This window comes from Taibaiella soli (assembly GCF_003236175.1).
Classification (GTDB): Bacteria; Bacteroidota; Bacteroidia; order Chitinophagales; family Chitinophagaceae; genus QKTW01.
The window spans coordinates 1-57,671 of record NZ_QKTW01000014.1; the positions used below are offsets into that span (position 1 = coordinate 1).

At 43.6% G+C, this 57,671-nt stretch carries 45 protein-coding genes and 1 tRNA gene (1 of these 46 running past the window's edge); 36 read left to right on the forward strand and 10 right to left on the reverse strand.

Going from position 1 to position 57,671, the window contains the following annotated elements; translation table 11 throughout:
- Nucleotides 1-119: 119 nt before the first annotated feature.
- Entirely contained in the window at nt 120-1,196 is a 1,077-nt protein-coding gene (locus tag DN068_RS08635) for an Ldh family oxidoreductase (RefSeq protein WP_110998511.1), read from the reverse strand.
- A gap of 826 nt (nt 1,197-2,022) precedes the next feature.
- The gene (locus DN068_RS08640; RefSeq protein WP_110998512.1) at nt 2,023-2,433 is read right to left on the reverse strand and encodes a VOC family protein; all 411 of its coding nucleotides are present in this window, start codon (nt 2,431-2,433) and stop codon (nt 2,023-2,025) included.
- Between the two features lie 177 nt (nt 2,434-2,610).
- On the opposite strand from DN068_RS08640, the gene panD reads away from it, so the two are divergent.
- The 5 genes from panD (at nt 2,611) to DN068_RS08665 (ending at nt 7,513) form a co-directional block, all read left to right on the forward strand.
- Nucleotides 2,611-2,955: an aspartate 1-decarboxylase gene (gene panD / locus DN068_RS08645; RefSeq protein ID WP_110998513.1), complete on the forward strand. Its 345-nt coding sequence runs from the start codon at nt 2,611-2,613 to the stop codon at nt 2,953-2,955.
- 18 nt (nt 2,956-2,973) lie between these two features.
- On the forward strand, nt 2,974-3,981 hold the full coding sequence (locus tag DN068_RS08650; RefSeq protein ID WP_110998514.1) for a lysylphosphatidylglycerol synthase transmembrane domain-containing protein: 1,008 nt from the start codon (nt 2,974-2,976) through the stop codon (nt 3,979-3,981).
- On the forward strand, nt 3,953-4,444 hold the full coding sequence (gene rfaE2, locus DN068_RS08655) for a D-glycero-beta-D-manno-heptose 1-phosphate adenylyltransferase (RefSeq protein WP_110998613.1): 492 nt from the start codon (nt 3,953-3,955) through the stop codon (nt 4,442-4,444). The genes DN068_RS08650 and rfaE2 overlap by 29 nt, the downstream gene beginning before the upstream one ends.
- A gap of 88 nt (nt 4,445-4,532) precedes the next feature.
- Complete coding sequence (gene ppk1 / locus DN068_RS08660) at nt 4,533-6,611, forward strand: polyphosphate kinase 1 (protein WP_243630175.1); 2,079 nt, start codon at nt 4,533-4,535, stop codon at nt 6,609-6,611.
- Entirely contained in the window at nt 6,608-7,513 is a 906-nt protein-coding gene (locus DN068_RS08665) for a Ppx/GppA phosphatase family protein (protein ID WP_110998516.1), read from the forward strand. The genes ppk1 and DN068_RS08665 overlap by 4 nt, the downstream gene beginning before the upstream one ends.
- 186 nt (nt 7,514-7,699) lie before the next feature.
- On the opposite strand, the gene gcvP is transcribed toward DN068_RS08665, so the two are convergent.
- From gcvP to DN068_RS08680, 3 genes are all read right to left on the reverse strand, one after another.
- Complete coding sequence (gene gcvP, locus DN068_RS08670; RefSeq protein ID WP_110998517.1) at nt 7,700-10,588, reverse strand: aminomethyl-transferring glycine dehydrogenase; 2,889 nt, start codon at nt 10,586-10,588, stop codon at nt 7,700-7,702.
- Nucleotides 10,589-10,684: 96 nt separating this feature from the next.
- Nucleotides 10,685-11,029 carry a hypothetical protein gene (locus DN068_RS08675; RefSeq protein ID WP_110998518.1) on the reverse strand — a complete coding sequence of 115 codons (345 nt, stop codon included), beginning with the start codon at nt 11,027-11,029 and terminating at the stop codon, nt 10,685-10,687.
- Nucleotides 11,030-11,861: 832 nt separating this feature from the next.
- Nucleotides 11,862-13,058, reverse strand: a complete 1,197-nt coding sequence (locus DN068_RS08680) for a DUF2130 domain-containing protein (protein WP_243630178.1) — start codon at nt 13,056-13,058, stop codon at nt 11,862-11,864.
- A gap of 150 nt (nt 13,059-13,208) precedes the next feature.
- Here DN068_RS08680 and DN068_RS08685 point away from each other — a divergent pair, with 150 nt between their 5' ends.
- The 5 genes from DN068_RS08685 to DN068_RS08710 all read left to right on the forward strand — a co-directional run bounded on the left by DN068_RS08685 (nt 13,209) and on the right by DN068_RS08710 (nt 21,259).
- Nucleotides 13,209-15,104: an OmpA family protein gene (locus DN068_RS08685; protein ID WP_110998520.1), complete on the forward strand. Its 1,896-nt coding sequence runs from the start codon at nt 13,209-13,211 to the stop codon at nt 15,102-15,104.
- A gap of 148 nt (nt 15,105-15,252) precedes the next feature.
- A complete protein-coding gene (locus DN068_RS08690) occupies nt 15,253-16,092 on the forward strand; it encodes an enoyl-ACP reductase FabI (RefSeq protein ID WP_110998614.1) in 840 nt (279 codons plus the stop codon).
- A 33-nt stretch (nt 16,093-16,125) separates the two neighbouring features.
- A complete protein-coding gene (gene porQ, locus DN068_RS08695; protein WP_165836328.1) occupies nt 16,126-17,253 on the forward strand; it encodes a type IX secretion system protein PorQ in 1,128 nt (375 codons plus the stop codon).
- A 179-nt stretch (nt 17,254-17,432) separates the two neighbouring features.
- Nucleotides 17,433-19,685, forward strand: coding sequence for a Tex family protein (locus tag DN068_RS08700; RefSeq protein WP_110998522.1), 2,253 nt, complete (start codon nt 17,433-17,435; stop codon nt 19,683-19,685).
- Between the two features lie 524 nt (nt 19,686-20,209).
- Nucleotides 20,210-21,259, forward strand: a complete 1,050-nt coding sequence (locus DN068_RS08710) for a helix-turn-helix domain-containing protein (RefSeq protein WP_110998524.1) — start codon at nt 20,210-20,212, stop codon at nt 21,257-21,259.
- A gap of 14 nt (nt 21,260-21,273) precedes the next feature.
- Here DN068_RS08710 and aat read toward each other — a convergent pair whose 3' ends face one another.
- Together aat and DN068_RS08720 are read right to left on the reverse strand one after the other, a co-directional pair.
- Nucleotides 21,274-21,936: a leucyl/phenylalanyl-tRNA--protein transferase gene (aat, locus tag DN068_RS08715; RefSeq protein WP_110998525.1), complete on the reverse strand. Its 663-nt coding sequence runs from the start codon at nt 21,934-21,936 to the stop codon at nt 21,274-21,276.
- A gap of 11 nt (nt 21,937-21,947) precedes the next feature.
- The gene (locus DN068_RS08720; protein WP_110998526.1) at nt 21,948-23,438 is read right to left on the reverse strand and encodes a tetratricopeptide repeat protein; all 1,491 of its coding nucleotides are present in this window, start codon (nt 23,436-23,438) and stop codon (nt 21,948-21,950) included.
- 184 nt (nt 23,439-23,622) lie between these two features.
- On the opposite strand from DN068_RS08720, the gene DN068_RS08725 reads away from it, so the two are divergent.
- Nucleotides 23,623-24,069 (forward strand): hypothetical protein, encoded by a 447-nt coding sequence (locus DN068_RS08725; protein ID WP_110998527.1) that lies wholly within the window; start codon nt 23,623-23,625, stop codon nt 24,067-24,069.
- A gap of 71 nt (nt 24,070-24,140) precedes the next feature.
- Here the strand turns inward: DN068_RS08725 and DN068_RS08730 are convergent, their stop codons facing one another.
- Nucleotides 24,141-24,596 carry a hypothetical protein gene (locus DN068_RS08730; RefSeq protein ID WP_110998528.1) on the reverse strand — a complete coding sequence of 152 codons (456 nt, stop codon included), beginning with the start codon at nt 24,594-24,596 and terminating at the stop codon, nt 24,141-24,143.
- Between the two features lie 285 nt (nt 24,597-24,881).
- On the opposite strand from DN068_RS08730, the gene DN068_RS08735 reads away from it, so the two are divergent.
- The 9 genes from DN068_RS08735 (at nt 24,882) to DN068_RS08775 (ending at nt 34,027) form a co-directional block, all read left to right on the forward strand.
- A tRNA-Asp gene (locus tag DN068_RS08735) sits at nt 24,882-24,955 on the forward strand.
- A 190-nt stretch (nt 24,956-25,145) separates the two neighbouring features.
- Nucleotides 25,146-26,213 (forward strand): 3-oxoacyl-ACP synthase III family protein, encoded by a 1,068-nt coding sequence (locus DN068_RS08740; protein ID WP_110998529.1) that lies wholly within the window; start codon nt 25,146-25,148, stop codon nt 26,211-26,213.
- Between the two features lie 149 nt (nt 26,214-26,362).
- Nucleotides 26,363-27,715, forward strand: a complete 1,353-nt coding sequence (gene rfbH / locus DN068_RS08745; protein WP_207798882.1) for a lipopolysaccharide biosynthesis protein RfbH — start codon at nt 26,363-26,365, stop codon at nt 27,713-27,715.
- A gap of 272 nt (nt 27,716-27,987) precedes the next feature.
- Nucleotides 27,988-30,402 carry a DUF3300 domain-containing protein gene (locus DN068_RS22055; protein WP_165836329.1) on the forward strand — a complete coding sequence of 805 codons (2,415 nt, stop codon included), beginning with the start codon at nt 27,988-27,990 and terminating at the stop codon, nt 30,400-30,402.
- 19 nt (nt 30,403-30,421) lie between these two features.
- Nucleotides 30,422-31,198 carry a DUF3575 domain-containing protein gene (locus DN068_RS08755; RefSeq protein WP_123985287.1) on the forward strand — a complete coding sequence of 259 codons (777 nt, stop codon included), beginning with the start codon at nt 30,422-30,424 and terminating at the stop codon, nt 31,196-31,198.
- Nucleotides 31,199-31,270: 72 nt separating this feature from the next.
- Complete coding sequence (locus tag DN068_RS08760) at nt 31,271-32,038, forward strand: DUF2490 domain-containing protein (RefSeq protein WP_165836330.1); 768 nt, start codon at nt 31,271-31,273, stop codon at nt 32,036-32,038.
- A 31-nt stretch (nt 32,039-32,069) separates the two neighbouring features.
- Nucleotides 32,070-32,717, forward strand: coding sequence for a porin family protein (locus DN068_RS08765; protein WP_110998532.1), 648 nt, complete (start codon nt 32,070-32,072; stop codon nt 32,715-32,717).
- A gap of 34 nt (nt 32,718-32,751) precedes the next feature.
- Nucleotides 32,752-33,231 carry a hypothetical protein gene (locus DN068_RS08770; protein WP_110998533.1) on the forward strand — a complete coding sequence of 160 codons (480 nt, stop codon included), beginning with the start codon at nt 32,752-32,754 and terminating at the stop codon, nt 33,229-33,231.
- A gap of 64 nt (nt 33,232-33,295) precedes the next feature.
- Nucleotides 33,296-34,027 carry an outer membrane beta-barrel protein gene (locus tag DN068_RS08775; protein WP_110998534.1) on the forward strand — a complete coding sequence of 244 codons (732 nt, stop codon included), beginning with the start codon at nt 33,296-33,298 and terminating at the stop codon, nt 34,025-34,027.
- Nucleotides 34,028-34,040: 13 nt separating this feature from the next.
- Here the strand turns inward: DN068_RS08775 and DN068_RS08780 are convergent, their stop codons facing one another.
- Complete coding sequence (locus DN068_RS08780) at nt 34,041-35,216, reverse strand: BamA/TamA family outer membrane protein (RefSeq protein WP_110998535.1); 1,176 nt, start codon at nt 35,214-35,216, stop codon at nt 34,041-34,043.
- Nucleotides 35,217-35,350: 134 nt separating this feature from the next.
- Between DN068_RS08780 and DN068_RS08785 the strand changes: the two genes are divergently transcribed.
- The 5 genes from DN068_RS08785 to pdeM all read left to right on the forward strand — a co-directional run bounded on the left by DN068_RS08785 (nt 35,351) and on the right by pdeM (nt 42,735).
- A complete protein-coding gene (locus tag DN068_RS08785; protein WP_165836331.1) occupies nt 35,351-36,616 on the forward strand; it encodes a formylglycine-generating enzyme family protein in 1,266 nt (421 codons plus the stop codon).
- Nucleotides 36,617-36,842: 226 nt separating this feature from the next.
- The gene (locus DN068_RS08790) at nt 36,843-37,859 is read left to right on the forward strand and encodes a ligase-associated DNA damage response exonuclease (RefSeq protein WP_110998536.1); all 1,017 of its coding nucleotides are present in this window, start codon (nt 36,843-36,845) and stop codon (nt 37,857-37,859) included.
- Nucleotides 37,856-39,451, forward strand: a complete 1,596-nt coding sequence (locus DN068_RS08795) for an ATP-dependent DNA ligase (RefSeq protein WP_110998537.1) — start codon at nt 37,856-37,858, stop codon at nt 39,449-39,451. Before DN068_RS08790 ends, DN068_RS08795 begins: the two co-directional genes overlap by 4 nt.
- On the forward strand, nt 39,448-41,877 hold the full coding sequence (locus tag DN068_RS08800; RefSeq protein WP_110998538.1) for a ligase-associated DNA damage response DEXH box helicase: 2,430 nt from the start codon (nt 39,448-39,450) through the stop codon (nt 41,875-41,877). Before DN068_RS08795 ends, DN068_RS08800 begins: the two co-directional genes overlap by 4 nt.
- Nucleotides 41,878-42,099: 222 nt before the next feature.
- A complete protein-coding gene (pdeM, locus tag DN068_RS08805) occupies nt 42,100-42,735 on the forward strand; it encodes a ligase-associated DNA damage response endonuclease PdeM (RefSeq protein ID WP_110998539.1) in 636 nt (211 codons plus the stop codon).
- 239 nt (nt 42,736-42,974) lie between these two features.
- Here the strand turns inward: pdeM and DN068_RS08810 are convergent, their stop codons facing one another.
- Nucleotides 42,975-44,690, reverse strand: coding sequence for a hypothetical protein (locus tag DN068_RS08810; RefSeq protein WP_110998540.1), 1,716 nt, complete (start codon nt 44,688-44,690; stop codon nt 42,975-42,977).
- Between the two features lie 465 nt (nt 44,691-45,155).
- Between DN068_RS08810 and DN068_RS08815 the strand changes: the two genes are divergently transcribed.
- From DN068_RS08815 to DN068_RS08865, 11 genes are all read left to right on the forward strand, one after another.
- The gene (locus DN068_RS08815) at nt 45,156-45,542 is read left to right on the forward strand and encodes a hypothetical protein (RefSeq protein ID WP_110998541.1); all 387 of its coding nucleotides are present in this window, start codon (nt 45,156-45,158) and stop codon (nt 45,540-45,542) included.
- Nucleotides 45,543-45,557: 15 nt separating this feature from the next.
- Complete coding sequence (locus tag DN068_RS08820) at nt 45,558-46,205, forward strand: hypothetical protein (RefSeq protein WP_110998542.1); 648 nt, start codon at nt 45,558-45,560, stop codon at nt 46,203-46,205.
- Nucleotides 46,184-46,975 carry a sensor histidine kinase gene (locus tag DN068_RS08825; RefSeq protein ID WP_110998543.1) on the forward strand — a complete coding sequence of 264 codons (792 nt, stop codon included), beginning with the start codon at nt 46,184-46,186 and terminating at the stop codon, nt 46,973-46,975. Before DN068_RS08820 ends, DN068_RS08825 begins: the two co-directional genes overlap by 22 nt.
- Before the next feature lie 12 nt (nt 46,976-46,987).
- Entirely contained in the window at nt 46,988-47,656 is a 669-nt protein-coding gene (locus tag DN068_RS08830) for a response regulator transcription factor (RefSeq protein WP_110998544.1), read from the forward strand.
- Between the two features lie 764 nt (nt 47,657-48,420).
- Entirely contained in the window at nt 48,421-49,752 is a 1,332-nt protein-coding gene (locus DN068_RS08835; protein WP_110998545.1) for a dihydroorotase, read from the forward strand.
- Nucleotides 49,752-51,071, forward strand: coding sequence for a MutS-related protein (locus tag DN068_RS08840; RefSeq protein WP_110998546.1), 1,320 nt, complete (start codon nt 49,752-49,754; stop codon nt 51,069-51,071). The genes DN068_RS08835 and DN068_RS08840 overlap by 1 nt, the downstream gene beginning before the upstream one ends.
- A gap of 570 nt (nt 51,072-51,641) precedes the next feature.
- Nucleotides 51,642-52,532, forward strand: coding sequence for a rhomboid family intramembrane serine protease (locus tag DN068_RS08845; protein ID WP_110998547.1), 891 nt, complete (start codon nt 51,642-51,644; stop codon nt 52,530-52,532).
- A gap of 16 nt (nt 52,533-52,548) precedes the next feature.
- Entirely contained in the window at nt 52,549-53,448 is a 900-nt protein-coding gene (locus DN068_RS08850; protein ID WP_110998548.1) for a rhomboid family intramembrane serine protease, read from the forward strand.
- Between the two features lie 22 nt (nt 53,449-53,470).
- Nucleotides 53,471-54,598 (forward strand): endonuclease/exonuclease/phosphatase family protein, encoded by a 1,128-nt coding sequence (locus tag DN068_RS08855; RefSeq protein WP_110998549.1) that lies wholly within the window; start codon nt 53,471-53,473, stop codon nt 54,596-54,598.
- Between the two features lie 28 nt (nt 54,599-54,626).
- Complete coding sequence (gene cysS / locus DN068_RS08860) at nt 54,627-56,126, forward strand: cysteine--tRNA ligase (RefSeq protein WP_110998550.1); 1,500 nt, start codon at nt 54,627-54,629, stop codon at nt 56,124-56,126.
- Nucleotides 56,127-57,671, forward strand: partial view of an ABC transporter ATP-binding protein gene (locus DN068_RS08865; protein WP_110998551.1) — the 5' portion only. It continues 270 nt past the right edge of the window; 1,545 of the gene's 1,815 nt are visible here — the first part of the coding sequence; the start codon lies at nt 56,127-56,129; its stop codon lies off the right edge, out of view.

Consider the following 57,671-nt stretch of genomic DNA (forward strand, 5'->3'; position numbering starts at 1 on the left):
GAATTTGAGCGACGTGTTGATTGTTCTGAGGCTATGATAAAAATTGTCTTTATCAAAATCATGCTTAAAAGATTAACTACTTCTTTTTAAACACCCTCTCAGGATGACAAAATCAGCCATCAGAGCTCTAAATTCCATTTCTTGCCCAGCTCTGTCAAGTCATTTACCACAGGATCCACCACCGGGATGCCTTCTGTCATGCGCACCGCTTCCATTTCACGTTCCGGGTCGCCAGGTATCAAAACTTTTTCATGACCTTCCGCCGGTTTAGCATTCCTGAATCGTTTAATCCAGTTATCCATGTGTGCTTTAAATTCATCCGCAGGGCGGAAAGCATCTACGCGCATAGCACCGAAGAAATGTCCCAAGCCTTGGCCTGGCATATTTTCTGGCATTGGTACATAAGCAGGGAACGGCGGCGCCCACGGACCATAACTTGCGCCACTCAATACCGCAGAGAAAATATCCACAATACTACCAAGCGCATAGCCCTTATGACTGCCGTGTTCTCGGTCGCTGCCAAGTGGCAGAAGTGCACCTTGTTTCTTCAGAATATTTGCGTCTGTGCTGTCGTTGCCGTCTACATCCTGCACCCATCCCAACGGTGCCTCTGCATCTTTACGTTGTAAAATTTCCAGCTTGCCATTTGCAGCGGTGGTAGTTGCCATATCCGCGACAAAAGCAGGTTCTTCATTTGCAGGAATAGCTACTGCAATTGGATTCGTGCCCAGCATCCGTTCTACTGAAAAAGTAGGTGCTACCAAAGCGCTTGCGTTAGTCATCGCCATGCCGATCATGTCTTGCTGCAAAGCCATCATTGCATGATAACCGGCGATGCCAAAGTGGTTACTGTTTTTTACGCTTACCCAACCGGTGCCTACATTTTTTGCTTTGTCAATGGCAACCTGCATCGCAAACGGCGCTACTACCAGTCCAAGTCCTGCATCGCCATCTATTACCGCAGTGGAAGGTGTTTCGTGTACGATTTTAATGTTTGGTGTTGCATTGATGCGGCCAGCTTCCCACAAACGTACATAACCGCTCAGACGGGCTACGCCGTGGCTGTCGATGCCACGCACATCGGCCGATAGCAATACTTTGGTCGCCAATGTTGCATCTGTATCGCTGCAACCCATTTTCTGAAAGATGGAATAAGTAAACTGGTATAAATGATCGTATGAAAAAGTAGTAGCCATTGGACAAAAAAATTGCTGAACAAAGTGAATGTTCAGCAAAGAAAAACAATTTTCAATCAAGCCTCAGCTAACTCATCCGAAGGAGGAGGGCTCCCAACGTGAGAGTCGCCCATGTTTGCTTGCGCGTGTTTGTCATGGTGAGCGAAGTCGAACCATTGTGCGCTTGGCCTTGCTCAACTGTGATATGGCCATGTAATTTAAGTTGAGCGAAGTCTCTGACTTCGCCCGGGCGGAAAGCGGTCTCCGGACCGCAGTGTATTGTTTCGGCCGGTCAGGAGACCGGGTGCCACTAGAACGAAGTCTGAGACTTCGCTCAACATGGGCAATGGGCAATGGACAGTGGACAATGGTGTTGTTGCATAAATAAATCCTTTACTGGCAAGAGCTACACCAGGCAAAGATTCCAAAAAACGGCGCAAAATGAACTTTCCATCAGCTACAAGCCCCGTCAATACTGCAAACAATTATACAACAACGCCATGAACAATTAACAGTTGGTACTCGTTTTGTATAACCTCTATAATGATTCTAACATGCGTTTACCACTATCTTGCTAAACTCTTTTTGTGCAACGTATGCTAACTGCGCCGTCCCTTTTTGAAGTTCAAAACAAGCCAGATTGAAAGAATTTAATATAAAAATGCGGTCAAATAAGCTTTTTATTTTGGTGGTCAATGAATCTTCAAAAACCTTGAAATCTGATGAAAGGCTGCTTTAGTTCCTCAGGAAGACTGTCGAGCATTTCTGTAAAATTTTTCTCCATAATCGAGTGTTAAAACCTGGCAACCTTTCAACGTATCAACTTTTTAACCTATTAACGCCAAAGCTACGCTTTAGGCTTATCGTAATTGAACATCCACTTCACACCAAACTTATCCGTACACATGGCAAAGCGTGCGCCCCAGAACATATCCTGAGGAGCCATTTCAGTAGAGCCGCCGGCAGCCAGTGCAGCGAAAGTACTGTCCAGGCTTTCTGCATCTTTAAAATCGAGCGATAACGAATAGTTGTTACCGAACGTGATTTCATGTTTGGAATCAGAATCAGAGAACATCATCATGAAGTTTTCCATTTTCAACGTGGCGTGCATTACTTTGTTCTTATCGGCATCTTCACATGGCATAGGAGAATCGACGAAACGTTGCATAAACAAAACTTCGCCTTTCAGCGTGTCTTTATAAAAATTAATTGCTTCTTCGCAATTGCCGTTAAAGAACAGATAAACGACCAAATTCATAGACTTAATTTTTGGGGATTGACAATGGAATAAATATACCGGAAATCCATCCTTTCAGTATAAAATATTATTGGATAGATAATTGTCTTTGCATTAAGCCTTGAATATTAAGCCTAAATTCTAATATACTTGTTATTGATATGGTACTTTACGAAGGTTTTGTAACTTTGCGGCGCAATGAATATCCAAGTACTCAAATCAAAGATTCATCGTGTAAAGGTTACTGAAGCGAACCTACATTATATTGGCAGCATCACAATTGATGAAGCGCTGATGGAAGCGGCTAATATAATAGAGCACGAAAAAGTGCAGGTGGTAGATATTGAGAACGGCGAACGCCTGGAAACTTATGTGATTAAAGGCACACGCGGTTCCGGTATGATTTGCCTCAATGGTCCTGCCGCACGCCGCGTACAGATAGGGGATACACTCATCATTATCTCTTACTGCACAATGGAATTTGAAGAAGCTAAAAAACATAAACCAACCATCATTTTCCCGAACGAGGACAATAGCCTGTAATCCTTATCTTTACAGTCTATGAAGAAAACCCTGCTTACCATACTGCAGCTTGTTGTATTCGTGGGGTTAGGCGTGGCTATTATCTATTGGAAAGCCGGTGAGCTTTCTGAAAGTGATAAGGCGGAAATGTTCCGTTCCATGCGGTCTGCCAACCTCTGGATGCTTATCCCGCTGGTTATAACCGGTTTTTTATCTCACTGGTTTCGGGCGCTTCGTTGGCGCTTGCTGCTAGAGCCATTGCATGTAAGACCTTCCGTTACCAATACTACTATTTCAGTACTTATAGGTTATTTGGCCAATCTCTTTATTCCACGTATGGGTGAAGTAGCCAAGTGTACCGTTTTAGCACGTTATGAAAGGGTTCCGCCTGATAAAATGGTCGGTACTATCGTTGCTGAACGCGCTTTTGATGTAGTTTGTCTGATACTGGTAACAGTAACGGCGTTTATCCTGGAGGCAGACGTGATTGGTGGTTATGCGCAGGAGGTTCTGGGTAAATACTTTCAAAAGACAACTTCGTTACTCGTTGCCATTGGCGGATTGGTAGCAGTTATAGCTTTGCTGATTTTCATTTACCGTCGCAATAAGGATTCTAAAGTTGGTAAGTTCATTAAGGGAATGGGCGATGGTGTGCGTTCTATTTTCCATTTGCAAAAACGCGCTTTATTTCTGTTCTATACGGTGATGATCTGGGCAAGTTATTTGTTCATGCTGCAATTAGGCTTCTGGAGCATGCCTTTTACGCAGCATTTTGGCGGAATGACGGCGCTTGTTGTCCTGATTTTCGGAAGTGTAGGAATGATTGTAACACAAGGCGGTATCGGCGCTTATCCGGTACTCGTCGGAAAAGTGTTGACGCTCTATGGTCTCGACGAGCCTTCCGGTCTGGCCTTTGGCTGGGTGTCGTGGATGGTGCAGACTTTTATTATCTTACTGCTTGGCTTTATTGCGCTGCTTTTAATGTTCACTTACAACAGAAAAGTACATCATTATGACTATGTCGAAACTGGAATGGATACAAAATAAAATTTACCAGCGCGAGAAGTTGGTAGCACATGTCAACGCGGCAAGAGCAACCGCAAAACGGATTGTTTTTACCAATGGTTGTTTTGATATCCTCCATCACGGTCACCTTGATTATCTGGCGAAAGCCGCTGATCTGGGCCATATGCTGATCGTGGGTGTTAACACAGACGCGTCCGTAAGAAAACTGAAAGGTCCGGAAAGACCTGTAAATATTGAAAATGACCGTGCACTGCAACTGGCCTCTCTGCTGTTTGTGGACGCCGTTTGTCTGTTTGACGAAGACACGCCAAAAGAATTGATCGAGGCGATCAAGCCCGATGTACTCGTAAAAGGTGGTGATTATACGATTGATAAAGTTGTGGGTGCAGATTTTGTGATGGCGAATGGTGGAATGGTAGAACTGATCCCGTTTGTGAAGGGTTATTCGACCACCGGTCTGCTGCAGCGTATTAAGGAATTGTAAATTCTGCGTTTCAACGCTCTGTAAACCCTCAGTCTTGTGATTGAGGGTTTATTTTTGTAGCTTGATGAAGAATCGTAGCACTCCGCTTGTGAAATCCAATAAACAGACCATTGTAAGAGACCTTAGCTGGCTGGCTTTTAATGAAAGGGTATTGCAGGAAGCAAAAGACCCCTCGGTACATCTCCATGACCGGCTCCGTTTTTTGGGCATATTCTCCAATAATCTTGATGAATTTTTCCGTGTGCGCGTAGCCACGCTGAATAAAATGATCCGTTTGGGAAAAGCCGCCAAAGTGCATATGGAGGCCAATCCTGAGAAAATCCTTCGTCAGATCCAGGAAACGGTGATTAGTCAGCAGACTTCGTTTGATGAAACTTACGAAGATATTATCCGGGAAATGGAGAAAGGCGGCATTTTCATGAAGAATGAGAAGCAGCTGAGTCGTAAGCAAAAGGAATTTATCAAGATATATTTCGATGAAAAAGTGCGCACACAGATTGTGCCGCTGATGATTGAAAGTATCCCGCAAATGCCTTTGCTGCGTGATAAATCCATTTATCTGGCTTGTGTATTGGGAAATACTTCCAATCCGATGCTGCAGCGCTATGCGTTGATTGAGATTCCAACCAAAGTATTGCCGCGCTTCGTGATCCTGCCACCGGATGGGGATAACGAAAAGGATATTATTCTTCTGGAAGATATCATCCGGTTCAATCTTCCTTATCTGTTTGCGCCATTCGGATTCAACCGTTTTTTGAGTTATATCATTAAAGTAACGAGAGATGCGGAACTGGAAATCGAAAATGAGGTTTCTACCAATGTAATTACCGAACTGGAAAAAGGCTTAAAAAATCGTAAAAAAGGCCGTGCAACCCGTTTTATCTATGATCGGTCCATCGATCCGGGCTTGCTCGACTATCTTATAAAAAGACTGACGCTTACCAAGAAGGACAACCTCATTGCCGGCGGACGCATTCATAATTTCAAAGACTTTATGAGTTTTCCGTCTTCCGTTTTTCAGGATTTTCATCCGCGTCCACGCGCGTTCGTACATCCGCTTTTGCAGCAACCTTGTCGTATTATGGAAGTATTGGAACAAAGGGATGTAATGCTGCACATGCCGTACCATTCTTTCGATTCTGTTATTGATCTTTTACGTGAAGCAGCCATCGATCCGTTTGTGCAGAGTATCAAAATTACTTGCTACCGCCTGGCCAAAGATTCAAAGATTGTCAACGCCTTGATTAATGCGGTACGCAATGGCAAACAGGTGACCGTGATGTTGGAACTGCGTGCCCGTTTTGATGAAGAGGCCAACCTGATGTGGAAGGAAAGACTGGAAGAAGAAGGTGTAAAAGTAGTGCTCGGTGTGCCAGACATGAAAGTGCACGCCAAACTTTGTGTGATCAAAAAAAGGGAGTTTAATAAAACCAAACAATATGGTTTCGTTTCTACCGGTAACCTGAATGAAAACACAGCACAGTATTACGGTGATCATTGTCTGCTGACAACCAACCGAAATATTCTGGCCGATATCAACCGTATTTTTAATTTCCTTGAAAATCCAACGCCGAAATTTGATGCGATGCGTCAGTGCAGAACTTTGCCTGTAGCACCTTTAAACATGCGTCGTCATTTCATGATGCAGATCGATAAGGAGATTAAAAATGCGCGGAAAAAGAAGAAAGCGTTTATCATACTAAAGATGAACAGCTTGGTAGATCCGGAACTGATTAATAAAATATATGAGGCTGCAAGAGCTGGTGTAAAGATCAAATTGATAGTGCGTGGTATCTGCGGCGCTATCACACAACAGAAATCTTTTAAAAATAATATTGAAGCGATCAGTATCATTGATGAATATCTGGAACACGCCCGTGTTTTTGTGTTTCACAATGATGGCAAACCGCTTGTATATATTTCTTCGGCCGACTGGATGGTGCGTAACCTTGATCATCGTGTAGAGGCGGCGACGCCTATTTACGACAAGGAAATACAACAGGAACTGATGGATATCCTGAACATTCAGCTTGCCGAGAACGTGAAAGGACGTATATTAGATAATGAACAAAAGAACGCTTACGTGCAGCGACATGAGCACGAAGCGGAAGTACGTTCTCAGATTGCCATTTACGACTATTTGCTCAGTAAACAGTACAAACATTGATTCTCGCTGCAATAGACATAGGTTCCAACGCTGCCCGCCTCTTGATTTCGGATGTAAACGTATATCACGACGGTTCGGTAGATTATACAAAGCTGACTTTATTACGCATTCCTCTTCGTCTTGGTTTTGATGTTTTTGAAAAAGGGATTATCTGCGAAGAGAAAAAAGGACAACTGATAGAGACGCTAAAGGCTTACCGTCATCTCATGAATTTCTACAAGGTAGAAGCCTGGCGCGCCTGCGCTACTTCTGCAATGCGTGATGCCAAAAACGGTAGGGAAATCATCGCGGAGGTAAAGGAAAAAACCGGACTGGAAATTGAAGTAATCTCCGGTCAGGAAGAAGCCAATGTGATCTATGAAACGCATATTGCGGAAAATCTGGCGCTCAACAAATCATATCTCTACATTGATGTGGGTGGTGGTAGTACCGAGGTCACATTGTTCTCGAAAAATAAAACCATCTTCAAAGAATCATTCAATATTGGTACCATTCGATTGTTGCATAATAAAGTAACCAACGAACAGTGGGATCATATGAAATGGTATATCAAAACGCATGTCCGCAATTACCAGCCGATAGAAGCGATTGGTAGCGGTGGCAACATCAATAAAATATTTTCGATCTCCAAGCGGAAAGAAGGCCGTCCATTGCCGCTCGAACTACTGAAAGATTATCATAAAGAATTAAGCGCCGCTTCCATCGAAGAGCGCAAACACGTTTATCAATTTCGCAGTGATCGTGCCGATGTAATTGTGCCGGCATTGCAAATCTATATCGCCATTATGCGCTGGGCCGGAGCTGATGAGATTTATGTTCCGAAAATCGGTTTGGCAGATGGTTTGATAAAGATGCTGTACCGCGAACAAAAGGAGAAAGCCGTTAATTCGACGATCAGCTAATTCGGCAATTGCACATATTTAAAATCAAAGAGTCCGCTGCTTGCAACGGGCTCTTTGATTTTTGTCATAGGTGAGCGCTAAGCTAACGCTCTGGTCAGGAAAAAGAATAATAAAAGAAGCCGCTCTATGAGCGGCTTCAAATTTATTTTCCAAATCAGCTAATCAGCGATCAGCCAATCAGATATTTTATGCTTCAGCTTCCATGTAAGCTTCTGTAGGCTCGCAAGTACAGATCAGGTTACGATCGCCAACTGTGTTGTTTACACGTTTAACGCTCGGCCAGAATTTGTTTGCATGTACATAAGGCAGTGGGAAAGCAGCTTGCTCACGGCTGTAAGCATGGTTCCAATCACCGATGATTACTTCCGTTTGCGTATGCGGTGCATTTTTCAATGCGTTATCTTTCTTATCAGCGTTACCTTCTTCTACAGCGCGGATTTCAGCACGGATGCTCAGCATCGCGTCACAGAAACGATCCAGCTCAGCCATGTCTTCAGATTCTGTAGGTTCGATCATGATCGTACCTGGAACCGGGAAGCTCATAGTCGGTGCGTGGAAACCGTAATCCATCAGACGTTTTGCAACATCTTCTGCTTCGATTTCCGCAGTTTTCTTGAATGGACGGAGATCAACGATGAATTCGTGTGCACAAGTACCGTTTGTACCAGAATAAAGAATATCGAAATCTTTTTCCAGACGAGCTTTCATGTAGTTGGCGTTCATGATCGCATATTCAGTAGCTGCTTTTACACCAGCAACACCCAGCATGCGGATATATGCGTAGCTGATCAGCAGAATGCTTGCAGAACCGTATGGAGCAGCACTTACAGCGTGTGTAGGATGCTCAACGCCATTGTTTGTATCTACGTGTGAAGGCAGGAATGGAGCGAGGTGTGATTTAACACAGATCGGACCCATACCAGGACCACCACCACCGTGTGGAATAGCAAATGTTTTATGCAGATTCAGGTGACAAACGTCAGCACCGATCAGACCGGGAGCTGTAAGACCAACCTGAGCGTTCATATTTGCGCCATCCATATAAACCTGTCCGCCGTTCTGGTGGATGATTTCAGTGATTTCTCTTACGCTTTCTTCGAAGATACCGTAAGTAGAAGGGTAAGTGATCATGATACCTGCGAGGTTAGCAGCATGTTGTTCTGCTTTTGCTTTCAGGTCAGCTACGTCAATGTTACCATTTTCGAGTGCTTTAATCACGATTACTTTGTAACCAGCCATTACTGCAGAAGCCGGGTTAGTACCGTGTGCAGAGATCGGAATCAGAATCACGTTACGATGACCTTCTCCGCGGCTTTCGTGGAAGCTGCGGATCGTCAGCAAGCCAGCGTATTCACCGTTTGCACCAGAGTTTGGTTGCAGACTGCACGCATCGAATGCTGTGATTTCGCAGAGGTATTCAGAAAGTTCTTTGATGATTTGTGCATAACCACCAGCTTGTTTCGCAGGAACGAATGGATGCATTTTGCTCCAGTGTGCCCATGTCAGCGGAATCATTTCAGATGCAGCGTTGAGCTTCATCGTGCAAGAACCCAAAGAAATCATGCTGGTATTCAGCGACAGATCTTTGTTTTCCAGCATTTTGATATAACGCATCATCTGCGATTCGCTGTGGTGCTTATTAAATACTTCTTGTGTCAGGAATTCAGAAGTACGAACGAGTGGCATTGGGAAGCCTGTCAGTACTTTATCATCTTCAATACCGAAAGCAACCGGTTCTTCTGAAATCGTAAATACAGAAAGAACATCTGCGAGATCAGACAATGTAGTTGTTTCGTCCAGCGCGATAGTTACGAGGGTAGCATCGTCGTTGAAATAACGGAAGTTGATTTTCTGAGCTTCTGCTTTGCTGCGGATTGCCGCAGCATCTTTTACACGTACAGTCACAGTATCGAAGAAAGAACCAGACAACAGTTCGTAGCCATATTCTTCCAGCGCTTCAGAAAGTGTGTGTGTCAGAACAGAAACGCGTTTAGCGATATCTTTCAGACCGTTCGGGCCGTGGTATACAGCATACATTGCAGCCATATTAGCCAGCAATGCCTGAGCGGTACAGATATTTGAAGTCGCTTTTTCACGTTTGATATGCTGCTCGCGGGTTTGCAGTGCCATACGCAATGCACGGTGACCGGAAGCATCTACACTGATACCGATGATACGGCCAGGGATGTTACGTTTGAAGTCATCTTTTACCGCGAAGAATGCTGCGTGCGGTCCACCATAACCCAATGGAACGCCGAAACGCTGTGCAGAACCAAATGCAGCGTCTGCACCCAGTTCACCCGGAGCTTTCAGCAAAGTCAGCGCCAGCAGGTCGGTAGCCATCGCTACATAACCGCCGATATTGTGTACGCTGTCGATGAAAGAACGGTAATCTTCGATAGAACCTTTGTCATTTGGATATTGAACAACGGCACCGAAGTAAGTATTATCTATTTCAGCCTCTGCATAATCGCCGAATACCAGCTCAATGCCGAGTGGAGTAGCGCGTGTTACCAGCAGGTCGATTGTTTGCGGGAAAATTTCTTTGTCTACGAAAAATCTAGGACGCTCAATTTTGTCGCCTTTATTAACCGTATGGAAGAACATAGCCATTGCTTCTGCACCAGCAGTAGCTTCATCTAAAAGGGAAGCGTTGGCGATTGGCAAAGCTGTGAGGTCACATACCATCGTTTGGAAGTTCAGCAGACTTTCCAGACGGCCCTGAGAGATCTCAGCCTGGTATGGTGTGTATTGAGTGTACCATCCTGGGTTTTCGAAAATATTGCGCAGAATCACACTTGGCGTGTGTGTATCGTAGTAACCCTGACCGATATAGTTGCGGTGCAGGTCGTTTTTCAGCGATACTTCCTTAAGAAAACGCAAATAAGCAGCCTCGCTCATAGATTCCGGCAGCGCCAGTGGCTTTGCCATACGGATAGAACCCGGGATTGTTTTAGCAATCAGTTCATCAAGGCTGTCGACACCTATGGTTTGCAGCATTTTTGCTTTGTCGTTCTCGTTTGGACCGAGGTGACGGCCAGCAAACTCACGATTTTGAAGCGCAAATAAATTCATAGAAAATTAGCAGAAATGTAAAAGAATGGGCAAAGTTACAGGTATGTAAGCTAATTGCAAAGTGATCTGTTATTTGCCGGACTTATAGACATATTGTTAATCTTCGTGTGCACTGCATTCCTTCATCATCCTTTCATTAAAAAGAACCATATCATGCCTGTTTTTTACAAAGAAGGAATCCTTTCTCCTGAAAATGAACATGATTTGAATTTTTAAATTATAATCGGCTGCTAATTTTTCGCAATGCGCATAATAGTCCGTTCCGTTTTGATAAGGCATTACATCTAAAACAATTACATCGTGGTGGGTTTGTTCATAAACCAAATCATCCAGCGTCGCCTTTTTACACAATACTATAAACACGATCGTCGCCATAATTCCAATCTTTAGTCCGGGTAGAAGAAGGAGAACCGTGCCAGCATAACTTAATGCTGAAAGCAAAAAGCTTAAAACTGTGTTATGAATTGAAAATTACCCCTGTTTGTTACACCCGCGGTAGGAGCTGTCCCCCGTTATTTGGGGTTGTGACGTTTGACGAGTACTCACAACTCATTGCTGACCACTACCCTTTCCCAAAAAATTCACTATTTATCATAGACCATTCACCATAGACTTTTTACTTTTGGTTCACTATGCACCCCCAAATAGCTGATAACCAGCTCCGCGTTCATTTTTTCCTTTCCTCCCCGGCGCATCTTGTTTTCAAGGGAGATTCGCTTATCTACAGTGGGATAGACATGGCAACACCTATTATGGACAGCATTTTGAAGAAAGCTGAACGCCCAAAGCCTGACGCTTAAAACTGGCGATTTTAGCGCGGCAGGCCAAGACGCTCCCTAAAACCGGGTACTACTTATAGTTGAACCGCATCTGAGGTAGTGGGTAACCGGGTAGGATCCGATAAAATAACAAGTTCTACGTGGTCATCGACGGCCTTCCACCCTGTCTATAACCAGGTAGAACCCGGTCAAGAAACAACTCCAACCCAGTATTCAACGGCCTTCAACCTGGTTCCTTAATACGTAAGACCCGGTTAAGTTGAAGTATCAACCTGGTAAAGGATGCTGTTCAACCCGATATCCAACGGCATCCAACCACGTTCCTTAATACCTAAAAGGCGGTCAAATCAAAGTATCTACCCCGTAAGCAACTGCATTTATTGTGGTCCGACAATAGCTGTAACCCGGTTTTCAACAATACCGCGCTGGTACAAAAAAGCAGAAAGCTGTGCCGGGTGACACAGCTTTCTGCTTTAGGCATTTGACTTTAAGCGCTAATCCAGCAGATAATTTGGTTCGTCTGTGATCAGATTCAGGTCGATATTATTTTCCATACCGGCGATACCTTCGATAGAACCGCGAACATGCGCCGCATTTAGCAATACTTTTTCCAGTTGTTTTTCGCGTGCTTTCCAGAGCTTTTCCATAGCATCACGTTCTTTCTGAATAGAGATACGCATCGACATAAAACCTTCACGGATTGCTTTCCATTGTTCCGAAAATTCGCTGCTGGTAAGGTAATTGTAGAGCAACGTCATTTTATCACCTTTGTTTTCCTGGCTTTTCGCCGCCGCATGCACTTTCATCACCAGGTCGCGCAGTACCGAGCTTAGGGCACGCACATCATTGAAGCTACAAATCCACACGCCATCCTTTTCACCAAACGTATCCATGTCTTTAGGCATCGCCTGCGTTACGATTACCGCGATATCAGCGCCCAGACTGCGCATATCGGCTTTTAGTTTTTCAATCCAATCCTGAGAAAAATCCTTGGTCCGTTTACTTTCATAGATGATCCGGCCGCATTCCTGTCCGAAGCTGTTACGCACCGTTTGAATACAATCCGCGCCACGCACACCTTTGCCAACTTCTGATACTACATCAAAAGGGAAAGTATTGCGCAGTAGAGCTTCTAGTGCCAATTCTTGCACCTCGCCCTGAAGTTGCATAGAACCTTGCTCTGCTTTACGTTTCATTTCTTCCGCCAGTTTTTTCTGGTCTTCCAGTTGCTTGCGGAGTTCCTGCATCTGCATCTGGTGCTCGTTTTCTTTTAGCGACATTTTGTCCGCGGCTTCCTTGGCCACCACTTCTTTCAGTTTATCGCGCTCTTCCATGAGCTGGCGCTGCAGGTTCAGTTCCAGTTCTGCCTCTTTATTTTTCAATTCCTGCACTTTCTGCAGAAAATCGAGTTCCTTTTTGCGGGCTTCTTTTAGTTTTTCCTCGTTCTCAGTAGCTGATTGTTCCAGCATCCGCATTTTATTTTCATAATCGCTGCCAATGCTTTTGCGCAATTGTTCTTCTACCTGCGTGGTGATTTTTTGCCGTTCTACTTCTACTGCACGGGTTAGTTCTTTATCTTTTTCCTGCAGTTGCTGTTGAAACTGTATCTCCTTATTCTTGAATTCGTCTTCCTTCTTCTTCTGCCATTCCTGCACTTTTCCGCGCAATTGTTTCTCAATTTCATTGCGCATGGCGTCTGATGGTTCAAACTGATGCTGGCAATTAGGACATATAATTGTTGTGGACATATAACTAGCTCCTCTAAACTTCTATAAAATACAAATTTCAGGTTTTTCACAACGAATGAAAGGGAATATTATTTTTGGTGGGATTTTTCACGCATGCGCGTTTTCATAACGTTTTTCATAGCCGCCATTTTTATTACGCTGAACGCCTACGCTCAGGCGCCTGCGCGTGCACAGCAGTATTTTAACGAAGCAATGCGTTATAAAGCTGCAAAGCGCGATGAAAAAGCTTTCGATGCAATGGAGCGTGCCATTAAGGCTGCGCCTGATTTTGCCGGAGCCTATAGCACTTTGGGTGAATGGTATTTTAATGCACATCAATTTGCAAAAGCGTCGGATGTGTTTAGGAAAGCAACGATAAATATTAAAAACGGTAATCGCGATTTTGCATATCCACTGGCAAAGAGTCTGTTGTACGCGGAAAAAATAGCAGAGGCACAAAGCGTGCTGGCTGGTAGTGCTCCGGTCAAAAGGGAAAAAGACTGGACAGCACTCAGACAACAGGCTGCTTTTATGCTGCAGGCAATGCGTAATCCAATAAAGGATACCATTTTTAATATGGGTTATCGCATTAATACGTCTTATGCAGAAATGTATCCGAATATATCGGCCGACGGGCTGAGCCTTTTCTATACACGTCGTACCAATGGTATTGATGAAGATTTTTATCGGTCGGATGTAGATAGCTGTGGAGGCTGGTTTTCGGGCAAGCCCCTCCCTTATCCGATCAACACATTGAGTCAGGAGGCATCGCAGTGCGTTTCTGCCGATCGGCACTATCTGTTTTTTATGCGCTGCGATAATCGCAGCCCGAACGGTTGGGATAAAGGTGGTTGTGATCTCTATATGGCTTATACGGCGGATAGCATCTGGTCTACACCTGAAAGTTTTGGTGCCACGATCAATACGCCTGGTTTTGAAGGAATGCCTTGTCTGTCTTCTGATAACCGGGAATTGTATTTCGTCAGTGACCGTCCGGGTGGATTTGGTGGAAAAGACATCTGGATGAGCCGCTTTGAACACGGCTTATGGCAGGAGCCCCGGAATTTAGGCCCCGAAATAAATACGCCCGGCAACGAAATTTCGCCTTATTTGTTTGCGGATAACCAGACCTTATATTTCGCATCTGATGGACATGTCGGGATGGGTGGAAGTGATCTGTACCGTAGTAAAAGAGTAGACGATTCTACCTGGAGCCACCCTGAAAATCTCGGTTATCCGATCAATACACCTTATGATGAAATCAGCCTGAACTTAACGCAGGATGGTAAAAAAGCTTATCTCAGTTCTGATCGCGATAGCGCTGCCGGTAATTTTGATATCTATGAAATGAACTGGCCCGAAAATCTGCAACCGCAGCCCGTTACATTTATCAAGGGATATGTTTACGATAGTCTGAGCAAGGAACGGCTCAATAACGCCAATATTTTTATCAGCGACGCCAGTACTGGCGCTGAACTTTATGAATACAAATCTAATCGGGGAGATGGTAGTTTTACATTTACACTGCCATTAGGGAAAAAATACAGCCTGATTATTGATCGTTATTTATATAAAAGTCTTGCAGATACACTTACTTGCGATTCTCAATATCTGGTGAGGCCGATGGAGTTTAATATTTCCATGCTGCCTTCTGACTATGTAAAACCTGTTTCAGACAGTCTGGTTTTGGTTGTTTATTTCAAGAAAAACAGTGTAGAACTTTCGGATTCTGCTAAAGCCGCAATCGATGCTGCAATGCAATCCTGGTTGCCACAGAACGATATACACATATTCCTTAACGGGTATACAGACAATAGCGGTACCCCAATCGGAAATGAGCAATTGTCCTATCAGCGTGCCAACCTGGTAGCCGCCAATCTTGCAGCCCTGAAATTCTCGGTTGATATACTTGAAGTTCACGGTTGGGGAGAAGTAAGTCCGGTTGCGGGCAATGATACAGAGGAAGATAGAGACAAAAACAGAAGGGTAGAGATTGTGATACGCAAATAGCCGAAAGGGCAAAGTTTAAGGCTGGAAGCGGCCCTTATTTTTTGTTTTAGGCTTTAAGCTTTAGGCCTTAAGCATGAAATCACCATTCGCCAGTGACCATTCACCACTTTATTTTTCTACTTTTATCCCCAAATATTCAGAACCGTTTATGGCTCATCAAATATTACAAGGTAAGAAAGGTATCATTTTTGGCGCTCTGGACGAACGCTCCATTGCTTGGAAAACAGCAATTGCTGCAGTTGAGGCCGGCGCTCAGATCGTATTGACGAATGCTCCGATTGCACTGCGCATGGGTAAAATCAATGAGCTGTCTAAACTCTGTAACGACGCACCGGTTATTCCTGCTGATGCAACTTCTATGGAAGATCTCGAAAAACTCTTCACGCAGTCTATGGAAGCATTGGGCGGTAAAGTGGATTTCGTACTGCATTCTATCGGTATGTCGCCAAACGTTCGTAAAAACATTGACTATACCAATACCAACTACGATAATTTCCACAAAACTTTAGATATCTCTGCAATGTCACTGCACCGTGTGTTGCAGACTGCAATGAAACTGGATGCACTCAATGAATGGGCTTCTGTAATAGCACTTAGCTATATCGCTGCTCAGCGTGCATTTCCGGGTTACAACGATATGGCAGATGCTAAAGCGCTGTTGGAAAGCATTACTCGTAGCTTCGGTTATCAATATGGCTTCGCGAAAAAAGTACGTGTAAACACCGTTTCTCAATCGCCAACTATCACTACTGCCGGTTCTGGCGTTTCTGGTTTTGATTCATTCTTCCACTACGCAGACAAAATGTCTCCGTTGGGCAATGCAACTTCAGAAGATTGTGCAAGCTATTGTATCAGCCTGTTCAGCGACTATACACGCATGGTGACAATGCAGAATCTGTTCCATGACGGCGGTTTCTCTTTTACCGGTGTAAGCCACCTCGTTATCGAAGAAATCAACAAATTAGCTGCGGAAAGCGCAAACAGTTAATACATAAATTGAAGCATGGCAATATTTCAGCGTATGCAACGTTCTAGACGTATGCAATTAAAAAAATGGACATCTGCCCTATTGCTCGGCATTTCCTGCTTTGCTGCGAAAGCGCAGGTGGCGGGTGGCCAGGCTGCGTTTGAATATTTGCGAATGCCCAATTCACCTCACGTTTCCGCACTTGGGGGCATTAACGTTTCCGATCCCGATCAGGACATTTCTTTTGCATTGCAAAACCCATCGCTGATGCGTGAAGGCTTGCACAATCAGATTGGCCTTAACTATAACAGCTATTATGCAGGGATCAGCATTATGAATCTTGCTTATGGCTATCATGTAGAAAGTATTAAGACATCTTTTGCATTGGGTGTTCAGTATATCAACTACGGAAGTTTTACGCAAACGGACGACGTTGGGAACATCTACGGTGATTTTAAAGCAAACGACTACGCAATCACATTGGCTGCATCACGTAGCTACGGTGAACATTGGCGATACGGCGCTTCCTTGAAACTGGCGAATTCATCTTTATACGATAAAAAGGCAACCGCATTACTGACGGATGTGGGTGTTACTTATCACGATACAGGTTCGCTCTGGACGATCGGCGTGGTGGCCAAAAACATGGGTGTAACACTGAAGAAATTCAATCCGGACAACACTGCGGAACCGCTTCCTTTTGATCTGCAGATCGGTGTTTCAAAACGTTTCAAACACCTTCCGCTACGATTGATGGCAACTATCCACCATTTATACGAATGGGATATCGCTTACAACAATCCGGCTGATGTAACTTCTACGAATCTTTTCGGTGGCGATACTGCTACCAGCAAAGAGGCTAGTTTCAGTAGCAAACTGTTCCGTCACTTTATCTTTGGTGGTGAATTGTTGCTTGGCAAACGTATCGCAATTTCGGTTGCTTACAATGACCAGCGTCGTCAGGAACTTGCTATTCCGGATCGTAAAGCCGTGTCTGGATTTTCATTTGGTGCAGGTGTTTATCTCAACAAATTCCAGGTGCACTACGCCCGGTCTTATTATAGCGTAGCTGGCGCATACAATGAATTCGGCCTGAATATGTGCCTCAACAAAATCATGGGTATCGGCAAGACCGGAGACAAGATCAACTGGAACAAAGAATACGATGATAATTGGGAATAACCATGGTCAATGGTGAATGGTCAATTTCTCATAAAATAATATACAGCCTCTGCAGTAATGCGGAGGCTGTTTTCGTTTGGGTTTTGGTCTTTCAGTCTGACGTTTCACTTATTGACCATTCACCATTGACCATTCACATTTTTAATTACATTCGCATTCCTTACTATTAAAATTGTTGTATGCAGGAATATGCTGCGGGCGTTGCCGCCAGACTTAATATCGCTGAGAAACAAGTAGCCACCGTTCTCGAACTTTTAGCTGAAGGTGCTACCATTCCATTTATCGCCCGCTACCGTAAAGACCGTACTGGTGCACTCGATGAAGTTCAGATTCAAAATATTCAGGACGAAGGAAAATTTCTCAAGGAGTTTTCTGAGCGGAAAATTTTCATCGAGAAAACAATTACCGAACAGGGGAAAATGACTGAAGCATTGCAGAAAAAGCTGGATGCTGCAATAACAATAAACGAACTGGAAGATATCTATCTGCCTTACAAACCAAAACGCAAAACTAAAGCACAGACGGCCCGTGAAAATGGATTGGAACCTTTGGCATTATTGCTTTTGGAACAAGGCAATATTGCACCGCTTACAGAGGCCGGAACGTTCATAACGGAAAATGTAAAATCACCGGAAGAAGCCTTACAAGGTGCGCGTGATATCATAGCCGAAATGGTTAATGAAGATGCACAAGTGCGTGCTAAAATGCGTAAGCTGTTTGAAAGTACAGCAACCATGCAAAGTAAAGTGCTGGCCGATAAAGAAGCAGAAGGTGTCAAATACAAAGATTACTACGAATTTTCTGAGCCTGTCGGTAAAATTCCTTCACATCGTATTCTCGCCGTAATGCGCGGTTTTATGGAAGGCGTATTGCGTATGGTCATTGCTCCTGAGGAAGAAGAAGCATTATTGATGACGGAAAAAATGTTTGTGAAAGCAAACAATGAAGCCGCCGACCATGTGAAAAAAGCCGTTAAAGATGCTTATCGTCGCTTGTTGCAACCGAGCCTGGAAAGCGAATTTCGCATGGCATTAAAAACAAAGGCCGACGAAGAAGCTATCAATGTATTTGCAGAAAATCTGCGTCAGTTGCTTCTTTCTTCTCCACTCGGCGGAAAACGCACGCTGGCGCTTGATCCGGGTTATAGAACAGGCTGTAAAGTAGTTTGCCTCGATGAAAAAGGCGAACTCAAAAAAACAGATCTGATTTACGTTCATGAAAACAATTTCAGACTGACGGAAGCGGAACAAAAAATCCGCGCGTTAGTTAAAGAATATAAGATTGAAGCATTTGCCGTAGGCGATGGTACCGCGGGTCGCGAAACCGAGCAGTTCGTGAAAAAGCTTGATCTCGGGCTACCGGTATTTTTAGTGAACGAAGACGGAGCTTCTGTATATTCTGCATCTGAAACAGCACGTGAAGAATTCCCCGATCAGGACGTGACCGTTCGTGGTGCGGTAAGTATTGGCCGTCGCTTGATGGATCCGTTGGCGGAGTTAGTGAAAATCGATCCGAAAAGTATTGGTGTGGGGCAATATCAGCATGATGTAAATCAGGTGCGTCTTAAGGAGCGTTTGGATCAAACAGTGATCAGTTGCGTGAACGCTGTAGGTGTAAACTTAAATACGGCAAGTAAACATTTGCTCGGCTATGTTAGTGGTATCGGACCATCCCTGGCAGATAACATTGTAAAATACCGCAGCGAGATCGGAAGCTTTACCACTCGTAAGCAACTCATGCAAGTTCCGCGTTTGGGCAGTAAAGCATTTGAACAGTGTGCAGGCTTCTTGCGCGTGAAAAACGGCGACAATCCGCTGGATGCAAGTGCCGTGCATCCGGAAGCTTATAACGTGGTATTGGCTATGGCTAAGGATCTTGGTGTGGACGTGGCGAAAATGATTGGCAACGATCAATTGGTGAATAGTATTCCCGCCAATAAATATGTTACAGAAACCATCGGCGCACATACTATTCAGGACATCCTCAAAGAATTGAAAAAGCCTGGACTTGATCCGCGTAGTGAAGCACAGGCATTTGAGTTTGCCGGCATTTACAAGATTGAAGATGTTCATGTCGGGATGATTGTGCCTGGCATTGTTACCAATCTGACCCGTTTTGGCGCGTTTGTTGATATTGGTGTTAAACAGGATGGACTGGTACACGTTTCTGAAATTTCACACAACTATATCACCGATCCTAATGAAGCGCTCAAACTGAATGATAAGGTAACAGTAAAAGTGCTGGAGGTAGATGTGGCGCGTAAACGCATTTCACTTTCCATAAAACAAACGCTCGAGGTGCCCGCGCGCAGAGACAGGCCTAAAGGAATGGGCAGCGGGGGTAATAAAAATGAGCACAAAGAAGAAAAGGACATGTTGGGAATGAATATGAATGACGCACTTAGCCTGTTGAAAAAGAAGTTTGGTAAATAAAACCTCCGAATTTTTAAAACGCCCGGTAATCACTCCGGGCGTTTTTGTTTTTATGCTTTTCAGAAAAGTTTATCCGGATATTAAATCTGTACACTTGGAACAGTTTTTTCAAATACAATTTCGTATTCAGGTAATTAACTTGAAAAAAGCTGGTCTGTACATTCGTGTAAGTGGTTAATTATCATCTTTTTATATTCTATTTAAGTTGGAGGTTGTAATTAGACTTTATGTTTAAAAATATGTCACTCAGAAAATACTTTGGTACACCCGGAATTTTTTATTGGCCGATCTTTGTGTTAGACAAAACACTAAGTCTATTTTTTGCATAGTTATTTCATTGTCAAATTTTTAGAAAGTTAAATTATATAAATATAGCATAGTATTACATACTTCACACCCCAGCTCAACATGGGGTTCCCCTTTCCTCCTCTCTTGCTCTTAAGTCTGTTGCTCCCCAACAGACTTTTTTTGGCCCAAAAATTGATCTAAATATTGCTACGCCTACTATATATGGTATAAAACACATGCAAGAAATAGATTATTACTTATCCACGAATGCCGATTGTATAAGGGATGCAGCTGAAACAATGGCAAAAGTTACCGGAAAGAGTATCTACTATAAAAACGGTGATATTATTTTTCCCGCTGACTTCGCGACTGGGAAGTTTAAATACCATGAGTTAGCTGAAGGGCTTTCGGTTTTGTTGATCAATTGTACCTTTTATTATCCGATAAAATTTGTTCGTACAGCTGTGAAGAGTAATGATTATCATCTCTTACATTTTAATCTGACTGCTGCGCCGGTTATCGTAAACAAAGCTAGTGGCCGGGTAGTAGACATAGGTTCTGATTGGAAAGATGCAGTGTTTTATTCATCTACGGGCAAAGGCGTGGAGTTGACTCCGCCCATTGGGGCTCCACTTCGGCTGGTTTTAATCATCGCTAATCAGACTTGGTTTGCACGAAATTTCCGGCCTGACCCTGCACCTTTCCCCGGTAGTAAGCTCGAGGCTTTCGGAAAGGGGGGCGCATTTCAATTTACCACAAATCTGAATATAAAATGCCTGCCAGTTGCGGAAGAAATGCTTACGACTTCATTGGCAGAATCCATTATGCCTGTTTACCTAAAAGGTGATGTATTGCGATTGATTGCCCAGTTTAATATGGCGTTAATGGCGGATAAACCGGAATTTGAACGCACTGCTTTTGAAACAGCAATACGCGTAATGCAGTTAAAAGAAAGAGTTGATCAGGATTGGATAAACTGGAAAAAGACCAAGGATCCGGAGCTTCCGATTATTACTACCGCCCAGGCGGCGAAGAGTTGTCACACGAGTAAGACAACTTTTTGCCGGTTATTTTGGGAAATATATGGGATGCAGTTTAAATCCTATTTCGACGAATTACGTTTGCATGTTGCGGCGGAAATGCTGGCCAGTGGTGTAAAGCCGCTGGGTGTGGCATTGCAGATCGGGTACAAAACGATGGGAGGCTTCGCGAAGGAATTCAAAAGGATATTCAATCTGACACCCGTGCAATACCAGGGGCGCCATAAGCCGAAGCAGGGCAAATAGGATCCGGAGAAAGATTAGCCGGTTTTCTGTGGCGGAAGCAAGGTGCCGAGCATATCCAGGAAATCCACTCTTGGAATCATTTCTGCACCGAGGCTTTCCAGATGTTCTGTGTGCACCTGACAGTCAATTAGCGCTATGCCTTCCGCTTTTAAAAGTTCAACGTAAGAAATGAATGCATATTTACTAGCATTGCTCATTTTGCTGAACATACTTTCGCCGAAGAAGACCTTTCCTATTTTCAGCCCGTATAGTCCGCCTACCAACACTCCATTATGCCAGGCCTCGGCAGAATGAACAATACCCATGCGGTGCAGCTCTGTGTATGCCGTAACTACTTCATCACCGATCCAGGTGCCGTCCTGGTCTTTACGGGTAATATGCCGACAATTTCTGATTACCTCTTCAAATGCAGTGTCGGTTTTAAATTCAAAGTGGCTGCGCTTCAGCAGTTGCCGCATGCTTTTGCTGATTTTTAATTTTTCGGGAAATAAAACGAACCTTGGGTCCGGACACCACCAGATTGGCGGTTCATCCTCATTAAACCAGGGAAAGATACCATTGTGGTAAGCCAGTAAGATTCTTTCGGTACTTAAATCACCGCCAATCGCCAGCAATCCGTCATCCATCGCCTCCGAAGCGGGAGGAAACCATAGTTCATCATTGAGCACATTTATCATTCGTCTGTATTTTACTTTCCGGAAAGGCGATTGATCCCAGCTTTGGACTGTTGATCAAGTGAAGATTGAAAATCGTGATTCCGCATCTGCAGACATATACGATAATATTGTAACGCCGAGTCGTTTTTGCCCTGTTTTTCGTAGATCATCCCGATTTGCAAAGCAGAACGAGCAGCATACTGTTCTTTCATATCCTTGCCTGTATTCAAAGCAATCTGGTAATATTGAATTGCTTTGGCATCCTGGTTCAATTCATCAAAAAGCTTTCCGGTGCGGTAGTTGTATTCTAGTTTATCTGCCGGATTATTGAAATTAGTTTCGTTGAGCCCGGAGAGTTTCGCCTGCGCCTGAGTGAAATAGCCGCCGTCGGTTAATAAACGAACCTGAAGCAAAGTAGGATTGGGCCATTTTTGTGTTTCGGCAAGTCGCTCGGCCTGTTTATCGGCATCAACAATTGTATTGCCCTGTGCTTTCAACTGCGAGAGGCAGTAATTTGCTTTAGACTGGTTTTGTTCCAGGTAAAACATATAAGCCATTTTCTGCCAGGCGTCTTTTGTATAAAGATTACCTTTATTTCTGGTTACGTATCGTTGAAAATAGTTGATCGACGAATAGTCTACCTTAAGCATCAGGGCATTACCCATTTCATAATCCATTGTGGGAAACTCGTTATAATTTGACAAGGTTTGTGCATAATGCATTGTCTGCAAAGCTGTTTCTGCTCTTCGGTTATTTAACGAGAGATTGGTTCTTACAAAGCAACGTAATAGATTATTCTGTATCTGGAAATCATTACTGTTGACAAAATTCCACACCTGGTCAGGTTGCGATAGAAGGTAAAATCTTATATAACATTGAAAAATAACTGCTTCTTCCCTTAATATATCGGTAGTGTTTGTGTGTTCTTTCAGGAAAGTGGTCAACTTATTGTTGCCGTTTTTTACATTGCCTTTCATGCCAAAAACAGAAGCAAGCCATTTATAATCTTCAGGTATCGTACCGACGGCAGCTTCTTCCAGGCCCAAAAACACGTTATTGTAGGTGAAATCGGGGAATTTCTCTCTATTTTCCCTCAAAAGCTGGAAAGATTTACGAAAAAGAGTAGCTGCTTTGAAATTTTCGCCGAATCGGCCGTGGATGAATGCCCAATGCAAATAAACCCCGGCCTTGCAGAGACGATACCAGGGAACATCTTCATTCCCCTTGTTGAGCAAATCAAGCCGTTCGTTGAAATGACCTTTGCGTTGTTGCATGTCAATTTCGCTTCCGTTAAATAATAGTAACACAAAATCTTCGTAATCTGATATATAAGTTGCCATCAGATTGTAGGGATTCTGTTTTATCGCTTTAATGGTTGCTGCATTTCCATCGGCGAGGTCCATGGAAAGATAAGAACTGTAAGCAGCCCTGCAGCTGGCATCATAATCGTATGTATAATTTTGCGAATTCGCCCTTGTAGAGAGGCAAAACAGCGATACAAATATTAAAAAACGTACGAACATCTCCAGACAAATGTACAAGCAGGAACTATTTTTTTTACCAGCAAATTCTATTTTATATATTCATTAAGAAACCATTCTGTATTTAAATTATAATGAATAGTTTTTCCGGAATAGGAGAGAATTTATATTTTCTTATTTTTGGCATGCATTTTGTTCTTCTTTAATCACCAATAAAATAACTATTATGAAATTGATTCGCAACATTGCATTGACGTCTTTTTTGACGGTGGCTGCTTTTTCAGCCGTGACTTTCACTTCTTGTAGCAAAGACGACAGTGGTTGTGCTGTAGGATATGAAGGCAGCGACTGCAAAACACTCAGCCGTGATAAATTTGTAGGTACTTACGTAGGTACAGAACAATGTACAACAGGTACGGATAATTATAGCATTACAATTGCTGCTAATTCTGATGCTATCAAATTGACGATGAGCAACATTTATAACAATGGTAATCCTGTTTTGGTTGCAACTTGTACAATGACTGGTACAAACACCTTTACTTTTGATAACACACAAAGCGGTATCAGCTTTAAAGGAAACGGTACGCTTAATGGTAACCAACTGGTAGTTGCTTATCAAGTGAACGATGGCGGTACAACAAACTCTTGTACTTACACTGGTAATAAATAAGAAAATTGAAGTAGTAAAATAAAAAATGGACCTCATTGAGGTCCATTTTTTATTTCGGTAAGATCGGGATACTAGTGACCTTGCATTTTTGGCTTACCGTTACCAACTGTGTTAGAGTTAGTTCCGTTAGCGTTGTTGTTATTTTGTTGGCCCATTTGTGGTTTGCCGTTGCCAACAGTTGGAGCCGGTGCTGGCGCAACTGGTTGAGTAACAGTAGTTTCTTTTGTAGTGGTAGTTTTGTGTGTAGTAGTTTTGTGCGGTGTAGACGCTGTTGCTTTGTTAGCAGCATTCATAGCTTTAGCCATAGAGTCTGCTTTAGTAACGATTGCCAGAGAATCAGCTGTAGCTTTTGCCTGAGCCTGAATAATGGAATCGTTTTTAGCCTGCATGTCATTCTGCATTTTATCTACGCGTGCATTTACCATAGAGTCAACCTGGCCTTCGTTAGGTGCATTGCTTGGTTGGTTATTATTACATGCCGCTAACAAAAGCAGACCACTTGACAAAAACAGAAGGGATTTTTTCATCTTGATTTTATTTATTGTTTGCAAAAATATGATTCTCCTGAAATACACAGCAAAGAGAATGCCAAGGATTTCGAAGTTTAAATATTTAATTACTTTAAATTAAAATATAGCTTGTTATCAGGGTGCAAATATAAAGAGCACAGTCAAATTTATAAGGATTGAAACAGAAGAAACGCCGGAAAGCTGACCGTAATAAAATATGGTAAAAAATATATAAAAAACTGGCGCTCAAAAATTGCATATCTGCGAAACTTGTGGTTATCTTTGCAGTCCAATCTGAAACAAGGATCGGTAGTTCAGTTGGTTAGAATGCCGCCCTGTCACGGCGGAGGTCGCGGGTTCGAGTCCCGTCCGGTCCGCAAAAGCTTCACAGAAATGTGGGGCTTTTTTGTTTTATGCTCACGCCTAAAAAGAATGTTGTTGCTATATGGGTTCTGTTGAAACTTATTTTAAGCTACGGAAGCAATCATTTCGCTATATTCACGGTTATGTCTGTAAGGCATTTCGTTTGTCTAGCAAAAGGCTATCCATTAATATAAAATTAAAAGAATGTTTCGTTCTATCATAACTGGCAGTGGTGCTTATATCCCCACAGAAATACAAAGTAATCCGGATTTTTTTACGCAGCCTTTTTATAGCAATGGCCTTTTGTTGCCATCATCTTCACATGATATTGTTAGCAAATTCAAGCAAATTACTGGTATTGAGCAGCGGCGTTATGTATCGCAGGACCTCACTGCCGGAGATATCGGTGCAATAGCGGCCCGAAACGCGATATCGGATAGTGGTATTAATCCCGAAGAAATCGATCAGTTGATTGTGGCGCATAACTTTGGCAATGTTGCCGCAGGTGCTATACAATCGAAGGCAGTTCCGTCACTGGCTAGTTCCATCAAGCATCAGTTAGGAATCCGTAATCCCGCATGTGTTGCTTACGACGTATTGTTCGGCTGTCCCGGATGGCTGCAGGGTATTATTCAGGCGGACGCTTTTTTTAAAGCAGGCATTGCTAATAAAGCACTTGTAATTGGGACTGAGACACTTTCCCGTGTTTCTGACCGTTATGATCGCGATAGTATGATCTTTAGCGATGGGGCAGGCGCTGTAGTATTAGAATATAAAGACACTGTTTCAACCGACCGTGGCATATTGTCTGCGAGTGTGCAGACGCATGCGCTGGAAGAAAATGGTTATATCAGCATGGGTAGTTCGGATTTTCCTGATAGTGATCCGCAAGTGCAGTATATCAAAATGAAAGGGCGCAAAGTTTACGAATATGCTTTACTGAACGTACCCGCTGCAATGAAGGACTGTCTTGATAAAAGCGGCGTGCCCATTCAGAATTTGAAAAAGATATTCATTCATCAGGCTAATGAAAAAATGGATGAAGCAATTGTACAGCGCTTCTATCAGTTATATGATCTGCCGGCGCCGGTTGATATTATGCCGATGAGCATTCATTGGTTGGGAAATAGCTCTGTAGCTACCATTCCAACGTTAATTGATCTGGTAAAACAAGGGCAGATGCCGGAGCATAAGTTAGAAGAAGGAGATGTGATTCTTCTTGCATCGGTAGGGGCTGGCATGAATATAAATGCGGTTTGCTATCGTTACTAGCTAAAACCTTAGCCCAGGTGAGTTGTTTGTTTTATGTATTTATTTTAATGACAATGTATTGGATGTGTCAATAAAACAATTTTTAACGCTTCAATTCGCACCACTTCTTTTCCTAAGACCTTTATATTTGCAAGTCTTAAATCACAGGCATGGACAGCGTAGATACTGCCGGAAATGTAGTAACCGAGAAACTTTTAATGAATTTCAAAAATATCAGCGGTGCTTTAGAACCCTTGTTGCAACAAGTCGCTGCTCAAAATGTAAAGAAGACTATCATTCCTGGTAAGGATTATATTCCGGTAACGGGAAAGGTGCTTGATGAAAATGATATTCTTTATGGCGTTGATGCGATGCTGGATGGCTGGCTCACTACCGGTCGTTATGGCGCGCAGTTCGAGAAAGAGTTTGCCCGTTATTTCGGCAGCCGTTTTTCTTTGCTGGTCAACTCTGGTTCTTCAGCTAATCTGGTAGCGTTTTACGCGCTTACTTCGCCTAAACTTGGCGATCGTGCACTGAAGCCAGGCGATGAAGTGATCACAGTAGCTGCGGGTTTTCCGACCACAGTAAATCCAATGGTGCAGTTTGGCTGTATCCCGGTTTTCGTAGACGTTGATATTCCAACTTACAATATCAAAGCCGACCGTATCGAGGCGGCCATTTCTCCAAAGACGAAAGCGATTATGCTGGCGCACACGCTGGGCAATCCTTTCAACCTGGGAGTGGTGATGGAGATTGCGAAGAAATATAATCTTTGGGTGATTGAGGATGATTGTGACTCGCTCGGCGCAACATACCGTGATAAAAAAACTGGTTCTTTCGGAGATCTGGCAACAGTTTCGTTTTATCCGGCGCACCATATTACTATGGGTGAAGGTGGTGCGGTGCTTATCAATAATGCATCCTTGAAAAAGATTGCAGAGAGCTTCCGCGACTGGGGCCGTGATTGCTGGTGCGAGCCTGGTAAAGACAATACCTGTGGTAAACGTTTTGATCAATGTCTGGGAGAGCTGCCTTGCGGTTATGACCATAAATACACGTATTCGCATATTGGATTCAATCTGAAGGTAACCGATATGCAGGCTGCTGTTGGTGTAAGCCAATTGAAAAAAGCAGATGCATTCGTAGAAAAGCGACGCGAGAATTTTGCATTGCTCTATGATAAGATGAAACAGTTTGAAGAACATTTCATTTTGCCAGAAGCTACGCCGGAAAGTAATCCTAGCTGGTTTGGGTTTATGCTCACCGTTCGTGAAAACAGTAAGATAGATCGTAATCAATTGGTGCGTTATCTGGAAGACAACAAGATTGGCACGCGTCTTTTATTTGCCGGAAACCTGATTAAACAACCGGCTTATGCTAATATTGAAAAGCGCATTGCCGGCGATCTGCATAACACGGATATAATCATGAATCGTTCGTTCTGGCTGGGTGTTTGGCCTGGGTTGAATATCGATCACTACGATTATATCGCTGAAAAGATCAACGATTTTATCCGTAAATAATTTTAGAAGAACAATTCATACAACCGCTTTGTGTTTAACGCAAAGCGGTTTTTTTATGCCCGTCTGGTGCTGAAAACGGCTGCTGTATTCGTTTTTTATCATTTCTATATTTAACCGTTAAGCCTCAGGTATTTACTATTTTTTAAATTGATTTAATTTGTATATTTGGTTGAGTGTTATTTATTAGCTAAGAATAATTTATGTAAGTAAAAGACTGGAATGTGTTTCCTGGTTTGGTTTAAGCGGCGAACGAATGTGGTAATTTTTTTTGAATGAAAACGCACCATATGGCTAACCTGAAATCGACTTTACTCTTATTACTGTGCATTCTGATCTCTTCTGAAATTTTTGCACAATGGCCTAAAGATATTCCGTTAAAAAACGGTGGTAAGCTTACTATCTATCAACCAACCGGTGAAGATCTGAAAGGAGATGTGCTTAAAGGTCGCACCGCAATATCTATCAGGAAGGATGCGAATTCGGAACCTGTTTTCGGTGCGATGTGGTTTGATGCGTATGTGCAGATTGATAAGGCTAAACGCATGGCTACGCTCACTGGCGCAAAGGTTACGAATGCTAAGTTTGCCGATAGTGTGAGTGCTGACAATCTAAAAAAGCTCAGCGATCTTATTGCGGCAGAAGTACCCAAATGGGATCTGCAATATCCGCTTGACGAGTTGCTCACTTCTATTAACGAAGAAAAAGAATTGAATGATCCGGATCTTAAAACGGATCCGCCGAAAATTTATTACGCAACCAAAGCAACATCGTTAGTGATTATCGATGGCGAACCGAAAGTTCAGCAGGATAAAGACATGAAGATGGACCGTGTAGTGAACACGCCATTTCTGATTGTGAAAGATCCGAAGGATGGAAAATTTTATTTGTACAACAGTGGTTTCTGGTATAAAGCATCTTCGCCAACCGGTAGTTATGAATACGTGAAAAATCTTCCTTCCACCATAAAAGATTTGGATAAAGTGGTAAAGGAAAATGAACAAAAAAATAAAACAGATACCAAAGCGGAAGACAAACCCCAAAACCCGACAGCGATTATTGTGAGTACCGTTCCTGCTGAATTGGTACAAACTGAAGGGGAGGCTACTTATTCAGTTATTGAAGGTACCAGCCTGTTGTTTGCAAATAATACGCTGGATGATATTTTCAAAAATACCGGGGATCAAAAAACTTATATTCTTATTTCCGGAAGATGGTATAGTGCAGCGGGGTTAAACGGTCCGTGGACATATGTGCCGTCGGATAAATTACCTGCCGATTTTGCGAGAATCCCGAAGGGCACAGAAAAAGATGGTGTGCTGGCAAGTGTGGCAGGAACAGATGAAGCGAAAGATGCCAAAATGGAAGCGCAGATTCCGCAGACTGCGAAAGTAGATCGTAAGAAAGCAACCTGTACGGTTACTTATGATGGTAAACCGAAATTTTCTAAGATTGAAAATACAGATCTCGAATTGGCCGAAAACAGCAGTATTACGGTCATCAAATCGGGCAAAAAATATTATGCGGTGCAGAATGCCGTATGGTTTGTGAGTGATAAACCGGATGGCCCGTGGAAAGTTTCAGATGATCGTCCTGCAGATGTTGATAAGATACCTGCAAGTTGCAGTGCCTACAATACCAAGTACGTTTATGTTTATGACAGTGAGCCTGATTGTGTGTATATGGGCTATACCCCCGGCTATATGGGCTGTTATGTGTATGGACCAACAGTTGTATATGGTACGGGTTGGTATTATCCGCCATGGTATGGTGCTGTGTATTATCCACGGCCTGTAACATTTGGTTTTGGATTTAGTTATAACCCATGGACTGGCTGGAACATGAGCTGGGGGATGAGTTTCAATTTTGGTTGGTGTCGTGTGAGTGTTGGTTTTGGTGGCTATGGTGCCTGGTTTGGTCCGCCGATGTTTTATCCGCCCTATCGTCACTGGGGCTACGCCGGCGGTTTTTATGGGCCTCGCCCGATGCCGTATGGTGCCCGTCCAAACGTAATAGTAAACCGTCCGGTAAATATCAATGGCGATATCAATATTAATGGAGGTAACCGTGACAGAGTGTACAATAATAACGGAACCGGAAATATTTATAATAGACAGAACGGTGTAAATACAAATGACGTGCGCCGAGGAGAGCATACTCGACCTGGCGCTGGTGGCGGCGGAACCGCATCTCAATTGCCTGCGAACGGTACTCGACCTGGTGGTGGTGGCGGAACCGCATCACAATTACCCGCAAATGGCACTAGACCTGGTGCTGGTGGTGGCGGAACTGCATCACAATTACCCGCAAATGGTACTCGACCTGGTGCTGGCGGCGGGGGAACCGCATCTCAATTACCTGCAAATGGAACTGGCGGTGCAGCGCGGCCGTCAACACAACCGGCAAATAATGTAACAACGGACAGGAATGGCAACGTGTATCAACGTGATAATTCCGGTAACTGGCAGCAACGCAACAATGGCAGCTGGCAACCAACAAACCAACAAAATACACAGCAACTTAACCGGCAAAATACGAATCAGCAGCGAGGTATGGAGCGGTCTAATAATTTCCAAAACCACGGCGGATATCAGGGTGGCGGCGGCGGCAGATCAATGCCTTCGGGCGGTGGTGGTGGCCGTATGGGCGGCGGTGGCGGCGGTGGTCGTATGGGTGGCGGCAGAAGATAACCATCAAAACAAACTGATTATGAGTACACGTATTTCAGCATTGATGTTACTCTTGGTAATGTGGTGCAATGCGGCGTTTTCGCAAAGTGATAAATGGCTTGGCGAGGGCGGTAGCAAGGAAGAAAGCTACACGAACAACGTAAAGTTGAACATAAGCTCGTGGCTACTCTATAACAAAACATACGTGTTTAGCTATGAGCGACGCATCAATGCCCGGCAAACAGCGGCGATTACTGGTGGTTACATGGAGTTGCCACCGTTGTTAAATATCAACATAAAGGATATCGACATCAGAAAGAATGTATCGCAGTCTGGGTATATGTTTGGTGGTGAGTATCGTTTTTATCTCGCGAAAGAAAATAAATATGCGCCGCCCCATGGGTTGTACATCGGTCCATATGTGACGTACTATAGGTTCGATAATAAACGGAATCTTTCAGTGCGTGACTCTGCGGGTAATCCGCTGGATCTGTCTGTAAAGACCTCTATTACCAATTTTAATATTGGCTTTGAGCTGGGCTATCAGTTTATACTGGCGAAAAGAATTTCGCTCGATTTTATCCTGATTGGTCCGTCGATTGCAAACTATACGGCGAAGTTTAAACTGGACGGGAACATTGATCCGGAAAGCGCACAGTATTACAACCAGGAGCTGGCAGAAGCGTTGATCAATCGTTTTCCGATGCTGAATAAGTTGCTTGAAAATAAAGAAGTGGATGTTTCGGGTAACGGGAATGTCTGGGCACCAGGATTTCGTTACGCGATATTCGTCGGTTACACGTTTGGCAGACGATGAGTAAATGAATGCTGACTATGAAAACGGACAAGAATTTTTATGTGGCAAACGAATGAGTATGGTAAGAAAAAAATGAAGATTCGGATTTGCATACTGACGGTCATAATAATAGGAACAGGCTATATACAGGCAATCGGGCAACAGCGTATCGACAGGCAATTTTGGCAGGATGTGGTATTGGATTATCAGTTAGGGAAGAATCTTTTGGAAACAGAATTGAGTTATCAGACGCTGCTTGCACAAGAAAACAAATGGTACAGTCTGAATATTTCTCCGGCTTACGAACGAAGCATCAATAAGTACTTTGACCTGATATGTGCATTACCGATGTCTTATACAGTGCAAACGGATACGAGTAATTCTTTTGAAATAAGAACAATGCTTGGCGGACGCGTGTATTTCACACCCGGAAAGCGAATAGAAACGAGGTTTACATACCGTTTTGAATATCGTTTCTTTCATGATCAGTCTAGCAGTGAATGGGTAAAGAGTTCACGTTCACGGTTCAGAGCAGAAGTAATTGTGCCGATAAACAGGCCCAATTATTACTCAGATAAAATGCTGTATTGCCTGGGAGATGTGGAGCTCTTTTCAACAGTAGATAAAGATGTAGAGGAACGTTATGCCAATCGTTTCAGAATACGTGTGGGCGCTGGTTACAGGATGTCGTACAATTGGCGTTTCGAGGCAATTTATATGTTGCAGCAATCGCGCAATAATGTAGAGGATGGTTACAATTCGGTTGATAATATTCTCCGGTTGCGGATTAAATGTTATTTCCCGTTTCAGAAGAAAAAAGTAATGAATACGCCCGGTCCGGAAGGTGGTTCGGGATACTAAATAAAAAACGTTTCACTTAAAAATTGATATTATGAAAGCCAGATTACTCATTGCCGCCGTACTGATGTTTTTTGCAAATACCAGTTTTGGTCAGATGCAAACATCAGACCATTCTCATCAGCACCATCCAAGAGGATCGCTCACCATATTTGGGGGTTATACATTTCAGGATAAAGTGAGCTTTAGCAATTCTTACGGTTACATTAAAGAAGCGGCGCACTGGGGTTTGTCAGCCGAATTTTTCATGGACCGTTTGCGCACATTGGAATTGTTGTATCAGCGAATGGATACACATGCGCCGCTTTATGACGGTTATTTCGGCACACAGCTCAATCATGATAATGATAAAGCCGGCTTGAACTATATTATGATCGGTGGTGTAAACTACATTCCTGCGAGCCCTACAGTAATGCCTTATGGTGGTATCAATCTTGGGGTCTGCGTTGTTACGAATAAGGAAGATTATACCGCAACCAAATTCGCTATTGGCGGTAAGCTCGGTGTGAAAATCAAAGCATCACCCGTTGTAGGTATCAAATTGCAAGCGCAATTGCTGAGCGTGGTGCAAGGTGCCGGTGGCGGTTTTTATGTAGGTACCGGTGGTAGTGGTTATGGTGTAAGCACTTATTCTACCGTATTGCAGTTTGGCTTTACAGGCGGTTTAAGTTTTGATTTCTAACAATGATTTCTCAAAAATTTAATAATAATCTTTTATGAAAAAACGCAACTTCATTTTTTGTTTTCTTCTAGCCACTGCATTTGCCATAGGCGCAAAAGCCCAGGATGCAGCAGGTGATGAAGGTGTTACCCGTAAACTTTTTCAGGCGCAACACCGCACCATCGTTTCCGACAACCTTAATCTCACAGCAGCACAATCAGCTCCTTTCTGGAAAATCTACGACGAATACGAAGGGGAGCGAAAAACCATTGGTGAGAAAAAAATCATGCTGCTAAAGAAGTTTGTCGCCAATATCGATAGTAATAATGCGGCCACCGCTGCAGATGTTATTAACGGCACGATCGATAATCAGATGGATTATCTGAAACTGCAGAAGAAATATTTTAAACGCATTAGTAAAGAAGTCAGCCCGATGGTTGCGGCACGATTTATGCAAATTGAGCAGACGATCAATGCGCGCATCAGCTCCGACATTCTTTCGGAATTGCCTCTGGCAGGTAGTACTGGCCAATAGTTAAGTATAAACGGAAGGCGTGTGCGTGCCTTCCGTTTTTTATCCATTCTGTATTTAATCTGTTATGAAGAAAGCGCTACTGTTACTACTGTTGTGTTTATGTGTTCAGAAATCTTACAGCCAGTTTTTAATTGCACTTGTGTTTGGCGATAAGCTTAATAGTGGCCGGGCGGAATTCGGACTTACATTGGCCGCGGGATTGAGCTCTTATACTGGTGGCGTAAGTGCAAATTACAGACCATCGCTTTGTTTTGGCATGTATTTCAGTTATAAGCTGAATGATAAGTTTTCACTTGAGCCCAGATTTTATCCTAAATACAACGGTGGCGCCAATAAGATGACAATCGGGTTGCCAGAAAAATATCAATCCGATGCCTGGGATACAACTTCTGTTAGTCAGAAAATAAATTATTTCGCTTTTACAGCGATGGTAGGATACAAACTTACAGACCATCTGAAAGTGTGTCTCGGTCCACAGGCGATGATGCGCACGTCTATTCTCGACTATTATTCATCTGATGATAAAGGCAGCGAATTAAAGCTGAAAGAAGATGATACACGTACCCGGTTTGATGCCGGAGGGACTATTTCGCTCAATTATCATTTTTCCAAAAATGGTGGTCTGAGTATTACTGCTGAATATTATCAGGGTATGGTGAATATCAACAAGGCTACAGATGCTGCGATGCATAATTCTATTTTTCAGTTTGCCGTAGGTATACCTGTAGGCGCAGGTAAGGCGAAGAAAAAAGCTGCGGCGAAAACGGAAATGACAAATGAAACATCAGATGATTAAATACGTCAGATGTTTAAAATGCTTCCCCAAGTCCGAGATAGATTCCATTAAATGTATTGCTGAATCCGTAGTCAATACAGATATTCGTGTTCGAAAACTTATTGAATTTGAGTCGTAATCCGAAACCACCTGCCGGATGCCAATATGCAAAATCACTTGTATGATATTCGCTTACCGAATGCAAGTTTGAAAAGAGTACCAATCCCAGTAAGCCGTTGTTCGTAATGTCCCTTCTGTATTCTGCCTCAAAATAGAGCAACTGATTGCTGCGGTATCTGTTCTGTTTATATCCACGGCCGGAACGTCCGTAAGAATCCCATCCAATACTCGGCAGATCTAAATAAGGAGCGTCGTTGGCATCTCCGATTATTGCCCAGTAATAAGACCAGAATGCCAGTGTGTTCTGTCGCGTTTTACTAAAGGAGAAATATTTTCTTAAGTCCAGCCAGATTGACTCCCAGTTTTTATCGCTGCCCATCCAGTTCCGGTTGATACGTTCTATTATCGACGCATAGAAGCCGCCTTGCGGGTTAATAAAATTTCTTCTGCCATCATAAGTGAGATTAATAGTAAATCCAGACGAGACGGTACGCGTGTCGATGGTATCGGAGATGTAATTTTCTTTTACCTTAATGTTGTAATGATAGTCCATATTGTAGCCACCTCCGAAATATAGATTATGCTTCAGATTTTTCATTACGTTGACATAAGTTCGGAAATAGTGGTAATCGATCAATGCCGGATTTTCCTGCGGTGAATTCCCTCCTAATCCCCAGCTGTACTGCGGATAGTACATGTAGCGAAGATCTGCCGTGATGCTCCACTGGTTGTCTCTTAAAAATACAGTGCCACGTATCGGAACAATTACTTGCTTGCTAAATGTGAAATAGGGGGTAAAATAAATGCTCGATAAAGAAGTAGTACTCGATGGTCCAAGACGAAAAGCGAGATTGGTAGAGGTAAGTAAAGCTACACCGCCGCCCGGTACATTATTGGCCGCAGGCACCAGCGAAAACTGAACTTTTTTATTGCTGCGATAGTTGGTATCTGCCGGTTTTAGACCTGTGACTTGCCGGAGGACGTCAATCACGTCTTTTTTGCTTCTTGAAAGACTGTCGTTCTCTGCGATGCCCTGCGCGTGTAGTTCTCTGCTCTGTATGTCTCCAAAGCATAACAGTATCAACATCATGGCTAGTCGTGAAGTTTTGATAGTCAAGATAAAAGTTTGATCGGTGGTTAGCGTACGCTTCGTTCAGAAAACTGTAATAAATACATTTGAAATTTACTAAATTTATTAGTGTCACCGCGTAATAAAAGACAGATATGAAAACTATAATCAAAGACTGGAAAAATAGCAGCAAGCTTTATCCGGATGGAAGACTCACTTTATTGTTGGCCGGCATCGCACTTTTGTTGAACGCTTGCAATAGCGGTTCTGCTGCGAATAAAACTGCTGCTGACCGTGACCCGGCAAAATGTATCAATCCGTCTTCTGCCGCTAAAATGATAACGCATCAAGGTGCGGGCGGCGATATGAATTTGCAGGCGAATGCTTCAGGTAAAGATTTTAATATAGTGCTCGATACTGCAAACTGGCCCGCAAAGCCCTGGCCGGAAAATATGGTCTGGATTCCTGGCGGTGATTATATGATGGGTGGAAATGGTGGCGAAGCTCGTCCGGATGAATATCCGGTGCACGAAGTAAAGGTGAATGGCTTTTGGATGGACAAGACAGAAGTGACAATCGGTGCATTTAAGCAATTTGTAAAAGCTACCGGATATACAACGACTGCAGAGCAGAAACCTGAATGGAATCAGTTAAAACAGCAATTGCCACCGGGTACGCCGGAGCCCGATGCAAGCGCCCTGGTGCCGGGCTCTATGGTGTTTACGCCTACTTCAGGACCGGTGCAGTTAAACGATTTTTCACAGTGGTGGCGATATGTGCCGGGTGCAAATTGGCGTCATCCGAACGGGCCAAACAGTGATGTATTTACAACTACTGCTTACGATAATTATCCGGTGACACAAGTGAGCTGGTTTGATGCGATTGCTTATTGTAAATGGGCAGGGAAAAAACTACCAACAGAAGCAGAATGGGAATTTGCAGCACGTGGGGGCTTGAAAAATAAACGATACAGCTGGGGCGATGATGGCCCTTCAAGCCAGAATGTCAAAGCGAATCTTTGGCAGGGTGGTTTTCCTTACCATAATGATAAAGTAGATGGTTTTGATCTGGCGGCACCAGTGAAATCCTTTGTGCCAAATGGTTATGGCTTGTACGAAATTATTGGCAATGTATGGGAATGGTGTAGCGACTGGTATCGGCCGGATACTTATGAGAAAGACAAACAAAGAGGAGTAGTTAGTGACCCCCTCGGTCCGAAGGATAGTTATGATCCTGAAGATCCTTATGCGATCAAACGAGTGATACGTGGTGGTAGTTTTCTTTGCAACGAAAATTATTGTGCGAGTTATCGTCCTGCTGCCCGCATGAAAACCGATCCATACACAGGCGAGAACCATACTGGTTTCAGAGCCGTGATGACGCAGTCGGATTGGAAAGTCAAAAGTCAAAAACATAATTGACAGTTGACAATGGACAATTGACAGTTACTCGTGTAGCGTGCTCGCGTTTGTCATGCTGAGCGGAGTCGAAGGAGTGGGCATAGGTACGATTTTTGTGAGTTGTCAGTTGTGCGTACTCGTATTGTGTCACATCGACGGCAGGAGATGTCCCGCGGAATGTGGATTTAAGTGCGCGTCAGTATTGTAATAACACCACTGTCAACTGTCAATTGTCAACGGAAATAAAATGCTTCGTTTTGATAACAACGGAATTTATTGCAGGCAAGCAGGCATCTATATAGATCCATGGCGGCCTGTAGATAAAGCGATCATCACGCATGCACATTCTGATCACGCGCGCTGGGGAAATAAATATTATCTCGCACATCATGATACAGTTCCGCTCCTGCGGTTACGATTGGGTTTTGACATCAACGTAGAAGGCATTGGGTACAATCATTCCATCGAAATAAACGGTGTCCAAATCAGTTTGCATCCTGCCGGTCATATTCCCGGTTCTGCACAAATCAGACTCGAATACAAAGGCGAGATATGGGTAGTGTCCGGTGATTATAAATTGCAACACGATGGGATTTCTGTTCCGTTTGAACCGGTACGTTGTCATCATTTCATTACAGAATCAACATTTGGTCTGCCGGTTTATAATTTTCCACCGCCGCAGCAAGTTTATGACGAGATAAATGAATGGTGGCGCAACAATGCCGACTTGGGGCAAAATTCAGTGATCATCGGATACGCGCTTGGTAAAGCGCAGCGCATTTTACATCATCTTGATAGTGGTATTGGTGCCATCTGGGTACACGGCGCCGTAGCAAATATTAACACAGTACTCGAAGAACAGGGTATTGAATTGCAGCCATGGCAAAGGGTTTCGCCCGATCAAAATAAAAAGGATTTTAATGGTGCCATGATTGTTGCACCACCATCAGCAATAGGCAGTTCCTGGTTGAAGCGCTTTGAGCCGTTTAGCCTGGGCATTTGCAGTGGCTGGATGCAATTAAGGGGTGCACGTCGCAGACGTAGTGCTGATAGAGGCTTTATTATGTCTGATCATTGCGACTGGACACAGCTTAATGAAGCTATTGCGGCAACAGGTGCGGAGCACGTATATGTCACACACGGTTACAAATCTGTTTATGCAAAATGGTTGCGGGAAAATAAGGGTATCAATGCAACCGAAGTAGAGACGCTATATGAAGGAGAAAGCCTGGAAGGCAATAAAGAAGAAATAGAAGAGTTATGAAAGGATTCAGCGAACTATTTACAGTCATTGAGCAGACGACTAAGATCAATGCAAAGATCGATGCGCTGGTACAATATTTTGCAGATGCTCCTGAATCTGATATCGTTTGGTGTGTCGCTTTGTTGACTGGGAAAACCCCACGTCGCGCTATAAAAACTGCAGATCTGCGCAATTGGTGTGCGGAGCTGTCGGGCTTGCCCATGTGGCTTTTCGACGAATCATATCTTGTCGTTGGTGATCTTGCAGAAACCATCGCATTATGTCTGCCGGCACCGGTCGCTAATAAAGAATATTCACTGACCGAAACACTGCAACAATTAAATAAACTTGCGGCAGCCTCCGATGAAGAAAAAAAAAGAATAATTACGGCGCGTTGGATGGAGATGAATGCAAACAATCGGTTGGTGTTTAATAAGCTGATCACTGGCGGCTTTCGGATGGGTGTCTCCCGGCAGCTTGTTATTAAAGCATTGGCGAAACATTATAATCAGGAAGAAAATCAGGTGGCACATAAACTGATGGGCAACTGGAATCCGGAGATCATTTCCATTGATGAATTATTATTTGAAGCAAACTCAGGCGAAAAATTATATCATCCCTATCCGTTTTTTCTGGCTTATCAAGTAGAAAGTGAACTGGCAGTGCTCGGCGATGTGCATGACTGGCAGATCGAGGAAAAATACGATGGGATTCGCGGACAAATCATTGTGCGTAATGGTGAGTTGTTTATCTGGAGCAGAGGCGAAGAACTCATTACAGATAAGTTCCCTGAATTTGAATTACTAAAAAATATTTTGCCCAACGGAACTGTGCTTGATGGTGAAATTCTTCCTTATAAGGACGGCCGTCCTTTGCCTTTTCAGATAATGCAGACACGCATCAGCCGGAAAAATGTGACGAAAAAATCTTTGCAGGAAGCACCACTGGTGATGATCTGTTATGATTTGTTGGAGCAAGATGGGAAAGATATTCGCGATATGCCGCTGAGTTCTCGGAGACAACAATTAGAATATCTGGTAACCCTTGCCGGTTCTCAGGCGCCGCTAATTATTTCGCCCGTTTTTCCATGTAATAATTGGGATGAAGTCATTGCTATTCGCGAAGCCGCAAGAGATAATAATTGCGAAGGCGTGATGCTAAAGAAGAAAGATAGCGTTTATGAAACTGGTCGCAGGCGTGGTAATTGGTGGAAATGGAAAGTAGATCCGCTGACCGTGGATGCGGTGTTGATCTATGCGCAGCGTGGTCATGGGCGACGGGCAGATTTGTACACTGATTATACATTCGCGGTCTGGGACAATGATGTGCTGGTGCCTTTTGCAAAAGCATATTCAGGTCTTACTGATAAAGAAATTCTGGAGGTCGATAATTGGATTAAGAAGAATACAATTGAGAAATTTGGACCAGTTCGCAGTGTAACACCGGAACTTGTTTTTGAATTAGCGTTTGAGGGAATCAATGAATCTACGCGTCACAAATCTGGTGTGGCTGTGCGTTTTCCGCGTATTGCGCGTTGGCGCAAAGACAAAAATATTGGTGATGCCAACACAAAGTTCGATCTTTTACAACTGATAGAAGCGGCACGCAGATGAATAAACTGGCGCAACAATGGTTTGAACAACAGCAGTGGAAACCATATCCTTTTCAGGAGCAGACCTGGCGTGCTATAGCTTCTGGTAAATCCGGTCTGCTCAACGCACCAACTGGTTTTGGTAAAACATTTGCCATATGGTTTGGCGTGCTGGAACATTATGCGAAGCAAGCGGAAAAGAAAAAACGCAAAGGGTTGCACTGCCTTTGGATTACGCCGCTTCGTGCTCTTTCAAAGGAGATTGAAGCGGCTACCAATCGTGTGAGTGGCGATTTGCATCTGCCTTATAGAATAGGTTTGCGCACTGGTGATACCTCAACAAAGGAGCGCGATAAACAAAAGAAAGATAGTCCGGAAGCATTGATCACCACGCCAGAAAGCGTTCAGTTAATGCTCGCGCAAAAAGGTTATGCTGATCTGTTTAAAAACCTTGAATTTGTGGTCGTAGATGAATGGCATGAATTGCTTGGTAGTAAACGTGGCGTACAGATGGAGTTAGCTTTGTCTCGTCTCCGTACCATTAATCCGAAGCTGAAAGTCTGGGGTATATCAGCAACTATCGGTCATTTGGAACAAGCCAAAGAAATTTTGCTTTCCGGTGTTCCTGATTCGGTAATGATCCGGGCAAAGCTGGAAAAGAAATTAGAGATTGAAACTATTTTGCCTGACACGCTGGAACGTTTTCCCTGGGCAGGACACCTGGGTATTAAACTTGCAGATAAAATTTTCCCCATCATTGATAACAGCAATGCAACGTTGTTGTTTACGAATACACGTTCGCAGGCCGAAATCTGGTACCAGCGCATTTTAGATCTGCGACCTGATTTAGCAGGATTGATTGCATTGCATCACGGCTCTCTTGGTGAAGATATTCGCAAGTGGGTTGAGAATGCATTGCATGAAGGCATATTAAAAGCAGTGGTTTGTACCAGCAGTTTGGATCTCGGTGTTGATTTTCGTCCGGTGGATACAGTGATTCAAATTGGTTCTGCCAAAGGTGTAGCCCGGTTTATTCAAAGGGCGGGCAGGAGTGGTCACTATCCCGGCGCAGTGAGTAAAATCTATTTTTTACCAACGCATTCTCTGGAGATAGTAGAAGGTCCTGCGTTACGATATGCGATTAAACACAATCAGATTGAAAGCCGCATTCCGTACATCCGTTCGTTTGATGTACTGATGCAATACCTTGTTACACTCGCGGTTTCTAATGGTTTTCATGCCGATGAAATTTTCGAAGAAATAAAACAAACACATTGTTTTCATTCCATCACCAGGGATGAGTTTAATGAATGCTTGTTGTACATCACACAGGGTGGCAAATTGCTTACAGCGTATGATGAATTTCATAAAGTAGTGCTTGAGAATGGGGTATATAAAGTTACGAGCAAGCGGGTGGCCATGCGGCATAGATTAAGTATCGGTACCATAGTAAGCGATGCCATGATGCAGGTGGTTTTTATGCGTGGCAAAAGATTAGGTAGTATTGAAGAATGGTTTATTTCAAGGCTAAATCCCGGCGATCATTTTTGGTTTGCAGGACGAAATCTGGAATTGGTAATGGTCAAAGATCTCAAAGCTTTTGTGCGGGCAGGGAAAAAGAAAACGGGCGTGATTCCGTCCTGGCAAGGCGGCCGGATGCCGCTCTCGTCTTATCTTTCAGAAGCAATCCGTCATGAATTGAATGAATATTATAGCGGTAGACAAAAGGATGTTGAGCTGCAGTTTCTGCAACCGCTTTTTGATTTGCAGGCAGAACGTTCTTATCTGCCGAAGGAAAATGAATTGCTGATCGAGAAGATCAAAACAAAGGAAGGTTGTCATGTTTTTATCTATCCGTTTGAGGGTCGTTTTGTGCACGAAGGAATGGCGGCGATCATAGCGCATCGTATCGCGCAGATACGGCCGTTTAGTTTTTCCATTGCAATGAATGATTATGGTTTTGAATTGCTCAGCGATCAGGATATTCCCATTGAGGCAGCACTAAATGAAGGTTTGTTTGCTCCGGAAAGACTTAGTGAAGATGTGATGAAAAGTATCAACACGACGGAGATGGCGCGCCGCAGGTTTCGTGAGATTGCAGCCATTGCCGGACTGGTGTTTTCTGGTTACCCTGGTAAACAGGTAAAGACGAAGCATCTGCAGGCGAGTGCACAACTGTTCTTTAACGTCTTTGAAGACTTCGAGAAAAACAATTTGCTGTTGCGACAGGCCTATGAAGAGGTTTTCGATTTTCAATTGGAGATAGCACGTATGCAGACTGCATTTCAGCGTATCAATGATCATCGTATTGTACTGCAGTATCCGGAGAGACCAACACCTTTTTCTTTTCCAATTTTTGCGGAGCGGTTTCGTGAAAAATATAGTAATGAAAGTGTAGAAGACAGAATCAGGAAAATGGCAGCTGCGCTGGAGACCCCCAACCCCTGAAGAAGAGCCTTGGTGCGAGTAGCATCCCATGGGGCCGCTTGTCATGCTGAGCGGAGGCGAAGCATTAATGCATTGAGCAATCACTCGGCTGTGCGACATGTTTGCACAGTCCTCACAATGCTTTGGGATCGAACCACAGATAGCCTGGATTTGTAATCCCGGTCTCTTAACTCTTTCATAAATTACACGAACAAATCAGACATCAGACATCCGCCATCAGCGATGAATATTGTTTTACATGGTAACACCTTTCGTCTGCTTCCGGAAAAAGCTCTTTTCTGGGAAGAATATGGTCTCATGATTATAGCAGATCTGCATTTGGGTAAGGCGATGCATTTCAGGAAAGCAGGAATCCCGATGCCGGAACTAAGCGCATTGAAAGATTACGAAAACCTCAACGCTTTGATCGGTGTTTATCATCCGGAACAAATTTGTTTTCTGGGCGATCTCTTTCACAGCAATTACAATACGGAATGGCGATTATTTGAAACATTCATTGAGCAAAATCCGCATGTTCATTTTTCACTCATCAAAGGCAATCATGATATTCTAAAGGATGAGCATTATGAGGCCTTGGGAATTGAGTTGATCGATGATCAACTGGCTTTGGGAAATGTAATTCTATCGCATATTCCTATCACGCATCCGCCAGAAGGAAATATTAATATAAGCGGTCATTTACACCCTGGCTGTGTGCTTCGGGGATTAGGTCGGCAAAGTGTAAAATTGCCTTGTTTTGTGTATTACAGAAATACTTTTCTGTTGCCTGCGTTCGGCCACTTGACCGGGTTACACGTGGTTCAGCAGATAGGAGCCGTTTATTATGCAATTGCAGGTGACCGTATCGTTATGATGTAGTTTTCACACAAAGGCACTAAGATGATTTTGCTAAATACCTGCATAACTAATCGGTAATTACATTTTACACTTTTCATTTCTCATCCAGAGCCAAAGGGAGCGATAAACAAGATGTACGCACAATTGACGACTCACAACACACATCCTTACAATAGCAAAAACGGCCAGACGATATTAAACCATCTGGCCGTTTTTACATAAATATGAGTACTCACAACTGTCGACTCACAAATCAATCATTAATAAAAATTGTAGTTTCTCCGCGCAATATTCAAACGGAAACCACCGTACACATAAGTTGATGCGTTGGACGGGTAGTAATCATTTGCGTATGAATAGTGACGATAATTCACGCCGAGATCAAAGAACAGGTTTTCACGCAGCTCGTAAGATGCATTCAAATTCATTGACAGACAAGTTGCTTTCAATCCGTTGATCAGTTTGTATCCATATTCCGGATTTGAAGGATTAACTGGTGTATTATCAGCGTAGTTAAGGAAGATGTTGCTTCCATAGTTGCTACCCGCAGTATCAGTGCTTTGCTGGTAATACATCCCGGTTGCAGTCAGGTAAAGATTTTTCACCGGTTGGTAACTCACTTTGCCGATCAACTGTGCAAAACTGGCCCCAAGCGGATTGGCGAGTGGCTGGTTGTAGTTTGTATAGTTGGCGATAGAATCAGAATGCGAGTAAGTGTACGGACGAACGATATTGATTTCGCCTTGTAAATCGAGGTTTTTCACAGTGAACGCATCATAGTATTTAGCACCGAGCTGTACACCGAATTTTTTGCCGAACCATCCCGTGTTGGCAAAAAATTCCGAAGTTCGTAATTCATCCAGGAAGAACTGTCCATAAAACTGAAGATGTTTCAAAGCAATTGCTTTGAAGTTAAATCCAAGATTCACGTTGTCCGGACTTCCATTGTAGCGTTCAATAGAACGGTAAAAGATAATCGGTATCATATAATCAAAAGGATAACGATCCGTGCGGCCGAAGATCACACTTTCAAACAGCCCTACGTTCAACCATTTCGTGGCATTGATGCTCAAATGGTGCATGGTGGCGTATTTGTGCGGTAATTGCTGATCAGCTCCCCGAGTGTACTGCGGCTGCAATTCCATATAAAGGTTCTGGTAGTTCAGCTTCCAGATTTTGGTATTGATGCGGAGAAATGCCCCAGATGCGGAAAAGTCACTCAGGAAAAGGCTCGTCATGCCATCGCCGATGAATTGTTTATCGTAGCCGAAAGTGAAATTCAGATAGCCTTTGATGGCTGCAAAATCAATATAACCCCGGGCTTGCAGATAATCGTATGTTTTATTGGAAGGCGTCTGGTAATAATCAGCGCCCGGAACTGCCTGATGCATTTCAGTCCATTCTTTTACATAAGAAGGCATTTGTTCCTGGTTATCGGCAAAATAAGTATAGAAGCCCAGTTTCTTGGCAATCCAACCACGCAGCTCTACGCCGCGACTGCTGGAGTAAAGCGTTTGTGACTGAGACACATCGCCCGTTTTATATTTTTCCTCCATCACTTGTCCACTGATCACAGGATTCACCACCAGGAAAAAATCTTTGGTTTTTACTCTATAGAAATCTGGCTGCTTTTTATAAAAAGTTTTGAACCATGGCTTTTTAGAATCAATGGCTCCATTCTCGTCATGCGCCCATTCTCCGCTTACAGAGATCATGTGGTCTATATTATAGAGATCGATTTTGCTCAGCCCGATGGAATCGGAAGCTTCTTTTGTTTTCTCCAGAAAGCTGACAGCTCCTTTCCTGGAAATGGGTTTTATGGTAGAAAAGAAATCGGTGGTAAGTTTTCCCGAGCGGGTTTCTAAACGGTCCAGCAGCGGATAATCTTCCTGTCCTAACTGCAAATACGTGGTCTGGGCAAAACTGAAGCAAGTGGTTGTTGCCAATGCAACAGTCAGGAGCGTTTTTTTCAGCATAAAAAGAGTAGGATGACGATATTAAAGGCTATTTGAAATAAATTTTTGAAAAAAGATTGCCTGTCCCATTCATCAGCGTTCATAATCCTTCAAATATCAGGCCAGAACAAAAGTAAGGGTATAAAAAGATTGTGCAGTCTATATTATGCAGTAAAATAATTTTCCTATTTCGAAGAATGCTTATTTATTTCCTTGTCGGAACCATTATATTTGTGGCACTCCCAAAAGGAAATTTACCCCTGAGAAGAATGCTGTATAGTTGAAAGTGGAAGTCGTATAGATTTTGCGCTATACCCGTGTGATGTGTTGCTTTCGTAGAAATAAAAAACATAAAGGAGTATGATTATATAACACCGAAAACTACATAAATAAATAACAAATGTCTTTGGAATTTCTGAAGACAACTCCCAAACAAGATCCGGATCGCCATTTTTTTATTCTTTAACCATATAAAACAACCAAATTATGGAAGTTGAAAACAAGAAAAACCAACTCAAAGCAATTGAGGGCCCGAGCATTTATGAAATCCCACTGGCGGAAGCACAAAAACTGACTAAAGGCTGGACTGACCAGGGCAATTTTGTGACTGGTTTCCTGGTAGATGCACAAGAGTTGACAGATATGATCAATGAGCAAGGCGCAAGCTATGTGCGTTTCTACTTTGGCTGGGATGATTCGCAAGAACCAGGCAGAAAGGAAAGAATGATCATGGTGCCTGCAAACGTTGACGGTAGCGATATGATCAATACTGAAACACCAGACGACAGCAATATCTTTGATTTCACGTTACCATGTCCGCCCACATGCGATAAGAACAGTCCGCTCTGTTTCGGCCCATGTGCGAGTGAGTAAACTAGCAGGTAAACTATGCTGAAAACTGTGCAGAGTGCCATATTGCAGTATTCTCCGCTTGCTATTTTGCCGCCGTTGATCATTGCCGGAATCGGTTTTAAGAATTATACGCGAGCTTACAAAGTGCTGAGTCTGCATTTGCTGATCGTTTCCATATTGAGCGCTATCGCTGTGCTCTTGTGGCACATGAAGCAAAACAATCTGCCGCTTCTTCACATTTATACAGGCGTGGAGTTTGTGATGGTAACCTGGTTTTACAGTTACATTCTGGAAGAACTCATACCTCGTAAAGTTTTGATGACGGGATGCATAGCGTTTGTGGCTTTTTCACTGATAAATGCGTTGTGGATTCAAAGCTGGTTTACATTCAATACACTTCCCCGGAGTATCGAAAGCCTTTGGGTAATATGTCTTACACTGACGTGTTACTACAAAATGCTTTCGGAGCTGAAGATCCGGAAGATGGAGCGTTCGCCTGTCTTCTGGATCAATACCGGGTTCTTCTTTTATTTTTCAGGTGCACTATTCCTGTTCGCGCTAAGCAATTATATTTTGTCTTTAAACCACCAGCTCAACATTTATGTCTGGACACTGCACGCGTGTTTTAGCATACTGTTGTACCTGTTTATTTTTTTAGGATTATGCAACTACCGGAACAGGTAGATATTTTTTACTTCCTCCTTATCGGCACACTGGGCATGTTGTTGCTCAGCGCGGGATTGGTCATTTTTTTTCTGGTCTACCAGCGTCGTCTGCTACGACAAAAAGCACAATTGCACGATATTGAAGTAGCACATCAGGAAGAACTGCTATTTAGCAATATCAAAGAAATAGAAACCGAGCGTAAAAGAATTTCTACCGATCTGCATGACGAGATCGGCAGTTTATTTTCTACCATTAGTATTAAAATGGGACAGCTGGAATTAACTATTACGGACACTTCGCCTGAGGTGAAAAAAATACTCGACGAAAATAAGGGACTGGTCAAACTGGGTATTCAAAGCATCAAACGGATCTCACACAGCATTATTCCGCCTTCCCTGGAGTTTTTTGGACTGGCCGCAGCACTAGAGCATTTGTGTGGGCAAACAGACTCTCCGGTTTTGAAAGTCACTTATTCTGCACCTGAAAATTTTCCGGAGGTTTCTGCAGAAACTGGCCTAGCCATTTACCGTGTTGCTCAGGAATTATTGAGCAATGCCATCGCGCATTCTGGCGCTACACAAGTTGATATCCTGTTACAGTCGCATACTAGTTTGGTGTTGTTTGCCTATTATGACAACGGAAGGGGTTATGATACAGGCGATCCCACGATTAAAAAAGGACTGGGATTGCGAAACATGGAAAGTCGTATCAACATGATTAAAGGAAAACTCAATACATCATCATCGCCGGGAGAAGGCGTACGTGTAATTATAGAAGTTGAAATCTAAAAACATTGTCCCATGAAACATACTATAAATATCGCCGTAGCAGAAGACCAGGTATTATTTCGCGAATGTTTTATCGCGAATATTCAGAAATTTGAGCACATCAATGTTGTTGTAGAAGCTGGAAACGGGAAGGAATTGATTACCCGGTTTTCTAAAATGGAAAAGCTGCCTGATATTCTTTTGCTGGATTTGAGCATGCCAGAAATGAACGGTCTGGAAACTACAAAATATCTCAAAGAACATATGCCAGAAGTACGCATTATTGTGCTTTCCGTTCATGGCGACGAAAAGTATGTGGTGTCTATGGTACAGCATGGCGTAAACGGTTATCTGGCTAAAGATGCTGAACTGGACACGGTACTCAAGGCAATAGATTCGGTCTACGAAAAAGGATTTTTCTTTAACGATACAATGCTTCGCGGATTACAATCAGGCGGTCTGCAAAAGAAATATAAGATTAGCAGGTTTAATGTCCTTGATACTATTACTCGCCGTGAACGGGAAGTACTGGAACTGATCTGTAAAGAATTTACCACCCAGGAAATCGCCGAAAAGCTTTTCTTAAGCGTTCGTACCGTAGACGGTCATCGTAATAATCTTCTTGAGAAAACTGGCGCAAGAAACACTGCCGGCCTTGTCATCTTCGCACTAAAAAATGACCTGGTGAGTCTGGACGTTTGATACAGTGGACAGTGGACAATTGATACTGGCGCGAGCGTTAGCGTAAGCGCTCTCCTGACTATAGGCCTTACCAGTCTCCCGACTGGCGTTTCAGACCGGGTCGGATGCTCCAACCCACCGGGTCAATACTTTAATTTAACCACATCTGATGGGTTAATGAACCGGGTCGAACATGGTTGTTCACCGGGTTGATACCTCAATCTGACCGGGTCTCAGGGATTAATGAACCGGGTTGAATGTTCTTTGGAACGGGGTTGTACTTATTTTTTAACCGGGTCGAACCCGGTTGCGAACAGGGTGGAGGGTGGTCGATGACCGCATAGAACCTGTTATTTTACCGCATTCCACCCGCTTCTTTACGCATTCAGACCCGGTTCGGGAATAAGTAGAACCCGGTTCATTTCATGGTGCGAGTATTAATATCACTGAGCGTTAGCGCAGCGCTTCCGTGTCTATAAACCTACACTGGCGCGAGTCTTCCGAAGGGCGACTCGTGTCTAAGCTTCTTACCAGTCTCCCGACTGGCCTCCAAAAAACAGTCGTCAGTCGAGAGACTGACATGATAGCTCGTCACGAGAGCGCTGCGCTAACGCTCGCGCCAGGTTTAAAATTATTTCTCGCGACCAATTAATTCCTTTAACCATTTGCCCTATCGTAATACATCTTGACGTTTCACCTTTCACGTTTCACCCACTCACAAATCAGAAAATCAGCGATCAGAGATCAGCCATTTAAGACTATTTTTGCCCTACAATTTCTAAATAATGGCTGCAATTCTGATAAAAAACGCTACAGTGGTTAATGAAGGCCGTAGCGAAGTAAAAGATGTACTGATAAAAAATGGTCGTATCGAAAAGATCGCCGGACAAATCAACACCAGCGAACCAGTGCAGGAAATAGATGCTACCGGTCTGCATTTGTTGCCGGGCGTAATCGACGATCAGGTACACTTTCGCGAGCCCGGTCTGACCTACAAGGCAAACATCCAGTCGGAAGCCCGTGCAGCTGTTGCCGGAGGTGCTACTTCCTTTATGGAAATGCCAAATACCAACCCACCGGCTACCACACAAGAATTACTTCAGGCTAAATACGATATCGCTGCAAGCACATCCGTTGCCAACTATTCCTTTTTCATGGGCGTAGCCAATGATAACGTAGATGAGGTTTTACGCACCAATGCAAAGAAAGATCAGGTTTGCGGTGTGAAGATTTTTATGGGTTCCAGCACTGGCAATATGTTGGTAGACAACTATGTTACCCTCAATAAGATTTTCTCCGAAACAGAATTGCTGATTGCAACGCACTGCGAAGACGAGCGTATTATCAAAGCCAATAAAGAAAAATATCCTGATGCAGACAACGCATCTTATCATCCGCTGATCCGCGATGTAGCAGCTTGCTTCGAAAGCTCTTTCTCTGCGGTGCAACTAGCAAAGCAGCACAACAGCCGCCTGCACATTCTGCATATTTCTACCGCAAAAGAATTGCAGTTGTTCACCAATATGTTCCCGATTACAGACAAACGTATTACTTCAGAAGTTTGTGTGCACCACCTGCATTTCACTGCTGACGATTATCCGCAGTTGGGCAATCTGATCAAATGTAATCCGGCCATCAAAGCCAAAGAAAACAAAGAAGCGCTCTGGGAAGCGCTCCTGGACGATCGTCTGGATATCATTGCTACTGATCACGCACCGCATACCTGGGAAGAAAAACAATTGCCTTACCAACAAGCACCATCTGGTTTGCCGTTAGTGCAGCACTCTTTATTGATGATGCTGCATTATGTAAAGGAAGGTCGTATTTCCATTGAGAAAGTGGTAGAAAAAATGGCGCATGCACCAGCGCAATGCTTCCTGATTCGCGAACGTGGTTATATCCGTGAAGGTTATCACGCCGATCTGGTGTTGGTAGATATGAATGACAGTACTACCGTTACCAAAGAAAATATTCTCTACAAATGCGGATGGTCGCCACTGGAAGGCGTTACACTGCCGGCTCGCATCACGCATACTTTAGTAAACGGAAATGTCGTTTATGAAAACGGACAAGTTTTGGATCTTCATAGAGGACAAAGACTTTTGTTTAATCGCTAATGCGCAACGATAAAATCACATTAAAAGACCTTGCTGTCTACACTTCCGAAGGCAGCAGTGTCTTTTCTCTCATAGATCTGACATCTACCCAGTACGGCAAAGACGTGCTGCGGAAGCATGTGCAGAACCCGCCGGCAACTTTTGAAGCCTTGCAGGAAATGCAGGATGTAATCCGTTTTTGGGTTAATCATCCCGATCAGTGGCCGTCCATTATTTCCAACGGAACGCTGGTGATGCTCGATAAATTCTTCGAATCGGCCGATACCGGTTCCGCACCACCAACGGGTTTTAATCTGATCATTAGCTCGTTTCTTCAGAAAATTCTTAACCGGAGTGAATATTTCTTCACACAGTTTTCGGCTTCGCATCTGGCCGATTTCCTGAAAGGCTGTACCGAAATGGTAGCTTTGCTGGACAATAATGAAAACATACCAGCATTATTGGAACGGGAGCTGAATCTGATGAAGGATGAGCTAAAACACCGCCTCACGCCGGAGATTCTGAAAATCGACAAACAGACACCTTATAAGCAACTCACTGGAGTTAGCTACCGTGCCCGACGGGAAATGAAACATATGGTGCAACGCCTCATGTATCATTATGCCCGTCTGGATGCCTGGAATGCGATGGCTAAAGCAACTAAAGCACAAGATTGGACATTTCCCGAACTGCAGCCGGCGTTCCCGCTTTGCTTTGAAGCCAAAGGGTTGTATCATCCGCTTTTGGAGGAACCTATTTCCTATGATGTAGACTTTAACGAGAAGCAGAATCTTTTAATACTTACAGGCGCGAATATGAGTGGTAAAACCACTTTTATGCGTTCGCTCGGTTTGGGTGCACTGCTGGCGCATCTGGGTATGGGCGTTCCCGCAAAGAAATTGCGCATTAGTTTTCTGCAGGGCATTATCACCAACATGCACGTCGAGGACAATATCCTGAAAGGGGAAAGTTATTTCTTCGCTGAGGTAAAACGGATGAAACATACGGCCGAAAGTCTGGCGCAACCGGAACCTCATTTGGTACTGATGGATGAACTTTTTAAAGGAACCAACGTCCATGATGCTTACGAATGTACCCGTGCCGTTATCGAAGGGTTGTTAGAACGACCGAATCATCTGATGGTGCTTTCTACCCATTTATATGAAGTAGCGCAATATTTCAGCGAACGAAAGGATATTTTATTTGCTTATTTCGTGACCCAACTTGCGGATGACAGTTATAAATTTTCCTACGAACTAAAACCGGGTATTTCCAACGACCGGATCGGTTATCGAATTCTCCAAAAAGAAGGGGTGCTTGATCTGCTCAAAAAGAAATAATGTGTTTTAATGTGGGGAATGTGGTTGATTGTGTTAATCCGTTAGAGGGGTGAAACGTCAAACGTCAAACGTGAATGGTGTATAACCACATGGTCATGTCGACGGTAGGAGACATCCCGCGGAATGATGTTCACTCGCGCTCGATGAGTAAAGGGGTAAAAAGTTAATTGGTTAGTGGGTTAATTGGGTGAAACGTCAAACGTGAATGGTGTATAACCACATGGTCATGTCGACGGTAGGAGACATCCCGCGGATTGTTGTTCACTCGCCCGTATTTTTTGCAGTTACGAGTATGTAAAATGTGAATCTTTGCTTCTTTACCCCTTATGCGTCTTTGCGGGAAACCTCCTTCTCAAAAAGAAATAATGTGTTTTAATGTGTGGAATGTGCTTAATGTGTTTTCTCGCGTCGCTGTTGTGAGGATCGAAGCATACCGCACAGAGTGTGCCTGAAAAGTGAACTTTGCGTTTTTGCCTTTTATGCGTCTCTGCGGGAAACCCTTTTTGCGGGAACCTCTTTTCCTGTTAATTTTGGCGGATTAGAACGGATCTCTCCGATAGCTTTTTTAATATGACAGAATTCAGACCCGGCAGGTTTCAGGTACTCCCACCTGTCGTAAAAAACATAATTATCATCAATGTGTTGATGGTACTTGCCCAGTTCGTATTAGGACGCATGGGTATTGATCTGGCCGATTATCTCGGTCTGCATTATTGGAAATCACATTATTTTAAACCGTGGCAGCTGCTGACGCATCTGTTTATGCACGGTAGTTACAACGAGGTTCAGGGGACGCTGCTGCATATATTCTCCAACATGTTTGCGCTCTGGATGTTTGGTAGTATCCTGGAGAATATCTGGGGTGGAAAAAGGTTTCTCATTTTCTATCTGATCTGTGGTTTGGGCGCTGCTTTTTGCCATCTGATGGTGCTGCATTATGAATACAGTTCAATTGAAACAGCGTTTCGTGCTTACCAGCAAAACCCGACAATCGATCAGTTCATTAAGTTTATTCATGAGAATGTAACCGGGCTCCGAGTGCAGAATCCTGATTATGTAAATGGCCTTTTGGCGCGCTGGCAGCAAGATCCAGGCAATCTCTCTTACCGGAATGATTCCATTGGCTGGATATATGAATACCTGCACGGCGTTAAAAACTTTAATACCGGCGCATATATTCCCGGCATTTATGATGAGGTCACCGTTGGCGCTTCGGGTGCTGTGTTCGGTGTCCTGTTTGCCTTTGGTTATCTTTTCCCGAATACATTACTTTATCTCTACTTCTTCGTACCGGTAAAAGCGAAATATTTTGTAGCTGTTTACGCACTGTTCGAACTGTATTCCGGTATACAAAATTCTGCTGGCGACAATGTGGCCCATTTTGCCCATATCGGAGGCATGTTATTTGCATTTATAATTCTTAAAATATGGGGTCGCCGAGAACGCAACCACTTTTATTAATATCTTTATTGTGCGTATGAAGACAGCTTATAGTCGATCCTCTTCTTCCCCAATTCCGGGTTACAGTTCCAATGCCGTGCTGCAGTTAATCGTGGCCAGTGGCGTGGGTTTTGTCGCTTTCTTTTTTACGGTGGTTTGTTTTCAGGCATTCGCACATATGCGCTATGACGAGGCCTGGGAAAAGGTTATTTCGGTGATCGCCATTCCGCAATCGCAGCATTATTCTTCCCGCTGGTGGACCTTGTTTACTTATGGCTGGTCGCATGCAGGTTTTTGGGAATTGGTAACCAATATGATCTGGTTGTATTGTTTCGGCTCCATTGTGCAAACGCTGGTTGGTTACAAGCAGATTATCCCTTTATTTATTTGCAGTCTTCTTGTTGGCGGCCTTTTCTATATTGGTAGTCAGTTCATACCGGGTTTTGTAGGTCGTGCTCATCTTCTCGGCGCACACGCTGCTATCATGGGTATGGCGGTGGCTGCATTCACATTAGCGCCTAAGTATAGAATTTACATGGGCCCCACGCTTGGCATTCCGTTGTTGCTGGTTATAGTGATTTTTCTTGCGCTGATGATGCTCAACACTTCGCTCAACCCTACAGCGATTGCTATGCTGGCGGGGGGTGGACTTACTGGTTTTGTTTACATCAAACTGCTGAATAGTGGTTACAATCCGGGCGAATGGATTTACAGTACTTTAGCCCGCGTTGAAACTGTTTTTACGCCGGACGAACGCGCCGCAATCGAAAAACACAACAAAAGACGCAGCCAGGTGCTTAGCCGTATGTATGAGCCAAAGCAGGGTATTTCTCAGAAACGTATCGATGAATTGCTGGATAAAATCCTGCAAAATGGATATGGTTCACTTTCCAAAGACGAGAAGGAAACGCTTGTGCGTGCCAGCAAAGAAAAATAAGCCGCAATAATTAATCCCGAAAATGCCCGGAGCAGTCAGGAGTTTTTTCCGTAGTACCGTTTTCCTGTTTAATATCCTTGCAGCCGTCTGGCTGGTAGGTTGTTATATGGCGTCGGTGACTAATCCATTGCAGGTCAGGTATCTTTCGTTGTTGAGTCTCACTACGCCGTTTGCCATTTTGGTCAACTTTTGTTTTGCCCTGTTCTGGTTGTTCACGCAGGGGAAATGGCGTTCTGTATTATCATTCGTATTACTGGGCATATTTTATAAACTGGTTTTTACCATTTTCGGTTTCCATTTTAGTAGAAACGATATGTCAAATGGGGAATACCGCCTCAAGGTGATGACCTGGAATGTGCATGGTCTCGGTATTTATGACCGTCCGTTAGATAAAAGCCGGCCTGATAAGATTTGTCAGTTTATCCAGAGTCAGAACCCGGATGTTCTTTGTTTGCCGGAATTTTATACCAATTGGGACGACGCTATGAAGCCCTACAGCAAGAAGTTTCTAAGCGAAGGTCATTTCAAGGAATACCGTTTTATTTACGACAATACATTAGGTACGAAGATCTATATCGGAACGGCATTTTTCTCTAAGTATCCGCTCAACCATTTTCAGGAAATAGAGTTGGCGCAAAATATTAAAATGCTCCAGTGTGATGTGGATTTGCCGAGAAATAATACCATGCGTGTTTATTTTATTCATTTGCAGTCATTTATGCTGATGGATAAAGACAAGGCCATGATTGAAGATGTAAAGCATCGTACCAAATCTCTGGAGTTGGATAAGTCAAAATCCTATGTCCGGAAGTTCAATATTGCTTATGAAAAACGCGCGAACCAAGTGGATGCAGCGCTTTCTTATATCAACCGAAGTCCTTATCCGGTGCTGATCTGTGGTGATCTGAACGATCTGCCGGGTTCTTATACTTACACCAAACTGAAAGGCGACCTGAAAGACGCTTTTGCCGAAAGAGGCTGGGGGCTGGGACGTACTTACAATCAGATTTTGCCTACGCTGCGCATCGATTATATTCTTTACGATCCTCGTTTATTGCAGATCAAAGGCTTCTATTCTCCAAAGCTTAGTTTGTCTGATCACAACCCTGTGGTAGCAAATTTTGAAATTGCACCCAAGCCTCGCCGCTAATACCTTATTTTTGCGAATATTTTTAGACATGTCGGAATTACATTTTTATAACTCATATACACGTCAGAAGGAAAAATTTGAACCTATTGTACCTGGTCACGTTGGTTTGTATGTCTGTGGTCCTACCGTTTCGGGAGAATCTCATCTCGGTCATGCCCGCCCATATATCACGTTTGATCTGGTGCAGCGTTATCTGCGTCATTTAGGATACAAAGTGCGCTATGTGCGTAATATTACTGATGCCGGACACTTTGAAGAAGAAGGCCGCGAAGCGGAAGATAAGGTTGCTACCAAAGCACAATTAGAGAAGCTGGAACCAATGGAACTGGTGCAGAAATACACCAATCTGTTTCACTGGGGCATGCGTTTGTTTAACTGTGACGATCCAAGTATTGAACCAACTGCAACCGGTCATATCATTGAGCAGCTTTCCATGATTGAAGATATCATGGCCAAAGGCTTCGCTTATGAAGTGAATGGTTCTGTATACTTCGATGTAAAAAAATACGCTGAAGAATATCCGTACGGTAAACTTTCCGGTCGTCGTATTGATGAATTGCTGGAAACAACCCGCGATCTGGAAGGTCAGGACGAAAAAAGAAATAAAGTAGATTTCGCGCTTTGGAAAAAAGCGCCATTGCAACATATCATGCGTTGGAAAAGTCCGTGGGGCGAAGGTTTTCCGGGCTGGCATATCGAATGTTCTGCAATGAGCAGCAAATATCTGGGCGATAAATTTGACATTCACGGAGGTGGTATGGACTTACAGTTCCCACACCACGAAAGTGAAATCGCCCAGTCGACTATTGCACATGGACACGCACCGGTAAACTACTGGATGCACAATAATATGATCACCATCAACGGTAAGAAAATGGGGAAAAGCTACAATAACGTCATTAAACTGACTGAATTGTTTAGCGGCAACCATCCGATTCTGGAACAACCTTACCATCCAATGGTAGTTCGTTTCTACATTCTGCAAACGCATTACCGTAGCACGCTTGATTTCTCAAACGAGGCGCTGCAGGCTTCTGAAAAGGCATTCCGTCGTTTGTGGGAAGCGTATGAAGTACTGCAGAAACTCGCCGTTCCAACGAACGAAACACCGGGCGACGCGGCACTTGACCAACAGGTAAAAACATGGTGCAAAGAATGTGCTGATTTCATGAACGATGATTTCAACACAGCGAAAGTAATTGCGAACCTGTTTGAAATGGCACCGGTGATCAATAGTATGAAAGGCGGACAGATTGCAGCAAATGCATTATCAGTCGCTACTTTCCAATTGATGCTGGAAACGTTTAAAACATATCTTGAAGATATTCTGGGTATGAAACCTTTGCAGGCCGTACAAAGTAACCATCTGGATCAGGTATTGTCGCTGCTGGTTGAGATCCGCAAAGATGCACGCAACCGCAAAGACTGGGCAACTTCCGATCAGATCCGTAACCAGCTGGCCGCAGCCGGTATCATGTTGAAAGATGAAAAAGACGGGAGTGTCTCCTATACAATCGAAAATATTTAAATGAAAAAATTATCAAGATTACTGCGCTATCTGGCTGATTACAAGCTTAAGATAGCGCTCTATTTTACTACCAATTTATTAGCGATCCTGTTCGGAACGTTTTCGCTCGGTATGCTCATGCCGGTGATGAAAATCTTGTTCCTCGATACGGACGCACCTGTGGCTGATTCAAAAGATGATAGCACCAGCATGCTGGCCAAAGCGACTCATTTTGTAGAACAACTGGTGCATGATCTCGGCCGCTCTAAGACGTTAGTGTATGCAGCAATTGCGGTGGTGGTTTTCACCATGCTGAAAAATCTGTTTCTGTATTGGTCGCAGTATTTGCTGAATCCGATCCGTAATGCGGTATTGCGCCGTTTGCGTGATGATCTGTTTACAAAAATGCTTTCCCTGCCGATTGGTTTTTTTACTGAAGAGCGCAAAGGCGATCTGATGTCGCGCATGACGAATGATATCAATGAGGTGGAGCTGTCGATCATGGCTACATTGGAGGTGTTCGTCCGTGAACCGCTGACCATTATTATTACCATTACTTCGATGTTGTACCTCAGCATTCCGCTGACCTTATTCTTGTTAGTGTTCCTGCCGGTTTCCGGTTTGATTATTGGTCGTATCGGTAAATCACTGCGTCGTTCATCCAATATTGCACAAGAGCAATTAGGGCAGATGCTTGGTGTGATTGAAGAAACATTGACTGGGATGCGCGTGGTAAAAGCATTCAGCGCGGAGCGTCATCAGCACCTGCGTTTCATGAAGGTGAACAATGAAATGTTCCGTACCCGTAATAAAATAGCATCGCGTCGTGAGCTGGGTTCGCCTTTGTCTGAAACGATGGGTGTGCTTGTGGTGAGCGTAGTATTGTGGTATGGTGGTAATCTGATTTTCTCTAATAATTCATCGCTGCGCCCCGAACAGTTTGTGTTCTACATCGCGCTGTTTACACAGATCATCAATCCGTTCAAGAACCTTTCTACTTCGTTCTTCAATATTCAAAAAGGCTCAGCGGCGCTGGAAAGAATTGAACATTTGCTGAATGCAGAAAATACAATCAAGGAATTGCCCGATGCGAAATCAATCCGCAACTTTAATGATTCTATCGAGTTTAAAAATGTGCGTTTTGCCTACGGCGAAAAAGTAATTCTCGATGGTCTGGACTTGAAAATTCAGAAAGGAAATACAGTTGCGTTGGTTGGTGCTTCTGGTGCCGGTAAATCAACAGCAGTAGACTTGGTCCCACGCTTCCATGATGTGACCGGTGGCGAAATATTGATCGACGGCGTCAATATCAAAAATTATAAAGTGGACGACGTGCGTCGTTTGATCGGGGTAGTAAATCAGGATCCGATTTTGTTTAACGATACCATCGAAAACAATATCAGAATGGGAACTGGCGGTGCTACGAAAGAGCAGGTGGAAGAAGCGGCGAGAATTGCACACGCACATAAATTCATTCTCAATAAACCAGAAGGATACGATACCGTAGTCGGTGATCGTGGTACCAAACTGAGTGGTGGCGAAAGACAACGTGTGACGATTGCCCGC

Bases quoted from the DNA above. Each gene is read 5' to 3' on its own strand.
- DN068_RS08635 (WP_110998511.1), bottom strand. From the start codon at position 1,196: ATGGCTACTACTTTTTCATACGATCATTTATACCAGTTTACTTATTCC.
- DN068_RS08640 (WP_110998512.1), bottom strand. From the start codon at position 2,433: ATGAATTTGGTCGTTTATCTGTTCTTTAACGGCAATTGCGAAGAAGCA.
- panD (WP_110998513.1), top strand. From the start codon at position 2,611: ATGAATATCCAAGTACTCAAATCAAAGATTCATCGTGTAAAGGTTACT.
- DN068_RS08650 (WP_110998514.1), top strand. From the start codon at position 2,974: ATGAAGAAAACCCTGCTTACCATACTGCAGCTTGTTGTATTCGTGGGG.
- rfaE2 (WP_110998613.1), top strand. From the start codon at position 3,953: ATGTCGAAACTGGAATGGATACAAAATAAAATTTACCAGCGCGAGAAG.
- gcvP (WP_110998517.1), bottom strand. From the start codon at position 10,588: ATGAATTTATTTGCGCTTCAAAATCGTGAGTTTGCTGGCCGTCACCTC.
- DN068_RS08680 (WP_243630178.1), bottom strand. From the start codon at position 13,058: ATGCGCAATGAAATTGAGAAACAATTGCGCGGAAAAGTGCAGGAATGG.
- DN068_RS08685 (WP_110998520.1), top strand. From the start codon at position 13,209: ATGCGCGTTTTCATAACGTTTTTCATAGCCGCCATTTTTATTACGCTG.
- DN068_RS08690 (WP_110998614.1), top strand. From the start codon at position 15,253: ATGGCTCATCAAATATTACAAGGTAAGAAAGGTATCATTTTTGGCGCT.
- porQ (WP_165836328.1), top strand. From the start codon at position 16,126: ATGCAACGTTCTAGACGTATGCAATTAAAAAAATGGACATCTGCCCTA.
- DN068_RS08700 (WP_110998522.1), top strand. From the start codon at position 17,433: ATGCAGGAATATGCTGCGGGCGTTGCCGCCAGACTTAATATCGCTGAG.
- DN068_RS08710 (WP_110998524.1), top strand. From the start codon at position 20,210: ATGCAAGAAATAGATTATTACTTATCCACGAATGCCGATTGTATAAGG.
- aat (WP_110998525.1), bottom strand. From the start codon at position 21,936: ATGATAAATGTGCTCAATGATGAACTATGGTTTCCTCCCGCTTCGGAG.
- DN068_RS08720 (WP_110998526.1), bottom strand. From the start codon at position 23,438: ATGTTCGTACGTTTTTTAATATTTGTATCGCTGTTTTGCCTCTCTACA.
- DN068_RS08725 (WP_110998527.1), top strand. From the start codon at position 23,623: ATGAAATTGATTCGCAACATTGCATTGACGTCTTTTTTGACGGTGGCT.
- DN068_RS08730 (WP_110998528.1), bottom strand. From the start codon at position 24,596: ATGAAAAAATCCCTTCTGTTTTTGTCAAGTGGTCTGCTTTTGTTAGCG.
- DN068_RS08740 (WP_110998529.1), top strand. From the start codon at position 25,146: ATGTTTCGTTCTATCATAACTGGCAGTGGTGCTTATATCCCCACAGAA.
- rfbH (WP_207798882.1), top strand. From the start codon at position 26,363: ATGGACAGCGTAGATACTGCCGGAAATGTAGTAACCGAGAAACTTTTA.
- DN068_RS22055 (WP_165836329.1), top strand. From the start codon at position 27,988: ATGAAAACGCACCATATGGCTAACCTGAAATCGACTTTACTCTTATTA.
- DN068_RS08755 (WP_123985287.1), top strand. From the start codon at position 30,422: ATGAGTACACGTATTTCAGCATTGATGTTACTCTTGGTAATGTGGTGC.
- DN068_RS08760 (WP_165836330.1), top strand. From the start codon at position 31,271: ATGAAGATTCGGATTTGCATACTGACGGTCATAATAATAGGAACAGGC.
- DN068_RS08765 (WP_110998532.1), top strand. From the start codon at position 32,070: ATGAAAGCCAGATTACTCATTGCCGCCGTACTGATGTTTTTTGCAAAT.
- DN068_RS08770 (WP_110998533.1), top strand. From the start codon at position 32,752: ATGAAAAAACGCAACTTCATTTTTTGTTTTCTTCTAGCCACTGCATTT.
- DN068_RS08775 (WP_110998534.1), top strand. From the start codon at position 33,296: ATGAAGAAAGCGCTACTGTTACTACTGTTGTGTTTATGTGTTCAGAAA.
- DN068_RS08780 (WP_110998535.1), bottom strand. From the start codon at position 35,216: ATGATGTTGATACTGTTATGCTTTGGAGACATACAGAGCAGAGAACTA.
- DN068_RS08785 (WP_165836331.1), top strand. From the start codon at position 35,351: ATGAAAACTATAATCAAAGACTGGAAAAATAGCAGCAAGCTTTATCCG.
- DN068_RS08790 (WP_110998536.1), top strand. From the start codon at position 36,843: ATGCTTCGTTTTGATAACAACGGAATTTATTGCAGGCAAGCAGGCATC.
- DN068_RS08795 (WP_110998537.1), top strand. From the start codon at position 37,856: ATGAAAGGATTCAGCGAACTATTTACAGTCATTGAGCAGACGACTAAG.
- DN068_RS08800 (WP_110998538.1), top strand. From the start codon at position 39,448: ATGAATAAACTGGCGCAACAATGGTTTGAACAACAGCAGTGGAAACCA.
- pdeM (WP_110998539.1), top strand. From the start codon at position 42,100: ATGAATATTGTTTTACATGGTAACACCTTTCGTCTGCTTCCGGAAAAA.
- DN068_RS08810 (WP_110998540.1), bottom strand. From the start codon at position 44,690: ATGCTGAAAAAAACGCTCCTGACTGTTGCATTGGCAACAACCACTTGC.
- DN068_RS08815 (WP_110998541.1), top strand. From the start codon at position 45,156: ATGGAAGTTGAAAACAAGAAAAACCAACTCAAAGCAATTGAGGGCCCG.
- DN068_RS08820 (WP_110998542.1), top strand. From the start codon at position 45,558: ATGCTGAAAACTGTGCAGAGTGCCATATTGCAGTATTCTCCGCTTGCT.
- DN068_RS08825 (WP_110998543.1), top strand. From the start codon at position 46,184: ATGCAACTACCGGAACAGGTAGATATTTTTTACTTCCTCCTTATCGGC.
- DN068_RS08830 (WP_110998544.1), top strand. From the start codon at position 46,988: ATGAAACATACTATAAATATCGCCGTAGCAGAAGACCAGGTATTATTT.
- DN068_RS08835 (WP_110998545.1), top strand. From the start codon at position 48,421: ATGGCTGCAATTCTGATAAAAAACGCTACAGTGGTTAATGAAGGCCGT.
- DN068_RS08840 (WP_110998546.1), top strand. From the start codon at position 49,752: ATGCGCAACGATAAAATCACATTAAAAGACCTTGCTGTCTACACTTCC.
- DN068_RS08845 (WP_110998547.1), top strand. From the start codon at position 51,642: ATGACAGAATTCAGACCCGGCAGGTTTCAGGTACTCCCACCTGTCGTA.
- DN068_RS08850 (WP_110998548.1), top strand. From the start codon at position 52,549: ATGAAGACAGCTTATAGTCGATCCTCTTCTTCCCCAATTCCGGGTTAC.
- DN068_RS08855 (WP_110998549.1), top strand. From the start codon at position 53,471: ATGCCCGGAGCAGTCAGGAGTTTTTTCCGTAGTACCGTTTTCCTGTTT.
- cysS (WP_110998550.1), top strand. From the start codon at position 54,627: ATGTCGGAATTACATTTTTATAACTCATATACACGTCAGAAGGAAAAA.